Genomic DNA, 43,905 nt, shown 5'->3' on the forward strand with positions numbered 1-43,905 from the left:
GCGATACGTGTCGCGGTACCGCTCGATCGTCTCCGGGCGAGCGTGCAGGGGCCAGTGCGGTGCCGTGAAGGGCACGTACAGGAAGAACGGCCGGTCGCTGTCGCGATCGCGGAGGAAGGACACGGCCTCCTCAGCGATGGCATCGGTGTAGAAGTAGTCCGGGTCCTCTGTCTCGGCCTCGACGTTCTCCGTTCCGCGTGTGAGGGTCGTCGGTGCGAAGTAGCTCGCGCACCCCTCGAGCGTGCCGTAGAAGCTGTCGAAGCCCCGCTCGGTGGGCCAGGCCCCGTTCGGGTTCGTCGCATCGCTCGAAAGGTGCCATTTGCCCCGCGCCGCCGTCTCGTAGCCGGCCGCGGACAGGATCTCGGCCAGGGTGAGCGCGCGATCGCTCAGGTTGCCCGGATACCCGCCCCACTCGCTGGTGTCGTTGCACAGCACGCCGATTCCGGCCTGGTGCGGGTGCAGTCCCGTGAGCAGCGACGCGCGGCTCGGACTGCAGCGTGGCGTGTTGCGGAAGTCCCGCAGACGCACGCCGGCGGCCGCGAGTCCGTCGAGGTGCGGGGTGCGGATCTCCGACCCATAGCAGCCCAGATCCGAGAAGCCGAGGTCGTCCGCGAGCAGCACCACCACATTGGGGCGTCGTCGATTCATGTCACTCCTTCGTGTGTCCTTCCCTCATATTATTGCTATTGACAATTAGGTCAAGCATGAGTCAGAGTCGACTCACGACGCTGTGAGAGCACGCAGCGCGCACCCCTGGAACCCTCGCAAAGGAGCGACCCATGACCACATACCGGAAGGCGCGGGCTTGGACGACCGTCGCCGTGATCGGCCTGACAGCTTCCCTCGCCGCGTGCTCCTCGGGAGGCACCGGCGCGCTGGGAGGCGGCGGCGAAGAGGGAGGTGCGACCAAGCTCGTCATTCCCGTCAACGAGTCGCCCTGGCTCGACGCCTACAAGGCTCTCGTTGCGCAGTACGAGGAGGAGTCCGGCGTCGACGTCGAACTCCGCGTCTTCCCGTACGACGAGATGCGCACGCAGGTGCTCAACGACATCCAGAGCGGGACGCAGATCTACGACGTGTTCCAGATCGACGAGCCCAACCTGCATGAGTTCTTCATCAACGGATGGGTCGCTCCCTTCTCCGAGATCGACTCCTCCTTCGAAGAGGACCCCGGCCTCAACCAGTACGCCGACTTCACGCGCTGGGACGCCGATGCGCGCGTCTCCTCTCCCGACGGGGAGGTCATGGTGCAGCCGCTCAATGGCAACGTGCAGCTCCTCACCTATCGCACCGACCTCTACGAGCATCTCGGGCTCGACGTTCCCGAGACGTGGGACGACGTCGTGGCGAACGGTCAGGTCATCCAGGATGCCGGTGCCGCGAACTACGGGTACGTCCTGCGCACCCAGGGCTCCACGGGAGGATCCGCGCAGATCACCTACGACTTCCTGCCGCTGCTCTACGCGTTCGACGCCTCCTGGTTCACGGATGAGGGAACGGACTGGACGCCGGCGGTGACCTCTCCCGAGGCCATCCAGGCGGCGACGATGCTGCGTCAGCTCGCCGAGCTCGGGCCGGCGGAGACGACCACGATCGGGCAGGCGCAGGCCATCGGAGCGATGCAGGCGGGCGAGTCGGGCCAGGCGCAGCTCGTCGCCGCGGCCGCTCCGCAGCTTGAGAGCGAGGCGGACTCGAACATCGTCGGCAAGGTGGGCTTCGCAGAGCTCCCGGCGGGGCCGGGCGGCACTCACGGTGTGGCCAGCGGTGTCTGGGCTCTCGGCGTTCCCGCCGGCTTGCCCGACGAGAGGTCCCAGGCGGCCCTCGACTACATCGAGTGGATGATGTCGAAGGATGCGCAGGTCGCGTTCACCGAGCTCGGCGGCATCCCCACGCGCAGCGATGTGCTCGACGTGGCGGACATCGACGACTCCACCCGCGCGTATCTCGAGGCCGTCCAGTCGTCGCTCGGCGACGTGCGCCCGCATGTCCGATACGCCTTCTCAGCGGAGATGCTCACGGTGACGGAGCAGCGTCTGTCGCAGATCGCCGCGGGCAGCGTCACCCCTGAGGAGGGGATGGCGGGTCTGCAGGAGGATCTGACGGCGATCGTCGAAGAGGCCGGCTACCCCATGGGAGCGAGTTGATGACGATGACTGCCGACCGTCCGTCGACCCGGGAGCGCTCAGCCAGCGAGCGCTCCACCACCGGCCGACCGCAGGCGCCGCGGAGACGAGCGCGCCCGGAACGGACTCTGGGCGCCATCGCCCTCGTGCCTTTCGTCGCTTTCCTCCTCGTCTTCGCCCTCTACCCGCTGGCGGAGCTGCTGCGCCTCTCGGTCACCGATACGACCATCCAAGACGGCGCCTTCGTCTCTCGGTTCAACGGTCTGGAGAACTTCGCCACCGCCCTGACGAGCCCCGCCAACCTGGCGTCGATCGGCATCACGATCGTCTTCATCGTGCTCACCGTCGGAGGAACGCTGATCCTCGGGACGGCGCTGGCTCTCCTCGTCGACAGGGCCGTGTGGACCCTCGGGATCGCGCGGAACGTGCTCATCTGGCCGGCGGTCATCACGCCCGTCGTCGTCTCGGTGATGTGGGTCATGCTGCTGAGCCCCACCGTGGGCGGGATCAACAAGGTCCTGCTCAATGCGGGGCTGCCCGCCCAGGGCTGGCTCGACACCCCCGTCGGCGCCTTCCTCTGCGTGGTCGTCGTCGATGTGTGGCACTGGACGCCGATCGTCTTCCTCTTCGTCTACACCGCATTGCGCGGCATCGGCGGCGAGATCCTGGAGGCGGCGCGCATGGACGGAGCCTCGGAGTGGCAGGTCGTGGGGCGCATCGTCCTTCCGATGCTCGCACCGGCGCTCGTCGTCGTCTCGCTGGTCCGCCTCGTGTCGAGCATCAAGGCGTTCGACGAGATGTACCTGCTCACCCGCGGCGGGCCGGACGGGGCGACGAACCTCGTCAGCCTGCAGATCCGGACGCTGTTCTTCGACCGACTCGACTTCGGCCCCGCCGCGGCGCTCAGCGTCGCGATCGTCCTCGCCGTCGGCGCGGTCGTCGGCGGCGCGCTCCTCGGGCGCCGCACCCAGAAGGAGGCACGCGCATGACCGCCATCGATGCGACCCGCACCCTCACCGTGCCCGAGTCGGTGCGCAAGCGCCGGCGAGGAGACCGCAAGGTGAACCTCGGCGTCGAGCTCGTGCTGCTCGTCGCCGCGGTGATCACCATCGTCCCCATCGCCTGGACCCTGCTTCAGGCGTTTCTCCCGAACCGGGCGATCGTCAACCGCACGTGGGACTTCCCGGTCTGGCTCGGGAACTTCCGGGATCTCTTCGCCCCGGGCGAACCCTTCCTGGCGCAGATCGCGAACAGCATGCTCATCACGGGGGGCACGGTCGTGCTCTGCCTCGCGGTGGGCGCGGTCTCCGGCTACGCCCTCTCGAGGCTGCAGCCGCCGCGGTGGATCACCATCCCGGCTCTGATTCTGGCCGCGTTCCTTCCGATGGTGCCGCCGATGACCCTCGTGCCGGGCCTGTACGTGACCATGAACAACCTCGGCCTGCTGGGCAGCACGCTCGGGCTGGTCCTGCTGAACACGGTGTTCAACCTGCCCTTCGCCGTGCTGCTGCTGAAGTCGTTCTTCGACCAGGTGCCGGCCGAGCTGCGCGAGGCCGCCCTGGTCGACGGAGCTGGCGAGCTGCGTTCCTTCTGGTCGGTTGCACTTCCGCTCGCCCGCCCGGGGCTCGCCGCGGTCGGGATCTACACCGCGATCATGGCGTGGAACGAATTCCTCTTCGGCCTCACCATGACGAGCGGCGGAACCTCCGCGCCGTTCACGGTCGGGATCGCGTCGCTCGTGCAGCCGTTCGAGGTGACGTGGGGCGAGATGGCAGCGGCGGGCTTCATCGCGGCGGTGCCGATCGTCATCCTCGCCGTCGTCGCCAATCGTCAGATCGTCACGGGTCTCACCGCCGGGGCGGTGAAGGGATGAAGATGGGAGGATGCGCCAGCCGGACGAGGACCCCCCGGAGATGACGTCGAGCCTGGATGAGGCGGTGGACTTCGGCGTACGGAGGCCGCGGGAGGCGCGGTCGGCGAACGCGGCAGCGGTTCTCCGATACCTGCTCGCGCATGGTCCGACCTCGCGGGTCGACCTCGCGGCGGGCATCGGACTCACGCAGGGCCCGGTGACTCGGATCGTCGCGCTTCTCCTGGAGCTGGGCCTCGTCCGGGAGGAGTCGGCCCAGCCTCTTGCGACCGGGCGGGGGCGTCCACCAGTGCCCGTCGCCATCGTTCCTGACGCATGGCACTTCATATCGGCGCATGTCGGCTTGACGCAGGTCACCGTCGCTCGTGTCGATCTCGCCGGTACGGTGCTGCAGGAGAGGCGTGCCGAGCACGGAGGCCACCCCGCCGCCATCGCCGAGCAGGTATCCGATCTCGTCGCCGCGCTGCGCGAAATTCATCCGTCGCCGGTGCTCGGAGTGGGTGCGGTCGTCGGTGGGTGGGTGGATGCCGAGGCTGGCGTCGTCCGTCGGCACGACGGGCTCGGATGGCATGACGTGCCAGTCGGCGCTCTCCTGTCGGAGAAGCTGGGGGAGGAGGTCTGCGTCGAGTCTGCTGTTCGCTCTCACGCCCTCGCGGACATGATCTACGGGCTCATGCCCGGACGCAGCGACTTCGTGCACATCTTCATCGGCAACGTCATCGAAGTCGCCAGCGTGATCGACGGTCGGGTGCTGCGAGGGTTGGATGGCTTCGGTGGCGACCTGTCGTCCTGGCTCCTCACGGACGACGATGGTCACGCCGCCCGCGCGGCGGACCTCCTCTCCGACTATGTCGTGCGAGCTTCAGCTCAGCGCGAGGGCCTCATTCCCGAGGACTGCACCTTCGAGGAGCTGGTCGAGCTCGCGCAATCGGATGCCCGGGTGAGCGGACGTCTCAATGACCTTCTCGCCGATCGCGCGCGTCGGGCCGCTCCCCTCATCGCCGGGGTCGCATCGATGATGGCCCCGTCGGCGGTGGTGGTGTCCAGCGGGGTCGTTGCCACGCCGCCCGCGGTCGCAGCCCTGGAATCGGAGTATCGGCGCCTCATGGAGGGCCGCCCTCGTCCGGCGTTACGGGTGCTTCCTCATTACCGCACAGCTCTCGCGATCGCCGGGGCCGCCGTTGCGCTCGAACGCGTCCTGCTCGCGGATCCGTTGTTCACCGCCCGCGCGCCCGCGCGTTAGCTCTTCTCAGGCCGTGCTGGCCGCGGATGGCGTAAGCACCGCAGGCTCGGCAGTTCCGACCGCGCGCGGCCGCTCCCACCGCGCCTTGAAGCGCTTCTGGATCGGCAGCTCGTAGAACCGGAACGACGCCCAGGCGATGACGACGGAGAGCGCGGCGAGGCCGAGTCGCGGCAGGCCGGCGGCTTCGGGTCCCCACCACGCGATCCACAACAGCACGGCGTGCCAGAGGTAGAGGCCGTAAGAGATGGTGCCGAACCACACGAGCGGCTTGATGCTGAGCAGGCGCCCGCCCGACGCGGATCCCGCAACGACGACCACGGCCAGCAGAGCGGCACCGAGGACGGTCCAGTTGCGCACGATCGGCGAGTCTTCCGGCAGCAGCACCGATGCGATGGCGATCACTGCGAGAGCCGCGACAGCGAGCCACCGGGGGACGCGAGTGATCGTCTCCTTCCTCATCACGGCCAGCAGACATCCGAGCAGGATGATGAAGGCGTTCGTATCCGGGGCGTAGTACACCCGGTCGGCCTCGAGAAGGAGCGTCGCGACCACGCGCCAGGCGAGGCCGACTAAGGCGAGCGATGCGACGATCACGACGAGCCGTCTGCGGCTTCCGTTCACGCCCCATCCGACAGCGCCCAGCAGGCCCACGAGCAGCAGCGGCCAGATGAGGTAGAACTGCTCCTCGACCGCCAGCGACCACATGTGGGTGAAGAAGCCGAGGTTGACCCCGGCCGCCTGGAAGAAGTCCGCAAGGTACAGGCCAGAGACGACCGCCGGGTACCCGTAGGTCTCCAGGCGAGGGTCGTTCGCAATCCACAGGAGGATGGGCGTCACGGCGAGCACGAGGAGCAGCGCGGGCATCAGTCGCAGGACGCGCCGCATATAGAACCCGGAGAAGCTGATGCTCCCGTAGCGGTCGCGCTCTCGCAGCAGCAGGGACGTGATGAGGTACCCCGACAGCACGAAGAACAGGGTCACGCCGACGTTGCCGGCGTAGGGCGCCCACGTTCCGGAGATGTGGCCGAGGACCACAAGAAGAACGGCGACCCCTCGGACGCCGTCGAGTGCTACCAGTCGGGGGCCACTGCTCATGGCCAGAGCATAGGAGCGGGCAGACCGGCATCCTTTGCCGGAAGAGCGCTTCTTACCCGCCCGTCATCCCCCCTGCCCCCCTCCGTAAGCTGAGCGAGCGAAGCGAGACGAAACGCCTACTCCGCGCCCACATCTCCGCCGCAGCCCGCGACCCGAGCAACCCCGGCGCTTCGTTGAGGGAGGCCCAGACGGCGTGGTGTCGATGGTTCGCGGATGACGTGCGTAGGCGCAGAATCTCCGCGAAGATCTCCCAGTCCGCCTGAAGCCCCGCCGGGCCGAATGGAGGAACTGGATTCGCGTCATTTCGGCCGGCGTGCCTTCGGCCTGCGCCTTCGATCAGTGGCGAACGGAACGTGGTCGCAAGGTCGTTGACCGCTAGAACGTTCAGCCCGCGGTCCGTGGCCGCCACGGTCGCGCCCCGTGAGCGACTGCAAGAGCCACTGCAGGGACGGCCAAGGCAGCGTTTGCGCTGACGGTCATCTCCCCGAAACGAGGCGGCCTCGGAATTCTGTCCGCCGCACGAGCAAGGTCGAACAGGTGTGCGCGCTTTCTGTCATCGAGCTGCAGGGTGGTCGTGACCGCGTGCATGACAACGGAAGATGCCCCTCGAGAGGCCGGCGTTCTATGCACGCATCGCACTAGACGCTCACGCCCACTGCGGCCACAAACTCGCCCCAGCCCGAGCCGGTACGCGGCGTACGGGCCCCGCGATCAGACCCGCTTGTTCTGCGGTGATCCGCTGGCGTCGTTAGACGAAAAACGTCCCGCACGTCGTTCCGGTTCTACACAGTGACGAGGCTGCGCCGCTGTTTCCTGGCGAACCGCGTCTCAGCCGGGCACCGCTTCGTCCGCACCATTGGACGAACGCGATGACCTTCGCCGACTTCGTTAACTGCGCGGATAGGTGAGGGGCGGTAGCTAGATAGGCTCAGGCACATGTCGAGTGCCGCCGCTCCAGCATCCGCCGCCCGCAAGGGCTACCCATTCCTAGACGGCATCCGAGGGCTAGCGGCACTCGCGGTCGTGCTCTATCACGCCTTCCTCTTCACGGGGCTCACCGACCAGTCGACAGAGCAGCTGCCGATCGTCGGCGCGATCATCGGATGGGGCTACCTCGGCGTTCCCGTGTTCATTGTCCTGTCGGGGTTCCTGCTGCGGTACAAGTTCGAGCGTGGTGCCCGACGCTACTTCCGCGACCGCGCGCGGAGGATTCTTCCCCCGTACTACGCCGCGCTACTCGTTTCCCTCGCTCTGATCGCCCTTGTCCCTGTGCTGCAGGTTGAGAGCGGCACCGCCTGGGACACGAAGGTGCCAGTCACGGTCCCGTCGGTGCTCTCGCACCTGTTCCTCGTGCAGAACCTCTCCGGATCGTGGGCGGTGAGCATCAACGGCCCTATGTGGAGCATCGCGGTCGAGTGGCAGATCTACTTCATCCTGCCGCTTCTGCTCCTCCCCCTGCGGCGCCTCGTGCATCCGCTCGTGCTCGTCGGCATCATGACCACCATCACGGTGCTACCTCCGGTTGCGCTCGGCGTCGGCACGGTTGCACATCCCTGGCTCGTCACGCTGTTCGCCATGGGAATGGCCGCCGCCGAGTACGCCAAGGGGGCCAGCTTCCACGCCTGGCAGGTGGCAGCCACGTCGGCGTGGGTCGCGGTCGTCCTGCTCGTGACATCCTTCGTCCGAAGCGAAGAGGTCTCAGGCCTGTGGTTCTCCGAGACGGTCGCGGGTGCCGTAGCCGCCCTCGTCATCGGCCTCATGGCGCGCGGGCAGGCGGAGGGTCGCGTCAGCCGCACGCGGGAGTTCCTCGGAAGCAAGCCGCTCGAGTACGCGGGCCTCGTCTCGTACAGCGTGTATCTGCTGCACTCACCGCTCCTCGGGCTCGGAAACCTCCTCACCCTCCCGCTCGATCTGCCCCTTCTCGCGCGGTGGGCGCTGATGACATTCCTCGTCGCACCGATCGCGATCGCGATCAGCATCGGGTTCTTCTACCTCGCCGAGCGGCCGTTCATCAATTCCCGGCAGCGAGAAGTGCAGCGTGAGCTCAAAGGCGGCGAGCCCCACCTCTCTGTCGCGTCCGCGTCACGCCCCAGCGCCTCGGGCGAGTAGCGCCGGCAGACACGCGAAGCAGCGCGGGCTAAGCATTCGGTGAGCTCGAGAGGACCGCCCCTCCTGCGGAGACCGGTGAAAAGCTCCGCAGAGGGGGCGGCTTGGCGTCTAGCGTTCCCGCCAGTATCAGACCACCGAGTAGTGTGCCTGCAGGGACGCGACCACGGTGGTGCGCTCTGCTGACTGGAGGAGCCGGGGATAGGTGATGAGCTCGGCGTAGTCGACTATGCGGGTGCCGCCGCCCGCCGCTCCGGAGGTGACGCCGACGCGCAGCTCGCTCGAGCCCGATGCCGCCCAGGTGGCCGCTGTGGTGACCTCGTCGGTTCCGACCGCGAGCAGTGGCGACGCGATCCCGAACATCACGACGCGCCACGCGCCGATGCTCGCGCCAGGGCGGGAGATCAGGGACGTCCCAGCGCCGGGAGGCCGAAGGTGCGGTCGACTGCCGCCGCAACGTGAGACCGTTCGCGTCGATAAAGACGGGGTTCCCGGCCGAGGACGACTGCGCGAGTCGCATGACGGCGATGACCGTCCGCTCCGTTGCCCCCGCGACGAGCTTGTCGTTGAGGCGGGCGTTCGCGGCGACCTCGGCCGCGGAGAAGCGCACGTAGGCGTCCGTCTCCGTGATTTTCTGGATGGTGGTGGCGTCACCGGAGATGAGGCTGAGCGGCCGCGGGGATGCGCCCCGGTCGGCCGACTCTGTGACTGCGCCGTCCGCGAGGTCGTGAACGAGCCACCCGGTGACGGTGTAGCCCGCGGCGTTGTTGTGCACGGAGTCGGTCGGGGAAGCCCAGAACGACGGCGGCTTGGCGCCTGCGGCCATGACGGCTTCGTCTTCGGCGGTCGGGGTGAGGCCCGCGATGCGGAACGCCGCTCGCGTGCACATGAAGGCGAGCACGTTGACGAAGCGGCGACCGAAGGCGTCGAGCATCTTCCCGTTCACCTTGGCGCGGTTGGCGAGGCTGTCGGTGACGAATCCGAGCACGAGGTATCGCTTCTGGTCGGCGTCCTGCCACTCGATCTGCGAGCGCAGCCGCCGATCAGCGCATCCCCCTCGTCGGCCTCGGGCGCGTTCTGCCCCACTGCATGAGCAGGATGTCGCCGCGTCGCGCGATGCGGTCTGCGGTGAGGATGGCGAGCGGCTGATCGGTCAAGGCTTCGCTGCCAGGCGTCGACCGGGCGAAGCTGTACATCCCGTCGCTCACGCGCGAGAGCACGCCCTGCACGCCACCGATGGTGACCGGGGTTCACGCCGGCACCGCCCTGCACGAGCGGTGCAGCACCGCCGCCGTTGTCCGCGGTGATCGCGAGGGTGGCGGAGCCGCTGGCTGGGATGACGCCGCCGGTGAATGTCGCGAGCATGGCCCGCCCGCCCGCGCGTCCGGCGATCGTGCGGGAGGACTCTCCCCCGACGCCGCCGTTGTGGACGGTGCCTGCGTATCCGTCCGCGGCGAGGAGGGCTGCGAGCGCGGGGGGGGGTAGGTGACCCCGCCGCCGGCTCCCGCGGTGAGCGAATCACCTGGAGCGTAGATGTCGGTCCTGTCGCCCGAGGTACGGCGGCGTTTCCACCCATATCCGGGTATATCGAGCCGTCTGCGCGCTGGCCGAGGTAGATGTGCCACGTCCAGTTCACCGTGTGCGTGAGCGCCCAACGCCAACCGGTGCCCTCTTCCATCGGCGCGAAGCTCAGGAAGGGGTCGTCGGGATCTCCGGCGACCGGCACCAACTCGAGTCGGTCCCCCTCCACGTACTCGGACGGGACCAGCCCGGCGTCGGACTGCGCGAGGGCCACCGCTACCTCGGGATTCCCCGCCAGGGCCACCGCCACTTCCTCCGGCACGCCTGCCGCCACGACCTCCGCAGATCCCGGTGGATGGACGAGTTTCTTCGCAACCGGAACTGTTCACATGGAGTCACGGCGCCGGCGTGCTTTCCGGCTCGGCGGGCGTCGTCACTTCCGGCGCGGGCGTCTCCTCAGGCGCATCGTCCGGCGACGGCACCGGATCGGGCGTGACCTCGGGATCGGGGGTGGGTTCTGGCTCGGGTACTGGCTCGGGTACTGGCTGCGGCGCGGGCGGGGGAACCACCTGCTGCTGCCGCTCCCGCTCAAGAGCTTCCAAGCGCTCCGCTTCGAGTCGTTCGGCTTCGAGCCGCTCCGCCTCGATTGCTTCGGCTGCGCGCTGCTGGTCCGCGCGAAGCGCATCGACCGCCCCACGGAAACCCTCGAGGGAGTCAGGAAGCGTGGACAAGTCCTCTGCGGCCGCGACAGCGGCTGCAGCGTCGCGGACCGCTGTCCGGAACTCCTCGAGCGCGTCCGGGTTCTCCCCTGCGACAGCTTCGGCACGAGGCGGCAGGGATTCGCGAAAGACGCTGAACGCCACAGTGAGGTCCGCGTCGAGCGACTCCACCTGCCCACCAGCGGCGGAGACCTCTTCGCTCCCGCTAACCGCCTCAGTCTCCACGCGCTCGAGCGCCCCGAGCGCGGCAGCGAACCTCTCCGGGTCCTCGACGTGCGACTCCTCAGGGAGTGACTCAAGCGGCTCCGGCAGTTCGACCGCACCCAGCCCCTTAACGTAGCCATCGACGGCCGCGAGGGCGCCGGTGCGCGCCCGCTCCTCGAGGTACCCCTCGGAGGCGTCGAGAGCAGCAGACAGCTGCTTCCCATCCTCGATGCGCGACGTGATCAGCGCCTCAGTCTCGTCCCGCGCCTTCGAGAGCTCGTCGATTGCGGCAGCCGTCTCGGCCCGCGCGTTGTCGTACTGCGTCTGTCGGGTGATCTCGCTCGCGCCGCAACGCCCCGACCCGACGACGAGTGCGGCGACGACGAGCACCGCCACCACGAGCGCGAGCCCCGCCACGAGGGCGATGCGCAGCCACGGCAGAGGCATGTGGTCCCGAAACATCGCCGTTTCGGGCGATACGCCGATCCACGTCTTGCGGACGGGCGGCGGCGTGGGCGTATCGGAAGCAGGCATGGTGACTTCAGGATAGTGAAATGCCGCTGCCCTCCCCATATCGCGGAGGGCAGCGGCATGTTCAAGAAGTGAACCTAGAGGGCGAGGCGCTTCCTTACGACCTCGGCGATCGCGTCGGCGTGCCGCTGGGCGGTCTCGCCGTCGGCGGCTTCAACCATCACGCGCACGAGGGGCTCGGTGCCCGAGGCGCGCAGCAGCACGCGACCGCTGTCGCCCAACTCGGCTTCCACTCCCCCAACGATCTCCTGCACACCATCGTCGTGGACACGAGCCTTGTCGACGCCGCGCACGTTGATGAGCACCTGCGGGTAGACCTTCATGATCGAGGCGAGCTCGGCGAGGCTCTTGCCCTGCCGCGCCATCTCCGCCACGAGATGCAGCCCTGTGAGGACTCCGTCGCCGGTGGTCGCGTGCGCGCTCATGATGACGTGGCCGGACTGCTCGCCACCCAGCGAATAGCCGCCCGCGTTCATCTCCTCGAGCACGTAGCGGTCGCCGACCGCGGTGGTCTTCACAGTGATGCCCTGCTCGCGCATGGCGACGTGAAGACCGAGGTTGCTCATGACCGTCGCGACGAGCGTGTCGTTCGCGAGCAGTCCGCGCTCCTTCATCGAGACGGCGAGGATGGCCATGATCTGGTCGCCGTCCACGATGGTTCCGTCGGCCGTGACGGCCAGGCAGCGATCGGCGTCGCCGTCGTGGGCGATCCCGACGTCGGCGCCATGCTCCACGACCGCGCGGGCGAGCAGGTCGAGGTGGGTCGACCCGACCCCGTCGTTGATGTTGATGCCGTCCGGCTCGGCGCCGATGACCGTCACCTGCGCCCCGGCATCGCGGAAAACCTCCGGCGAGACGCCCGAGGCCGCACCGTGGGCGCAGTCGAGCACTACGTGGATGCCATCCAGGCGCGACGGCAGCGAGCCCAGCAGGTGCAGCACATAGCGGTCTTCGGCATCCGAGAACCGCTGGATGCGTCCGACATCGCCGCCGGTGGGCAGCAGCTTCTCGCCGGTCAGGTGCTCTTCGATCCGCTGCTCGACCTCGTCGGGCAGCTTCACGCCGCCCCTGGCGAAGATCTTGATGCCGTTGTCAGGCGCCGGGTTGTGCGACGCCGAGACCATGACACCGAAGTCGGCCTCGCGGTCCGCGATGAGGTACGCAAGGGCGGGCGTCGGAATGACCCCGGCGTCGAGCACGTCGACCCCGGATGCGGCAAGGCCCGCGGCCACGGCTGCTCCGAGGAAGTCGCCGGAGATGCGCGGGTCGCGGGCGATGACCGCCGTGGCGCGCTTGCCGGCGGCGCGACGCGCCTCGGCGGAACGCCCCTGGCCCAGGACGACCGCGGTCGCCTGGGCCAGGGAGAGAGCCAGATCGGCAGTGAGGGCGCCGTTGGCGAGCCCTCGTACGCCGTCCGTGCCGAAAAGCGGCATGGAGAGGGTCTGCCTCAGCGCTTCGAGAACTGCGAGGCCTTGCGGGCCTTCTTGAGACCGGCCTTCTTGCGCTCGATGACGCGGGCGTCGCGCGTGAGGAAGCCGGCCTTCTTGAGGGTCGGGCGGTTGTTCTCGCGGTCGACCTCGTTGAGTGCACGGGCGATCGCGAGGCGGAGCGCACCGGCCTGGCCCGAGGGGCCACCGCCGTTGATGCGAGCGATCACGTCGTACGCACCGTTGAGGTTGAGAACCGTGAAGGGGTCCGTGATCAGCTGCTGGTGCAGCTTGTTCGGGAAGTAGTCCTCCAGCGTGCGGCCGTTGACCGTGAAGGAGCCCGAGCCGGGGATGATGCGCACGCGGGCGATGGCCTGCTTGCGGCGACCCACAGCGGCACCGGGGACGCTGACGACGGGGCGCTCAGCGACCGCCACGTCGCCCGCGGGCGTCTCGGTGGAGTAGTTCTGGATGTCGTTTTCGATTTCGTTCGCCACGATAAGTCCTTAAACGCCGCTTACTGGGCGACCTGGTCGAGGGTGTACGTCTTGGGCTGCTGCGCGGCGTGCGGGTGCTCGGCACCGGCGTACACCTTCAGCTTGGCGAGCTGGTCGCGACCAAGCGTGTTCTTGGGGAGCATGCCGCGGACGGCCTTCTCGACGGCGCGAACCGGGTTCTTCTCGAGGAGCTCGGCGTAGGTGACCGACTTGAGGCCGCCCGGGAAGCCCGAGTGACGGTAGGCCTTCTTCTGCTGGAGCTTCTGACCGGTGAGCGCGACCTTGTCGGCGTTCACGATGACGACGAAGTCGCCCATGTCCATGTGAGGGGCGAAGGTCGCCTTGTGCTTGCCGCGAAGGAGGGCGGCGGCGTGCGAGGCCAGGCGGCCGAGAACGACGTCGGTGGCGTCGATCACGAGCCACTCGCGCTGGGCTTCACCGGCCTTCGGGCTGTAAGTGCGAGTCACAGTTGTGCTGCTTTCTGTTCGAACGGAGACGTTCGTGAATCCCGCTCCGGGCGGTTTGACCGATCGATGTCGGTCAGCACCTGCGGTGGAGGGCTCACGTTCGCGGCACCCGACACGGGCACCAACAGAACAGCTTAGGCCACCGTTGCTGAGAGCGCAAAGGGAGCCGCCCAAATGCCGGCGGGGTTCAATAGCCCGATATCTGAGGATGCTCAAAAGGCGTACGCTGGGAAAGCGCTGGATGGCCACGGCCACTCGGCAGAGGAATTCCGTCTACCAGCGAAGGCGGTCACATGCCCACGCAGCAACCTGTCGCGTCGCTCGACGCGGAGCTGGTCGAACCTGCAGACCTGTCGCACCTTTCGTCGCAGCCCCAGGCTCACTCGGTCAGACCTTCGGAGCCCTCTCACCGTTGGCAGCGCTCTTACGCACGGCGATTGACCGTAACGGACACGGCGGTTCTGCTCGTGACGACTCTCGCCGTGCAGCTCCGCTCCCCCACGGGCACGTCCTTCACGGAATTCGACTTGTTCGCTCCGGCTCTCGATGAGCTCTTCACCGCCTTCTCGTTAGCTCTCGCACTGGCGTGGAGCGTCGCGCTCGGCTTCGCGGACTCGCGAAGCCCGCGCGTTACCGGGCAAGGCCTGGAGGAGTACCGGAGCGTCGTCAGTGCGAGCCTTTCCTTCTTCGGCGTCGTCGCACTGCTCAGCATCCCGCTCGGAATCGACCTGCAGAAGGGCTATCTCCTCCTCTCCCTTCCGATCGGAGTGCTCCTTCTCATCGGGGAGCGCGTCGCATGGCGCGCCTGGCTCCGGATGCGGCGAAGAAGGGGTGAGCTCCTCACTCGCGTTCTTCTCGTCGGCTCCGCGACGTCCGTCGCTCGAGTGGCGCGTGAACTTCGGCGAGTTTCCGCTTCCGGATATCGGGTGGTCGGCGCGTGCGTCCCGACAGGGGAAGTGGGTGGCGTCGTGAGTGGCACCGACATCCCCGTCATGGGCAGCGCCGACGCCGTCGACCGCGCGCTGGAGGCTGTCAGCGCAGACACCGTCGTCGTGACAAGCACCGAAGATCTCCCTCCAGACAAGGTCAAGCGCATCTCCTGGGCACTAGAGACCGGAAGGCAGCACCTCGTGCTGGCGCCCGGTATCACAGACATCGCCGGCCCGCGGATCCATACCCGTCCGGTGGCCGGCCTCCCACTTATTCACGTCGAGACGCCGCGGTTTTCGGCGGGCCAGCGGGTGGCCAAGAGAGCACTCGACCTGTTCGGGAGCCTGTTCGCGTTGGTCTTGGCGGGCCCGCTGATGCTGGTCATCACCATTGCCGTCAAGCTAACCTCTCCCGGGCCCGTTCTCTTCAGACAGACGCGTGTAGGTCTCCGCGGTCGACCGTTCCAGATGTTCAAGTTCCGTTCTATGGTGGCGGACGCCGAACGTCAGCTCGACGCCCTGCTCGACCAGCAAGACCACGGCAACACCGTGATGTTCAAGATGAAGTCTGATCCGCGCGTGACCCGCGTAGGTCGCTTCTTGCGCCGCTTCAGCCTCGACGAGCTTCCCCAGTTGTTCAACGTGCTCGGCGGCAGCATGTCGCTTGTGGGGCCCAGGCCTCCACTTCCGCGCGAAGTCGAGCGATATGCGACGCATGTCCACCGACGTTTCCTGGTCAAGCCCGGCATCACCGGGCTCTGGCAGGTTTCGGGGCGCTCAAGCCTGTCTTGGGAGGACACGGTGCGACTCGACTTGTCCTATGTGGAGAACTGGAATCTCGTGGGCGACCTGATCATCGTCGCGAAAACGGCGCGCGCAGCGTTGACACCAGGCGAGACTGCAACCTGAGCTTCTTCAGCCCACGAACGTGCCGATGAGAGCAAGCACGACGTAGCTCCCGTTGAAGACGAGGTGCACGAGAACGGCTGCCCAGATACGTCCCGTCAGCAGCACGAGAGCGCTGCAGGTCATCGCGACGAGTGCGAGAGCGACCGGTTCGTCCCAGCGAGCAACTCCGTCGATGGCGTGCATCGCCACGAAGGAGGCTACGGACGCCACCGCAGCGAGCAGCGCTCCTTCGACCCCTCGGCGCGCGATCCGGAAGACTGACACGAGCACGACGCCACGGAAGAGCAATTCCTCAACGAGTGGCGCGACCACCACGGGTAGGAGGATCGCTGTCAGCGCCACCGTCGGTGATAGCTGACTGTTGAGGCTCGGGTAGGAGGGCAGTGCACCGCTACCGCCCGCCGCGACAGCGAACCAGCCCTGCACGGTCCTGAGGATGAGCCCGAGAACGACACCGTAGAGGATGTCCGTCGCGCGGAACGAGAGGAGTCCTCGCGGTCGCCCCCGCCCGAACGCGAGAACGATCGGCACGATGATCCCGGCCCAGAGCAGAATCGGGCTGAGGACCTCGGAGATTGACGCCGACAGAAGCGTCTGCACTACGAGGGAAGCAAGCACCCCGGCGCCGACCGACAATGCCGTCCATGCGAGCAGGTTTGCATCCCAGCGTCGCGCAGTTCGGCTCCCCTCCGCCCACGTGCGGGTTGAAGGCGACCGTGAACCGCTTTCGCTCGTCGTCAAGTCGTTGCTCGAGATTTCTGCATCCCGCCTCCGAAAGGAAGCGGGATCGTCGACAGTAGGGTGAGACTCACGAGGCACATCGCCACGTTATCGGGAGGCGGAACGCGATGCTCAAGATCATGACCGTGTGCACCGGCAACATCTGCCGCTCACCGTTGGCTGAGGTTCTGCTTCGGGCGCGACTCAAGGGTTCACCGATTGAGGTAGTGAGCCGAGGTACGCATGCGCTCGTGGACCGCCCGATGACAGCTGAAACCTTGGAGCGTGCAATCCTTCACGGCGCGGACCGGGATGTCTCCCTCGCCCACAGAGGAGCCCTGCTTCGAGAGGACGACTTGCGCGACGTTGACCTCGTGCTTGCGATGACGCGCGAGCACCGCGCCCACGTCGTTGATCTCGCACCACCGAAGGTGCGTTCCGCGTTCACACTGCTCGAGTTTGCTCGCCTCGCGCGAGTGGTCAGCGACGAGGAGCTGGAGTCCGCCGCAGCCGACGTGCGCGGCGGCAAGCATCGCTATGCACTGATGCGCGACCACCTTGCTGCCTTACGCGGAGAGCTAGGCCCGCTCTCACGGGCTGCCGAGTACGACGTTCCCGACCCGTATCGACGTGGCGACGACGCATACGATCGAGCTTCAGAACTCTTGGTACCTGCCGTTGATGCGGTCACGAGAGTCATGCGTCTAGCCGTCTCTCGCACCCGAGCCTGAGACCCGCCGCCAAGCACCGGGGCCGAGGACGACCCTGGTCGTGTGGAAGGATGGTCCGTAATATCGAAGGGGCCTTGTGGAACTCAGCGACTACATCCGCGTTCTGCGCAAGAACTGGATTGTCATACTCGTAATTACGCTCGTCGGGGTCGGCGCTGCGGCAGTCTACTCACTGACACGGACCCCTCTTTACGAGTCTACGAGCGAGGTGATGATCTCGTCTCAAGCTGGCTCAACGATCGCAGAACAGCAGCAGGGTAATAGCTATACCCTGGCTCGAGTCGCCTCCTACGTGGAGCTGGCCACAACCCCAAGAGTTCTCGACGACGTGATATCGGAACTGGGTTTGAAGACTTCCGCCCGGTCGCTGGCTCAAAGCGTATCCGCGACAAGCCCGCTGAATACGACGATCGTCGCGGTCACTGCCACAGACGCCGACGCTACGCGCGCCGCTGACATAGCAAACGCAGTCGCTGCGAGCCTCACGAGCGCGGTAGACGAGGTGGAGACGCTTCCGGGCACAGAAACGAGCCCAGTGAAGATAACGAGTGTCGCGCCCGCGCTCGCCTCAGCGGCGCCCGCGAGCCCCAACGTTGGGCTCAACCTCATCCTGGGGGGATTGCTGGGGCTCGTGCTTGGTATTGGATTCGCCGTCTTGCGAACCACACTGGACACACGTATTCGCTCGTCCCGGCAGGTTGAGGAGATCACGGATCGACCGATCATCGGTGCTATCCCGTTCGACCCGGCGGCGAAAGACCGCTCGATCATCCTTGAATCCGACCCGCAGAATCCCCGAGCGGAGGCTTTCCGCACGCTCCGCACGAACCTGCAGTTCCTTGACCTCGAGGGTGCGCACAGCTTCGTCGTTACGTCAAGCGTGCCGAGTGAAGGTAAATCGACGACCGCCACGAATCTGGCCATCGCGCTCGCGGACGCGGGCAGACGAGTCGTACTCATCGACGCCGACCTGCGCAAGCCGAAGGTAGCCACTTACCTAGGTATCGAGGGAGGCGCCGGCCTTACCGACGTGCTCATCGGCCGCGCCGACGTGACGGACGTCATCCAGCGGTGGGGGCGCAAGTCACTGTATGTGCTTCCCTCCGGGAAAATCCCACCCAACCCAAGTGAATTGCTGGGTTCGAAGAGAATGCGCGCACTACTCGATGACCTCGGACGCGAAGCGGACGTCATCCTCTTGGACGCTCCTCCACTACTCCCCGTCACGGACGCAGCCATTCTCTCGAAGGAGACGAGCGGAACGATCGTCGCTGTCGCCGCTGGAACTACTCACCGACGCCAGCTAGAGGGCGCTATCAACGCGCTTGAAACCGTAGGCGCGCGTATCGCCGGCCTTGTCTTGACCATGGTGCCGACCACGGGCGCCGATGCCTACGACTACGGGTACGGGTACGGGTACGGGTATGGTGAAGCAACGGAGTCCGAAGAAGCTGCCGATTTGAACGGCAGCGGCCGGACTAGACGGAGCAGCTTCTTAGGAGGCGCTTCTTAACGGGCACTGGTTCGAGATGGCGTCGAAGCACCCTACGCGAATGGGGATCCGGGCTGCTGCCGATCAGCGCGCACCCTGATCGACCGTTGCGTTCCGGCTGCGGTTGCGTAGCGTGACTACGCTTGCTGCCACTCTGGCAACGGCTGGTGCGTGAGCCGCATACAGGTAGCAAGTACAGTGATCGGCTTCGTCGACCCGGGCGGAATAGACCTCCGCTCCACTCTCGAATAGCCCCTCAGCCGTCGCTCACACTCGATGCTAGGTCGCTCTCGGCGGCGCTCGACGACTGGACAGTTTCGGTGCCCCAAGAGTGAACACTCAACTATTGGAGTGTGATCACTTTGGAGAACTAACGCCCTCGCCGAGAGCGCTGTCGAGCTCTACAAGACCGAGTGCGTGAGGATCGACGGGCCGCGCCGCACCGTTGAGGAGGTCAAACTCGCCACGCTGACGGCGCTCACTGAAATTCCCCACTTCTGCTCACTGGAATTCCCCACCCTGGGTCGCTCCGTCGCATGAGGCGGGCCTCCCTCGATGCTGGCGGTCTTCGACCACACACCAGCCTTCGAGGGAGGCCCGTTTCTCATGCTCTCAGAGAGGAGCAGCGTGGATGTCCACGCTTTGAGGCGGCAGGGGATGACGATCAGCGAGATCGCCCGCCGCACCCACCATGACCGCAAGACCGTCCGTGCGAATCTGAGCGGGGAACGCGCCCGGGCCAGCGTGAGCGGGCGGTCCCGGACCGCTTCGACCCGTTCGTCGACTGCGTCACCGCCCGGCTGAAGGAAGACCCCCACTTGAGGGTGGCGACGCTGCTGGACGAGCTCGTGCCGCTGGGCTACTCCGGGTCGTATCCAACGCTGACGCGGCAGATGCGGGACCGCGGCCTTCGGCCCGCCTGCACGGCCTGCGCGCATGTCACGAAACGGCCGAACGCGATCATCGAGCACCCGCCGGGCGAGGAGACGCAGTTCGACTGGCTCGAGCTGCCCGACCCGCCCATGCACTGGGGGTTCCCGACGAAGCGGGCGTATCTGCTCGTGGGGTCGCTCGCGCACTCCGGGGTCTGGCGAGCGGCGATCTCCCCGTCGATGGATGTCCCGCATCTGCTGGCCGCGATGACCACGCTGAGGGCCCTCCTCGGCGGCGTGACGAGGGTCTGGCGCTTCGATCGGATGGCGACGGTGTTGAACCCCGTGACCGGGGACCTCACTGCGATGTTCGCCGGGTTCGCCAAGCACTACGGCGTTCAGCCCGTGTCGGCGACGCTCGAAAAGTAGGCCAATGCGACGTCTTGTATTCCAGCAGTCATCGCAACGGAGGGTGATTCTCGGAGGTTAACAGGGCCGCGAAGAGGTCGGCTGGCGGCCGATCGCCGAGAATCATCCGCGGCCGGCGATTGAGCTCGGTCTCGACCCGGGCGAGGTCACGGGCGCTGTGAACGGAGAGGTCCGTCGACTTCGGGAAGTACTGCCGGAGAAGCCCATTCGTGTTCTCGTTGGACCCTCGCTGCCACGGGCTGCCCGAGTCGCAGAAGTAGATCCTCGTTCCGGTCGCCTGGGTGATCTCGAGGTGCCGGGCCATCTCCGTGCCCTGGTCCCAGGTCACCGTCTGCCGTAACGGCGACGGCAGCTCGCGGCTCGAGCGGTGGCACGTACTTGACCGTGCCATCCTTCTGACGCTCCAACGCGCCGTTCTTCCAACGGTTACCCGATGACCGCGATATCCCCAGCTTCTTGCACGCGCCACGAACCGACCAGCCCTGCGCGAGCAACTCCAGAAACCGCCGGCGCTTCTCCGTCATCGGACGGCGACCCGGCCCCTTCGGAACACGACGAGACGACATACAAGAACCCCTTTCGAGCGGTCCTCGTTGCGATGGTCACTGGAAACCACCACGTCGCTATGGCCTCGTTTTCAACCGTCGCCGACAGCCCGTGGTCTGCCGGCCCCGCTCCGGGAACCGAAAGGGCGTGGTGAGAAGAATAACCACACCGCCGCGCAACGCTGGTGGCGCACCCTGCCCGATGGGCTCACTCTCGAGCAGGCGCAAGCCTCCGTCGCAGCGTTCGCCCGGCGACAGGATGAGCGGCCACGACGGACAGCGACCGGCAAGACCACCGCCGCCGCGATGCTCACGGCCGAACGGCTCCGGCCGTTGCCGCCGGCGGTGTTCCCCGTGGTGGTCACCGAAGGGCGCACCGCGACGAGGCAGGCGCTGATCGACTGGCGCGGCAACCGCTACTCGGTCCCACCCGAGCTGGCCGCCGCGAAAGTGACGGTGCTGCAGCGGCTCGGCGCCGACACCATCGACATCGCCACCGTCTCCGGCGCGGTCGTCGCCCGGCACAAGGTCGCCGAGCCTGGGCTCGGCGTCGCGATCCGCGACACCGGCCACGTCACCGCGCTGGAAGCGATCGCGATGGCGTCGGCGCCTCCGGGACGGCCGCACCGCCGCAAGGAGCGCATCCCGCCCGGTCAGGCGGCGCTCCGCGCCGCGCAGGTGCTCATCGGCACCGGCGAGCCCGTCTCGACCGTTATCAGCTTGGCCGCCTATGAGCAGGCCGCGAAGAACAGGAACACTCTCCGATGACCACCACCATTTGCACGACGAACGCCGCGACGGCAGCGAGCACCTACCAGCAGCTGCGCAACCATCTCACCGACCTGAAACTCGCCGACGCCGCCGACGCCCTGCCAAAGGTCCTCGATCAGGCGCAAGCCGAGGGCTGGACCCTCACCACCGCGCTGGAGCGGCTGCTGCAGATCGAGGTGACCGCGACGGACGCGCGGCGACTCGCGGGCAGGTTCCGGCTCGCGAACCTTCCCACCGGCCAAACCCTCGACGACTTCGACCTCGACGCCGGGAGCGGCATCGACCAGAGCCTGCTCGCCGAGCTCGCCACCTGCCGCTACCTCGACACCGCAACAAACGTGCTCCTCATCGGACCGCCGGGCGTTGAGAAGAGCCACATCGCAACCGGTCTCGAGCACGCCGCAGTCACCGCCGGCTACCGGGTCTACTTCGGCTCCGCCGCGAACCTCGCCGCTCGCTGGCACCGCGCGGCGAGCGAAGGGAAATGGGCGACCATGATGCGGTTCTTCGCCGGCCCGACGCTGCTCATCATCGACGAACTCGGCTACCTGCCGCTGCCGGGCGAAGCCGCCTCCGCACTGTTCCAGGTCGTCAACCAGCGCTACCTGAAGACCTCGATCGTGCTCACCACCAACCGGCCCGTCGGCGCCTGGGGAGAGATCCTCGGCGACACCACCGTCGCCGCCGCGATGCTCGACCGGCTCCTGCACCGGTCCGTCGTCATTACCCTCGACGGCGCCTCCTACCGACTCCGTAACCACCGCACCGCAGCCGACGAACTCCGCCGTCTCACCACCGGCACAAACCCGCGCCAGCGTTACCCCGCGACCTGGGGAACTTCGGTGAGCAACTCTGGGGACAATCGCTGAGCGCCATCAACGCTGTCCTGAATGCACTGGTTCAACGAGAACCGGCTGCACTCCTCGATCGGATATCTCACGCCCGTCGAGAAGGAAAGCGAGTACTACCGTGAGACCAACTACCAAAGCCAGCCGTCCCTGGAAGAACTCGCCCTCCGCTAAACCCGGAGCGATTCAGAGACGGTCTCGCCTAGGCACCGACGGGTCGATTTGTGGTGGTCAGTGTAGGAGCCCTGGGTTGCGCTCGTTCGATCATTTGAAACAGGGCAGTCACGCGTCGTCCAAGAAGCGGCGCGCTTCATAGCTCAGAGGATTAGCACCATCTCGCCCTATGCATTAGACGTACGCGCTACCCAACGGCAGATCTCTTCCACCCACCGCTCAGTGCCGTGCCCCGCGCTAAATGCGCTTGCATCAAGCGAGTGAGCTTGTAGGAGGTCTCTATTTTGTGAGTATTCATTAATCGCCGCCATCCATGCCGCTTTATCTTCGGGCGGGACTACTCGACCGCGACTTTGCCCAATTCGCCATCGAATATCGCCAGCACGGTCTGAAGATATCACAGGCATTCCTGACGCCAATGCTTCGTCTACAACTAGACCATACGGGTCGCCGAGCGTCGGGAATAGTAGAACGTCGTTGCGAGCATATACATCCGCCACATCTGCGGACTGCACAAACGCCGTCACCCTCACCCTGTCATGACCGTGGCGCGCCGCCCAGGCCTCAACCTCGCCCCAGAGCTCACCATCTCCCACCAGCTCGACAGACACGCTCGGATCGCGTCTCAACACGTGATCGAGCATCGGCAGTAGGAACGGAACACCCTTCCCAGGAATAAGACGTCCGATATAGAGGAGGCGCAACGACGCACTGCGTTGCCGCTGACAGCCCGCCTGCTGAAGAGCGACCCAGTCGACCGCGTGGTGCAAGCGGTGTGTATTAGTCGCGCCGTAGCTCTCGACATAGGCATCGGAGTCGGGACCGGGAGTCAGGACGGACGATGCTCCACGGAAGAACACTCGTTTCAGTATCTCCTTATGCCATCTTCTCCTTACCCACGAGTCCCACGTCATGAGGGCGTAGAGCGCGAGATGTCGGCCCGTGGCGCGATGAATCCAAGCGGGCCAAAGGGCCGGAACGTGGTGAAACGTGAAAACGCGCTCGGGGCGCAGCCGCCACCATAGGCGCGCCAACTCGAGATACCGAGCTGGCGACGCCTTGCTAGTCGTGAGGAAGGTGTGTGGAAACTGCAGAGTCGATTCGTCCACCGTCCAACTCCGCATCGGGTCAATATAATCACTGAATACACAATGAAAGCTGACTCTGCCCGATGAGGCAAGAGCGTTGAACCGGTCCCGCCAATACGGATTAATTGCTGGCAGGAAAAAGACGATGTCGGTCATGCGTGAATACCCTCGTATGCGCTAGCGATCCTAACCCGAACACGCTCGGCGAGTCCGGAACAACGACGGCGAGTTTGCGCTACTTCGCGCACCTGCCTGATTAGGAGCGCGCTGTCGATCGCATCCACGCGATGCACGAGGTCCTGCATGCCAAGCCGCCCGAGAACGCCGCTCGACTTTTCCTGGTATTGCAATGAGATAGCAGGGGTGCCGACACTGACAGCCATGATGCAAGCGTGCAAACGGGTGCCTATCACGACACGAGTTGCGGCGTAAGCCTGGTACAGGTGCGCGACGTCCGTGTTCGTGTCGACGAGGTGAGGCACCCGCAACCGCGCAGAAATCAAACGGGCCACGAGCAAGTCGTCCTGCTTATGCTCGGGAATGGACGAATGCCCCCCGAGAACGACTTCGAGGCCTAAAGCGTGAACGCCAGTTGCCACGTCGACGAGCGCCTGCACATAGGCTTCAAACGCCGCGTCGTCCGACGAAGTGGACCACCGCCAGTCCATCACCACTATGCGACAAACCTCTCGTACCTGGGCGGAGGAGCCGGAACTCTGCCGGTAGAACGCGACATCATCTACCTCCCGCGCGTTGAGCCGTGGCATTCGCGCGCTCGCCGCGAGCGATAGTCGCTCGCGAACCACCGGCGTCGTGTACTTCAAGCTCCATTCGATCAGCCGCCGGTCGATTTCACGTGTTACGGGACCAATGCTCTGGGGCATCATCAACGTCGCTCCAACGGCGGCATGACCAAGTCGAATCGACACGAGGCTCTGATACAGACTAAAGTTCAGCCTCCTTTTCGACGAGTACATGTACCCTCCGCCAGCAATTACTACCGTGTCCACATCCTTGAGAATGCGAAAGACATGAGGCATCAGGACTCGAAGCGCTGCCCGGCCCACGCGGCGACCCAACTGGCTCGCCGCAATGACCGTGACACTGGCGAACATCCCCAACACCAACCGGACAGTACGAACGAACCGAGTCCCCACAGCCGGAAACGGGACGATCTCAGCGACTACGTTCACTCCGTGAGCGCGATACTCTAGCCTGTCGTCGTAGCGCGACGACAGGGTTACTGACGCGGCCCCCTGATCCTCCAAGAGCTGCTTGGTCGCCAGCATGATCGCTGCGTCTCCTGCATTCCGGTACGAGTATGAATTCACGATCAGGCAATGCCCGAGTTTCGTCGTCACGCTTTTACCACTTTCGGATAAGGGAAGTTGTCGGCTGTTTGCGCCTCTCGTAAGGCGAGCACCGCCTGGGCAACGAGACAAAAGGTAAAGATCGGAAAACCTCGGTTTTCAAGCGGAAACCCATTGAGTAAGAGCACGGCGGCCATGGATATCGCGACCCAAACGGAGGTGCTGATGATCTCGTCCGACCGCGCCATGACAGTCGTAGCTCTTACGAGTGCGATGATCGCAAGGACCAGGACAGCAGTCCCAAGCAGACCGAACTTCGCGAGAACCACGAAGGGCGAATCCAACGTGAAGATCGACCCCGTTACCGCCCCAGTTGTAACTGAAGGAAAAGGCTGCCCCCACCCTCTCCCCCACAAGAAGTTCTCTTCCCATATTTGCAACGTCCAGTCGTAAGCGCGTAGCCGTTCCACGGCGGAACCGTCCGTGGCGAAGACTGCCCAGCCGTACTCGTAAAGGCGGGAAAACCACTGAAACCTATCCGCCGCAATTCCATTGCCCGCGAGCGTTGGTGACGCGGCCAACGCCAGCGCGCCCGTTGCAAGTCCAGCTACGCACAGCGCCAGCACCCGAATGACGCGACCGAATCGAACAATCGCCAAGAAGCCCGCGAATAATACCCCGACGATCAGGAGAATCCAGATCGTGCGGCCGCCCGACAGAACTAGAATTCCTCCCACTGCGAACGCGCTGACAAGCGCGCCGATATTCGGACGACGGGGCGCACAGAAAAGCGCGAGTCCCAGCGCGATGGCGGGCATGGGAACGAAGCTCGATGCGAGGCCGACCGATTCGATATCGAGCCCTTCAGCGCCGCGCCGTTGAAGCCATGTGAAAGTAAAAGAGACCGCTCCAAAGACCCCTATCGTCCACACAGTTCCGAGCAGAGCACGCCGGCGAGCAGCCATACCAAAATCAGACCCAATCAGAACCGCGACGGGGAACATTATGTAGGTGAGGGCATCTCTAACCCAATCTTGAAGCGCAGTTTCCGGTGTCCATATCAGCGACGCGGCCCCGAGTGCCAGCAAACCGATCACGAGCACCACGCTGAGAACAAGCGGGCCCGGCAGCTTTATAGCCGCGCTCGAGATGCGGGCAGCGCGTCGCAGTCGAATAGCGCTAACGCCTGCGAACAGAGTAGCCACACTCAGAAACAGAAGCTTGGTAGACACAGGAACTAACACATTCTGAACCACCAGCACGTAACCAGCGGCGAATAGTAACCCGCGGACGATCGCGGCGTTGGAGCCCTTCTTCATTGCATTACCCGTCCCAACGCGCTACGACTGCAAGGCTCAAAAGGGAGGCCAATAGAACGGCACCCAGCACGACGAGGCCAGACTGGAGGAACTGCGATGCGGCAATGGACGCGCTCGAAGCGGTCGTGAAGAAGAGCACCCACAGGAGGCTGGCGTTACGACCAGTCCGCATTAGCCAGGCCGCTCGCCCCAGTCCGAAGATCACCTTCCATCCCGCTACTGCGCACACTAGGGTCGTGATGTCGCCGGTGAACGAAGCGAGGGCAGCGCACGCTGTACCCACCGTGTCGACAATGTTGAAGGCGGTTCCCTGCCACCACCGGCCCTGGGCTTGCTGGAGGCCGTCGAGGATGGGCGTCATCATACGAACTGGAAGACTGGCAAGCAAGATCACGACAGCCCCAGATGCGGCCACCCATTGCCCACCGAGGACTCCTGCGAATAGTGGCATGAAGAGTGAGAACGCAGCGCTCACCGCCGTCACCACGAGCACAAAGAACTGACAAAGTCTGAGGCTCAAAGCAACTCTCTCTTCGGGTCGCGTGTCTGCCAGCGTGCTGAGCGAGACCCGGGCAAGCGGTACTGACACGAGGCCGCTCAGCCCAAGGCTAATCTGGTACGCGAAGTAGTAGACGCCAAGAACCTCCGCTGATGCGCCGAACTGAGCAACTACGAAACTCGCTTGGAGCGGGAGAGTTATGAATAGTGAGTTCACCCCCCATTTCAGCCGAATATGCCGCGTCGGCGCTTCAGATGTTCCTTGCCCCGCTCCTTCTTGGCGCGGCAACCGGCGAAAAATAGCCAGGTCCATGATCGCGTAGAATACGACCGTGGATACCGCAAACGCCAACGCGGACTGGAGGGTCAGAGCCAGGATCAAGCCGACTGCTACCTTCGACACCGCAGCGAGCACCTGAGCGAGAACGACTCGTCGATAAAGTTTCAACTTCACGCCGGACGAGTACATCAACTCCGCGTCTCCAACGAGCGGAATCGTCAGCGCAGAAATTACCGCCAATATCGCAACCTCCGGTCGCCCTGATATGAGGTAAATTCCCGCTATTACCGTTCCGCCGCAAGCCAAGACAGTGTTTACGTTCAGGATCGCACGGCGTGTTCCGCTAAATGTGCCCCCTTGACCGCTCAAATAACCGTTGACTTCTCCAAAATTCGCGAGTCCGGTGAGGATGGCGATTACGGAGGTAGCCGCAGCCCAGTACCCGAATTCTGCGGGTGTCAGCCATAGGGCTAATAAAAGCTGTCCGACTGCCGCGAGCGCGCGCGCTGCTGCAGTTCCTAGGGAAAGCCGGAGAATGCCCCTAAGCACTACCTGCTACCTTTTCCCGTCGATGAATCTAACATTCGGCACGCCCTCTAGCGAGCGGCGATACACGCCACCCAGCTTGTAGTACCCCGCCTCCACCATCACAACGCTCTTCCCCATGATTGCTGCGGGAAGCGCCACGTGCAGCCGGTTGGTAATCACCGTCTCACTTCGCACGATGGTCGAGCAGTACTGGTCGAACGTCGCGAATTGACGGGCGCTGATGTCCACAGACAGCGCATTTCTCGCCGGCGAACCTGCTTGGGCCGCAAGCTTCAGTGCTGCTTCACGGTTGCGACGTCTCCGCACCATCCGGGAGGCTCGAGTATAGGCCGGACCATACGGGACTCGATCAGCGAGGCGATGCAGCAGCGAGGAAGCGCCATTCCCCCCGGCGGCTCCCTGATTCAGCGAAGACGCTTCCCGGTCGATGCGCGCCGCGATAAGGGTCGGGACTGAACGGCCCGTTGACGACCGCAAGATGTCCGGAACGAACTCGTGCCCTGACGCGACGACGTCATGATCGACCTCCAGGCGCACTCCCGCGCGCCGAAGAGAATCTCCCCAGAGCTTGCGCAGGTGCTCATATGACGGGTGCTCACGGAGAAGAAGAAGAGTGTCCGCGGTTCGATCGGTGAAAAGTAGGGAGGGGTCCTCGGTTGGGAAATAAGCGGACGAAGGAAAGATAACGACCGGCACGTCTTCGAAGCCTCTGAGGCGCTCGCTTAGTCGCTTCGGGAAAGAGTAAACCTCTAGAAGCGCCCCGGAAGGTGGCACAATAACGACGTCCGGATCGGAGTCAACTACGGCGATACTCATCTGTTCGAGGATGCGGTAGAACACCGCGTGCATGAGGTCGTCGCCGTTGTTCCCGAGTGCGCGCCCGGTTGTGCCGGCCGTGGAGACGACTAGAGCTCGGGCGCCACGGTACGGTCGGAGATGCTCAGTGAGCGATAGCAGGCTAGGAAAGCCGCCTTCGGCGTCCATGAAGGTGTCCTTAATCACGTGCGATTCCAACTTTCCGCGTGTATTCCCTGGCCACCGCTTCCGGGCTCAGCTGCGAAGAAGCGAATTCGCGAGCCGAACGGGTTGCGCGTTCATACTCCCCCGGCTCGACAAGCGACAAGACCGCTGAAGCTATGTCTGCCGCCTCGGGGGCGACCACACGTCCCGCGCGCGACGCGCGTACAAGCTCCCCCATCCCACCAGCCGCGGAGACCACAGCCGGGGTCCCGGTTGCGAGTGCTTCCGTGAGCGCCCCGGGAAGGCCCTCTCTCGCGGAAGGAAGGACCAGAACATCGAAGGTGCTAAAGGCTCGCGTCACGTCCCGCGTGAAGCCGTGAAAATATACGGCCAGTTGCGAACTGTGCGCGGCGGCTAGCGACTTGAGTGAGGCCGCTACTGCGTGCGACGCGAACGGCCCATAGTAGTGAACCTCGACCTCGCGACCGCGCTCGCGTATGAGCGAAGCCGCCTCCATCAGCAGGTGCGGGTTCTTAAGCGGACCAAGTTTCCCGACGAAGCCAAGACGTATTGGGTCGGCGCTGCCCCGCTTTCGTACTGGGACATCAAGCATGCGCGGGTCCGCGGGATTCGCAAGCCGCGTGATCCTCGATTGCGGCAAGCCGAGGTCTTTCAGCTCCTCCACGATTCCCTCGGAGAGCGCCAATCCTGCTCGAGCGCGCGAGACCACCCGTCGCGCGACCCAACGCTTGACGGGCGCGTGTTTGAGGCCTCCCAAGTCACCGGACTCTAACACGGGAACGATAACGACCTGACCACGCCTGGCGAATAGCGCTGGGACTAGGTTCGTCGTGTACGAGCCATGAAGATGCACTACATCCAAATTGAACCGATGGCATAGCAACCACGTTGATACTTTGACGACCCAACGCGCCTGCTCAAGACGCCCAAACCGGGCAGAGCGCACTCCAGCTACCACACGGTCTGCCCACGCTGGCCGGGCCTCTTCACCACGATCTCGGTAAAGAAGCGTGATATTCACCGCCGGGCAGTCAGTCTTCACTGAGCCCCAGAGTCGGTTCAGAAAGGTGAGCGGACCGCTGTAGCCGCCGCTCGCCCCCCAGGGGGACAATATGGCCACCCGTGCATTGAAATTCATCGAGTTCGCCTCTCGTGTACGCGCGACACGGCACTCACTCGCTAGTGCTTTCGGTGTAGCTCGATACTAGCGCATCACCAATTGCTTCCATCGAGAAGTGCCGCCGGACAGCTAGACGTGCGCGCTCACCCATCCGCTTGCGCAACGCGGGATCCTCAATCAGGTTTTTGATCGCAGGAACCAGCGAACGTTCATGCTCATCGATCACGATTCCTGCTTGGAATTCCTCGATGAGAGGCGCGAGCCCGCAGCTCGAAGTCACGATAACCGGTTTCCCCAATGACATAGCCTCCAAAACCGCCATGGGGAACGGCTCATCGATAGAAGGAAGAACAAAGACGTCGCATTGAAGTATCCGCGCGAGCGTATCGGCAGGCGGGATCGCACCCTCGAGCGTAAGGGAATCGGGAGCAGGATCGGCATACAAAATCGACTCGATCTTGCTCCTGCTCCCGCCGTCGGGGCCGACGATTGAAAAGCGCGCCTTACCTTTCAGGACGTCCACGAGTTCCTGCGCTGCTGCGGCAAACAGCTCCGGGCGCTTCCGTGGGTGCAGTCGCGAAAGATATAGAACTTCCACGGTATCGGATGGTTCGACTGCGCGTAAAGCCTCCGGTATCGCCAATGGCACGCCGTTCACTAAGGGCCGAAGCAAGGCGGAGGGTGTACGCATCGCAAGGAGATCGTTCTTCTCGCGAGGGGTGAGGTAGAAAATCGCCCGAGCGTCGTGCAGGCTTCTGTTCACGAACGCAACGTCGAAGAGCCTGAACGCCGGGCTAGTTTTCGGACTAATCATGCCGTGGCACTGGAGTACGTACGGAACACGTGCCTTCCGTACAGCGTGCGCGGCGAGCGGCACGACAAAATCCCTGGCGAAGTGGATGTGAGCGACGTCGAAGCCCGCCGCGTTCTTACGCAGCCAGCTCTGCATGCTAGGGGCGTAGAAGGATCCGAATCCGCCGCCGGGTAGGACCGGCCCTGCTCTGAACAGCCTCGCCGGGACTCCTTCGACCTCGCTCGGGAGAGCGCGGTCGAACCCGCTTGCGCCAGCCACAAGACGAACCTCGTGACCCCGCCCTATTAGCTCCTTTGACTGATTGACCGCCACCCGGAGAGGGCCCCCGTATGCTCCATCCGGAGACACGTTGGCGACGACTTGAAGTATTCTCACTCTTCAATCCCTTTACCGCCTGGGAACCGCTCGCTGGTTTCCCACTCCAGCGCTCTTTGAGCGACGACCCCCGCGGGCAAAGAGCGATCGACGACAGTGCCCGGCGCGACGACCGTAGAGGCGCCGATATGGACGCCACCGAGAACCATGCATCGGCTGGTCACCCATACTCCCTCAGCAATATGAATTGGCTTGGTAACCAATGCCATTTCTTTGCGGTGCCGGTGACTTCCAGTGGTCAACATGGTCTCTTGCGAGATGACCACGTCGTGCTCGATATGGATGTGGTCCTGGTTGTGGAACCACACTCCTTCGCCTATCCAAGAGCGATCACCGATGTGAAGTTTCCATGGGAATTTGACTCGCGTGCGCGGCCGAAAGATGACACCGTCGCCAATGTCGGCTCCGAAAGCACGCAATACTCGGACTCGAAGGCTGGAACTGATCTGCCACGCATTCGTGACGAACAAGAGTTCACAGACACCCCAGAGGTAGACGACCCAGCGCGGTCGGTCCCAGCTGGCCCTCTCCCCAGGAGCCTTTGATAGATCGATGACGGGAATCTCGGTCAACGCAGTTCCTTCTCGGCAAGGGCGGACTGGAGTCCACGATAGTCTGGGATATATGACGCGCGCCCACCCCCAGGTTGTGCTCCTCGGGATCAACTACCCGCCGGAGCCCACCGGTATCTCGCCATACACGGGCGCGCTCGCCTCGGGCTTGACTAGACGAGGCTACCCGGCGGCCGCGATCACGACACATCCGCACTACCCGGACTGGCGGGTCAGAGACGGCTACGGCCAGTGGACGCGGCACGACTTGGTGGATGGGGTTCCGGTGCGACGGCTCCGGCACTTCGTTCCGCGTCGCCCCAGGGGTGTGGCTCGAGCGATTTCCGAGCTCTCGTTCGGCCTCCGCCTGGCTCTGACCCCCTGGGGCAAGCCGGACGCCGTCGTCGCGGTTTCGCCGGCGCTCTTCTCCTCGGCGGTGGCTGCATTCAGGGCTGGGTTGACCCATCGCGACGTCCCATTCATCGTGTGGGTACAGGATCTCTACACGCAGGGCATGACTGAATTCCAGGGGAAGGCGAGCCTGTTCGTGCGCGGGGTCCGAGCTGTCGAGCGGTGGCTGCTGCAGCGCGCGGACCGCGTGGTCGTGATCCACGATCGCTTCGTCCCTCGCGTTCGGGACGATCTCGGGGTGAGCGCCGATCGGATTGCGGTCATCCGCAACTGGGCTCACCTCGCCCCGATGCTCCCGGCCGACATCGTGGCTGTGCGAGCGTCTCTGGGCTGGGCCGAGGATGAGACGGTCGTCTTGCACAGCGGCAACATGGGCATGAAGCAAGGCCTCGAGAACGTCATTGAGGCCGCGCGCATGGCGGACGAGCGACAGGAGCGGGTGCGCTTCGTGCTCATGGGCGATGGCTCCGCCCGCGCGACCTTGCAGAAGCTCGGCACGGGAGTGCACTCGCTCTCCCTGCTCCCGCCCCTTGATGATGCGGGCTTCGCGGCCGCTCTGCAGGCGGCCGATGTGCTCCTTGTGAACGAGCGGCCGGGTGTCGCTGAGATGGCGGTGCCCAGCAAGCTCACGTCGTACTTCTCGGCGGGACGACCGGTACTGGCAGCGACGGATCCCGACGGCATCACGGCCGAGGAGATTCGAAACGCGGGTGCCGGAGTCATCGTGCCCGCCGGTGATCCTTCCGCCCTTCTCGATGGCGCGATGACCCTTGCGGCGGATACGAACAGATGCGCGTTGTACGGTAGGAGTGCTCTGGAATATCGGCAGACTGTTTTGTCCGCGGACTTCGCGATCGACACCTTCGCCCGCCTGATCGACGCGGCGTGCGAAAGCGGCAGCGAAGACAACGACGACGCCTCCGTCCACTCCAGGGTCTGATAGCCCCGCGGATCCCCCCTCCGCCCGTTCCACCAGGAGTCGGAAGTGACCAAGCGCGCCCTGATCACCGGGATCACCGGACAAGACGGTTCTTACCTCGCCGAGCTTCTGCTCGCGAAGGGGTACGAAGTACACGGGTTGATCCGCCGTGCCTCGACGTTCAACACACACCGCATTGACCACCTCTACGTCGATCCTCACGACCCGCGGGCGAAGCTGTTTCTTCATTACGGCGATCTCAGTGACGGTGCTCGGCTGGTCACTCTCCTGAGCGCGATTCGCCCGGACGAGGTCTACAACCTCGCGGCGCAGTCACACGTTCGAGTTTCCTTCGACGAGCCCGAGCACACTGCCGACACCACGGGCACGGGGACGATCCGCCTGCTGGAGGCCGTGCGGCTCGCAGGAATCGAAACGCGGTTCTACCAGGCCTCGTCTTCCGAGCTTTACGGGGCGACGCCGCCGCCCCAGAACGAGACCACCCCGTTCTATCCGCGCTCTCCCTATGCCGCAGCAAAGCTCTACAGCTACTGGATCACCAAGAACTACCGCGAGGCGTACGACATGTTCGCCGTCAACGGGATCCTGTTCAATCACGAGTCGCCCCGCCGCGGCGAGACGTTCGTAACGCGCAAAATCACGCGAGCCGTGGCGAGAATCAAGGCCGGCCTGGAGAAGGAGGTTTACCTCGGCAACCTCGACTCCATTCGTGACTGGGGTTACGCGGCGGAGTACGTGGAGGGCATGTGGCGCATGCTTCAGGTCGATGAGCCCGAAGACTTCGTGCTCGCCACCGGCGTGGGGTACACCATCAAGGACTTCCTCGAGGCCTCGTTCGGACACGTCGGACTCGACTGGCAGGAGTTCGTGCGCTTCGACGAGCGTTACCTGCGGCCCACGGAGGTCGACGCGCTCATTGGCGACCCGTCCAAGGCCGAGCAGAAGCTCGACTGGAAGGCGAGCGTCGACGGACTCCAGCTCGCGCGTCTTATGGTCGACGCCGATATCGAGGCTCTGCAGCACGAGGGGCGTGCATGGATCGATACTGTTCCGCTCGCGTCGTGGGCAGCATGACCGCGATCGACGGCGTGAGCTACTCCCCCGCGGAGCTCGACCGCGATTCGACTTTCTATGTCGCGGGCCATCGCGGACTCGTCGGCTCGGCGATCTGGCGACGACTGCAGGCGGGCGGCTTCACCAAGCTCATCGGCAAGACGTCGTCGGAGCTCGACCTCAAGGATCGGGAGGGGGTCTTCGCCTTCTTCCGCGAGAGTCGGCCGCGCTACGTCGCGCTCGCAGCGGCGAAAGTAGGCGGAATCCTCGCCAACAGCATGTACCCGGTCGACTTCCTCAGCGACAACATCCGCATTCAGACGAACGTCATGGACGCGGCGCTCGAGGTCGGCGTCGAGCGTCTGCTCTTCCTCGGGTCCTCCTGCATTTACCCGAAGTTCGCAGAACAGCCAATCCGGGAGGACTCGCTCCTGACCGGCCATCTCGAGCCGACAAACGACGCCTACGCCATCGCGAAGATCGCGGGCATCCTGCACGTGCAGGCAGTTCGCCGCCAGTACGGCCTGCCCTGGATCTCCGCGATGCCCACGAACCTCTACGGTCCGAACGATAACTTCTCCCCCCAGGGCTCGCACGTGCTCCCGGCGCTGATCCGCCGGTATGACGAAGCGGCGAAGGAGGGCGCTGCGACAGTCACGAACTGGGGTACCGGGTCGCCACGCCGCGAGTTCCTGCACAGCGATGACATGGCCGACGCCAGTCTTCACCTGCTCGAGCACTACGACGGCCCCTCGCAGGTGAACGTGGGAACCGGAAGCGACGTCACGATCCGCGAGATCGCCGAGACGATCGCGGACGTCGTCGGGTATTCGGGCCCCACCCAGTGGGATACGTCGAAGCCCGACGGCACCCCGCAGAAACTGCTCGACGTGTCGCTTCTCGCTGACGCCGGCTGGACCTCCCGCATCTCCCTGCAAGACGGTCTGGAACGCACGGTCGCCTGGTATCGCGACAACGCGTCACGACTTCGAGAATGAACGGAAGCCCGATGCCACGAGGGAAGTCTTCTCGCCGACGTCGGTCCGCACCGACTCGCAGCCAGCAGGCCGGGCGCTTGACTCGCATCGCTCTGTGGTGCGTCCTCGGCGTCACGGTCTGCGCCTTCGCGTGGGTCGGGACACGCGGCGCTCTCGCCGCCTATCACCTGCAGAAAGCGCAGACAGCGGCCGGTGCGCTCCAGAGGACCGTCCTCAGTTCGCCGGAGGAATCGCAGCCGGCTCTGAACGCGATCGAAGAAGATACCGCCGCCGCCTACGCACTGACGCACGATCCGGTCTGGCGGGTGACCGAGGGACTTCCGTGGGTCGGCCCGCATCTCGCTGCTGTATCGACGGCTGCGGCCTCACTGAACGACGTGGTACTCAACGTCGCGGGCCCCCTCGCCGAGGTCGCACCCAACGCACTGCAGGCAATGACGCCCAGTGGCGGGGCATTCGATGTCGACACTCTCGCGGCCCTGGGCGCCGATGCGCGGGCAGCAGCGAACGCTGCGCGTTCGTCCTCGGATGCGCTCGCCGCTGTGAACGAGGACATCCTCGTCGCGCCGCTCGCGTCCGTGATGTCAAAGGCCGACGACACGATGGCTACTCTTGCAGGCGCCACGGAAGCGCTGGCGAATGCGGTCGAACTTCTGCCGCCGATGCTCGGGGCGGAAGGGCCGCGCGACTACCTCGTAGTCTTCCAGAACGACGCTGAGTGGCGCTCGCTTGGCGGCCTCACTGGGTCGCTGCTTCAGATGCACACCGACAACGGCGCGGTAACCATTTGGGACCAGAGTTCGGCCACGTCGATGACCCAGTACCCGAAGCCGATCCTCGATCTCGGAACTGATCTCGCCAGCATCTACGACGGCAAGCCCGCACGATTCGCGCACAATCTCACGCAGATTCCGGACTTCGCCCTCGACGCCGAGATCGCGCGCGAGTTCTGGTCGCGAGACAAGAATGTCGATGTGAACGGAGTGCTCAGTCTGGACACAACGGCGCTCTCGTACCTGCTGGACGCCACCGGCCCGGTTCAGCTCGAGACCGGCGACACACTGACGTCCGACAACGCCGTCTCGCTTCTGTTGAACGAGGTTTACGCTCGCTACCCTGAGCCCGCAGACCAGGATCGCTTCTTCGAGTCGGCCACGAGCGCCGTCTTCGAAAAGCTCCTGTCCGGCGCCGCCAAGCCGAGCGCGCTGCTCAGCGCACTGCAGAAGGCGGGATCCGAGCACCGGCTTCACATTTGGAACGCCGAACCGGAAGAGCAGAGCGTGCTCGACGACACGACGTTGCAGGGCCAGCTTCCTACCAGCAACGCGACGAAGTCGTCGTTCGGCGTTTACTTCAACGACGGCACGGGATCGAAGCTGGACTACTTCATGAACGCCGGCGCGAATGCGCAGTGGTGTCAGCGCGTCTCCGGCGGGAACTCTAGTGCCGCTCTCCATGTCGAGGTCAGCAGCGAAGTCCCGGCGGACGTCGCGTCCCTCCCGGCGTACGTCACTGGAGTGGGCGCACCAGGATCGGGAATCGGTCGCAACGGCCTCTCCGTCGGGGGCACCCAACCCGGAGTCGCCCGGACTGTCACGTATGTCTACCTTCCCGAGGGCGCGTTGCTCAGCGACGTAGAGGCATCGTCAGGCACGGCGACGGAGGTGGGCTTCCACGACGGTCGCCGCGTCGTCCTCTGGGATGTCAACATCGCCCCCGGCGAGACGGCGACGCTCGACCTTACGACCAACACGCCGACCGGCCCCGAACTTGGGGTCCAGATGACTCCGGTTCTTAACGAAATCGACCCCTCTCAGCTTGCTGTGAGCTGTCCCGACGTGCCATAGTTCAAGCAGAGCAATATCCTGCTTACCTCGATCCCGGCTAGCCCGGCGCCGAGGACGACCGTTTGTCACCCTCAAAGCACCTGGGAGTCCAGACTATGAAGAAGCCCGCGAAGCTCCTCGCCACCGCGGCCATCGCCGGCGCACTCGCGCTGGGGTCGCCCATTGCGGCTAGCGCCGACGTCAACAACTACACCCCCTCGAGCGAGACGGAATCCGTTCAGATCGCTCCTGGTCAGACGCAGACCATCGCGTTCGACGGCTTCCAGCCGAACGAGGACGTCACCTTCACCCTCACCGGTGAGGACGCTTCCGACGCCACCCTCGCGATCATCGTGAAGGCCGCTGTCGAGTCCATCTCGACCACGAAGACCGCCGACGCCGATGGCTCCGCTTCCGTCGAGGTCACGCTGCCCGCCAACGCGGTCGGCACCTACACGCTCACCGCGACCGGCGCCGAGAGCGACGCCACCGCGACCACGACGATCCAGACCGGTGTCGCGGTCCCGGGCGAAGAGGACGGCGACGACGAGAACGACAGCGACGACCAGTCGCTCTCCCCGACCGGTGGCGACATGAGCTCGATCGGCCTCTGGGTCGGCGGCGGCGCGCTGCTCCTCGGTGGCGGCGCGGTTGTCGCGGCGACGGCTGTCCGTCGTCAGCGTCAGAACTGACACACCGACGTACCGAAGAAGGGCCGATGCGAGAGCATCGGCCCTTCTTCTGCGTCTACCGGTAGCTCGCGCGCACGAGGATCGGCAGATGATCGCTGCTCCCCTGCGGCAGGGTCGTCACGTCGTCGATCGTCAGGCCCTGCGAGGTCGCGAAGTCGTAGTGTCCCTTGAAGAACCGGTACCGTGTGTACGTGCGGGCATCGCTCAGCGTGAGGTCGTAGCCCGCACCGCGCACCCGCTCATGCAGCCGCTCCTTGAACACGGGGTAGTTGTAATCCCCGACCATGAGCATGGGCAGCCCGGGCCCGAGCCGATCCAGCGCGCCGAGCGCCGCGCGGATCTGATGCCGGCGCAGCGAGTTCAGCGCCGTGAGCGGCGCCGCATGGAACGACGCGACGATCACCTCGGTGCCGGCGTCGATGTCGGTCAGCCGCACCCCTAGCAGCCGCTCGTGCGCGGGTCGCAGCACGATGTCGTGCAGCGAGCGCTTGAGCGACAGCACGACGGCGTCGCCGAGCCGGAACATGTTCTCGCGGTAGTACAGCGCGAGCCCCAGCCGGTTGCGCTCGGTGGCCCTCGCGAGCTTCAGGCCGGCGATCTGATCCGGAAGCGCGGTCGTGTCGGCCTCCTGCAGACACAGCACGTTCGCCTCCCACCGCTCGACGAGCTGCTCGAGCTCGTGAGCTGCCGCGTGCTTGCGCAGATTGTAGGAGATGACTCTCATCTTCCCCACGCTAGGCCCGGGCCATCCGACCGGCCAGCGCTTGCGCCGGTGCGTCGCAGTCTGCCAAGCGGTTCATCCAGCAGCGCCCGCGTAGTATTCCGGGTATGGCGGATGGCGGGGGGCGCACGGTCGTAGCGCGTGCGGAGACGCCCCGCCGCGAGGCCGACCGGCGCACGCGTTCCGTGTGGCGTCACCAGCTCATCATCGCCTTCAGCACGGTGACGGTCGCCACGGTCGTCGCGCTCCTTGAGCCGACACTCTTCGTCACTCCGACCTTCGGGGTCGGCCTCACCGCGATCATCCTCTGGACGGTCCTCGCGATCGCCCTCCCTTGGCATCTTCTGCCCAACGGGGCCGTCCTCGCCCTGCCGATCCTCGACATCCTCGCGATCGGCCTTCTCTCGGAGGCGCGGGGCGACACCCTCGGCCTGCTGTGGGCCTTCCCGGTCGTCTGGCTCGCGAGCTACTACTCGGTCGGATGGCTGGTGACCGGCATCTGCCTCGTCGCCGGCTCCATCCTGGCCGCGGGGCTCGCGAGCGGCAGCTTCTCGACCGACGACGCCCTGAGCCTGTTCACACTGGTGCTCACGGGGGCCTTCATCGGCATCACCCTTCGTTCGGGCATGGGCCGCACCCGGGCAGCCGCACGCCTGATGCGCCGCCAGTCCCGACAGCTCGATGCGGCCCTCGCCCTTGCACGGCGCGAGGAGCAGCGACGCACCGCGCTTCTCGACACCCTGCAGACCGGCATCGCGCAGGTCGACCAGGACGGCACCCTCCCCGCGACGAACGCCGCCTACCGCCGCATGTACGGCATCGAGAACCTCCCCATACTCCACCCCACGCGCGCGGTCGAGTACCGCGAACGACGGGGCGAGGCCATCCCCGCTGAGCAGACGACCGTCGCCCGCGCCGCCCGCGGTGAGAACTTCGCGGGCGAGCAGGTCTGGCTGTTCGATCGGGATGGCCGGTGGCGGCTTCTCGAGGTGTCTGCCCGCTACCGCCTCGACGGCATGATCCTCGTCGCCGAGGACGTCACCGCGCAGACCGAGGCGAAGACCGAGCGCCAGTCGATGGCGCGCGCGGTCTCGCATGAGCTGCGCAGCCCGCTGACCGCCGTGCTCGGCCACGCCGACCTGCTGCTGGAGCGCAACGACCTGCCCGCCTCCGCACGTGAGCAGCTCTCGACGATCGAGAACGCCGCCGAGCGCATGGAGCGCCTCATCGCGCGCATCCTGCAGGACCCGGGGCGCGACCCCGCAGACGAGCACACCGTCGTCGATCTCGCCGCCATCGCCTCCGCCTCGGTGTCGGCCTTCGGCCCCGCCGCGCTCTCCAGCGGCGTGCGGGTCGTCCGCCCCACGGACGACGACAGCGCCGTCATCGTGGGCGACGCGTTCCGCCTGCGCCAGGTCGTCGACAACGTCGTCGGCAACGCGGTGAAGTACACCCCCCGGGGCGGCACCGTCACCGTCGAGGTCTCCAGCACCGCCGAGGAGGTCGCGGTCAGCGTCGCGGACACCGGCATCGGCATCCCGGAGGACGAGCTGTCGCACATCTTCGACCAGTACTTCCGCGCCTCGAGCGCCCGCGACGCCGGCATCCCCGGCACGGGCCTCGGCATGGGCATCTCGCGCGAGATCGTCACCGAGCACGGCGGCGTCCTCGAGCTCGACAGCGCGCTCGGGTACGGCACCACCGTCACCATCCGGCTCCCCCGCACCACCGACAAGGAGACGGCGTGAACACCACCGTTCCATTCATCGCCGTCGCCACGGTGGCCTGCATCGTCATGCTCGGCCTGGGCTTCCTCCCCCGCCCCTCGTACGCCGCGGCCCACTGGTCGCTCGCATTCGTGCTCGCGATGAGCGCCTCGTACGCGTACCTCTACGCAGAGACCACCACCTACTGGTTCCTCCCCGCATACGCGTCGGGCATCTTCCTGCCTGCGAACGCGTTCCTCTGGACCGGGCTGCGGATGTTCAACGAGCGGAGGAGGTCCGGATGGACCTTGGCGACGACATATCTCGTCGCGTCGCCGACCATCCTGATCTTGCTGTACCCCACGAACTACTACTCCATCGCCTTCCGCCTCGACTTCCTCGTTTCGTGCATCTTCGCCGTCCTCTGCATCGTCGAGCTGCTGAACCTCTATCCACGCGTGCACGAGGCCATCCTGCCGATGGTGGTCGCGGCGGCGATCTTCCCCGTGTTCGCGCTCTACGGCCTGGTCGACGGACTGCTGCGCTGGATGCACGGCAACCCCTCCGCCGACGACCTCGCCTCGGTGCGCGCGGTCAACGGCGTGGGCACCGGCGTCTACATCGTGTGCGTGCTCGTCACCCTTCTGCTCATCGTGCGCCAGCCGCGCCCCGCCTCTGCCCGCAACGACGGCACCTTCGAGGCCGTTGCCCGCAACCGTCTCGAGCGCGCGCAGAAGGCCGGCGACGACTGGTGGTCGCTCGTCGACATCCGCCTCGACGACCCGGAGGACATCCGCACCGCCCTCGGCGGCGGCGCGTTCGAGGAGATCGCCGAGCGCTTCTGCACGGCCGTGCTTGCGGGCCTTCCGGCCGACGCCGATATCGAGCAGCGCGGCGAGACGCGGTTCGTCGCCCTCGTTCCGCGCTCGAGCGAGGCGGCCCGCCGACTGATCGTCTCGCTGCTGGAGCGGATCGGAGAGCCCGACCCCGACCATCCGCTGCCCGTGCGCACGTCGGCGAGCATCGGATGGGCTACGGTCGCCTCCACCGGATACGACCTCGACGAGCTGCTGCGCGCCGCGAGCGACGCCAACGCGGCCGCCCGCCAGATGGGCGGCGACCGGTGGGAGCGCGCGGGCAAGCCGGACGCCGCCGTGACCTCGAGCATCGCCACCGCCTCCTCCAGAAAGCGCGCGTGAGGGCGCGGCGTCGGCGGGTGCCGGGTGCGCTCCGCGTGCCGCGTGCGCTCCGCTCTCCGTGGCTGTGGATCGCGGTGCTCAGCGTCATCGTCGTCGGCATGCTCGCCGTGGGAGGCATCTTCGTGAGCCACTGGATCAACGCCCTCACGGCGCGCCCACCCGGCGTCGGCACCGAGTTCGTCGCGCCGGAGCTGTCGAAGGCGCAGCGTGCGCTCGACGACGACCTCACGCCCGAGCAGCAGGAGGCGGCGGAGTACCTCGCCGCACAGCCCTCGACGTACTGGATCACCCCCGAGCAGGACCCGATCGGCCAGGCCGGTGCGACGATCGGCGCGCTCGCCAAGCAGGCGCGCGACGAGGGCAAGGCGCTGTCGGTCGCGGTGTACGGGCTGCCGGGGCGCGACTGCGGCAACCACTCCGCGGGCGGCCTCGAACCCGACGACTACGAGACGTGGGTCGAGGAGATCGGCGCGGCGCTCGACAACGCCCGCGACGTGCAGAAGATCGTCGTTCTCGAGCCCGACAGCCTCGCGCTCGCGCCCGAGTGCGGCAACCTCGACGAGCGCGTGACCCAGCTGCGCGGCGCCGTGGCCGCGCTGCAGGCCGTGGACACGTGGATCTACCTCGACGGCGGGCACAGCTCGTGGCTCGCTCCCGAGCGGATGGCCGAGCTCATCTCGGCCGTCGACGTCGCGGGAGAGGTGCGCGGCTTCGCGACGAACGTGTCGAACTTCCAGCCGCTCACCGACGAGTTCGCCTACGCGCACGAGGTCGCGTCGCACCTCGACGGCATGCACGCCGTCATTGACAGCTCGCGCAACGGCACGGCGACTGCGGGATCTGAGTGGTGCAACCCCGCGGGGCAGACCGTCGGCGAGCGCGCCGGCGAGTACGGCGACGAGGTCGTCGACACGAATCTCTGGATCAAGCCCCCGGGCGAGAGCGACGGCCCCTGCAACGGCGGCCCAGCCGCGGGTGTGTGGTGGCCGGAGGGCGCCGTCGCGCTGACGGCGAGCGCGCGCTGACGACCGCTAGGATGGCTAGCAATCGCAGTATTCCGGATGTGAGTGGAGCAAGATGACCGACCCGAGCGTCCCGCTGAAGACCGCCGTGATCGTCGAGGACGATCCCGACATCCGCCACCTCCTCGTGGAGGTGCTGGAGTCTGCGGGTTTCTCCACCGTCTCGGCCGGGAACGGCATCGACGGGGTGAACGCGGTGCTGCGGTATCAGCCGCTCATCACGACGCTCGACGTGAACATGCCCGGCATCGACGGCTTCGAGGCCGCCCGCCGCATCCGCGCCGGCAGCGACACGTACATCATCATGCTCACGGCCCTCGACGACGAGGCCGATGTCGTGCTCGGGCTCAGCTCGGGAGCGGACGAGTACCTGAACAAGCCTTTCCGCCCCCGCGAGCTGCGCGCGCGCATCGACGCCATGCTGCGACGCCCGCGCGCGGGTGCGGCGGCACCGGCCGCACCCCGACAGGATGCGACGGGTCCGTCGTTCCCGACCGCGCGCGCGACGCCGGGTGTGTCGGGGTTCCCGGCCGCGGCCGGGCAGGCGGTGCCCGGGGTGCAGGGGGCGCCCGGGGTGCCGGGGGCGCCGGGGGCGCCGGGGGCGCCCGGGGTGCAGGGGGCGCCGGTGGGTGCCCAGGGCGAGCCCGAGGTCTGGCGGGTCTCCCCCGCCGACGAGGCAGCGCCATCCGCCGCCGTCGTCGTCGGGAGCGATGTCGGCCCGCAGGAGGGCGGGCAGGAGCTCGCCACGACCGGTCCGACCGGGCTCGGCCCGCACACGCTCGCGCACCGCGACCTCTACGTCGACCCGGAGAGCCGGATCGCGAAGATCGGCGACCGCGACCTCGAGCTCACCCGCACCGAGTTCGACCTGCTCGCTGCGCTCATGGAGTCGAAGCGCCGCGTGCGCAGCAAGGCCGACCTCACGCTCGTGCTGCGCGGCGAGTCGTACGTGACGAGCTACTTCGTGGGCGACGCCGACAAGCGCGCGATCGAGGCGCACATGACGAACCTGCGTCGCAAGCTCGGCGACAATCCCGTCACGCCTCGGTACATCGAGACCGTGCGCGGTGTGGGCTATCGGCTGACGTCACAGGTGGCGCCCGCGTACTGAGGCGTCCTGCGAGACGCGAGAGCCGGCCATCCGATGGGGTGGCCGGCTCTTTCGCGCGGTGCGGGGCGTGGCGTGGCGTCCTGGTGTCTCACTCCGCGCGGGTATCGGCGCCGGATGACCGCCGCAAGTGAGACACGGCCTGGCATGCGTGACATCCGTGTCTCACTCCGCGCGGGTATCGGCGCCGGATGACCACCGCGAGTGAGACACGGCCTGGCATGCGTGACGCCCGTGTCTCACTCCGCGCGGGTATCGGCGCCGCATAACCGCCGCGAGTGAGACACCCATCGCCGGCAGGGGTGACTGGCTTCCGCTTAGGGGAACGACAGAGCCGGCCATCCGTCGGGATGGCCGGCTCTCTCGTTTGCGGATCAACCGAATCGGCGCTTGCCCTCCTCGGCGAGCTCTCTGATCCAGTCGGGGGTCTTGTCGCCGAGCTTCCGGTCGGCCTCGACGCGGATCTCCGCGGCGATGTAACGCGCGCGATCGCTGGGGCGGCGCCGACCCGCGGAACTCGCGGTGGGTGTGCTCATTTGAACCTCCTCTTGATGGCGCTCAGAACCTTGCTCCTCCTTACCAGTATGCTTCCGCTCAGCACGCTTCGGGTAGGCGCCGCCTCTCGGGTCTGGGCAGTGACCGTCACGTCCTCGTCGCTTGCCTCGGTTCCGTCCCCAGCCGGGTCGAGTACCACCACATCGACGATCGAGCGGACGAACTTCTGCTCCTCCTTCTTTGCGAGTCTGCTCTGTCTGAGGACCCGGAGCGCGGCGAGGGCCACCTCGAGGTCGACGTCGTCGCGCTCCTCACGAGTGAGCAAGCTGAGGGCCCACTCCGCCCGCTGCCACCACGCGTTGAGTCGAGTCTGACGCCGGACCCCTGCGAACGCGACGAGGGCGGCGACGATGGCAGCAACTCCCGCGAACCCGGGCGTCGCGATCCAGTCGGAGAGCCACGGCCAGATGTCGGCGTGCCAGGGCCGCGCCACCCATGGTGTCGGCGGCGCTCGAAAACTGGACAGTAGCGGCGCGTGAAAAGTGAACACTCAACGATTGGAGAGTGATCACTTTGGAGGACTGGGCTCTGATCCGCAGGCTCGCTGCGGAAGGCGTCTCGAAGGC

Annotated in this window: 39 protein-coding genes and 3 pseudogenes (1 of these 42 only partly in view); 20 read left to right on the forward strand and 22 right to left on the reverse strand. The window is 65.9% G+C overall.

The annotated features are described in order from the left end of the window. A protein-coding gene (locus tag QWJ90_RS11760) for an arylsulfatase (RefSeq protein ID WP_290108034.1) crosses the window boundary here: on the reverse strand, window positions 1-648 show its 5' portion. Its footprint begins 960 nt before the window's first position; 648 of the gene's 1,608 nt are visible here — the first part of the coding sequence; the start codon lies at window positions 646-648; its stop codon lies beyond the left edge, outside the window. Between the two features lie 131 nt (window positions 649-779). Here QWJ90_RS11760 and QWJ90_RS11765 point away from each other — a divergent pair, with 131 nt between their 5' ends. From QWJ90_RS11765 to QWJ90_RS11780, 4 genes are read left to right on the forward strand one after another with little or no spacing between them, the layout of a single operon-like run. Then, complete coding sequence (locus tag QWJ90_RS11765) at window positions 780-2,144, forward strand: ABC transporter substrate-binding protein (RefSeq protein ID WP_290108035.1); 1,365 nt, start codon at window positions 780-782, stop codon at window positions 2,142-2,144. Further along, window positions 2,144-3,112, forward strand: a complete 969-nt coding sequence (locus tag QWJ90_RS11770; protein ID WP_290108036.1) for a carbohydrate ABC transporter permease — start codon at window positions 2,144-2,146, stop codon at window positions 3,110-3,112. Before QWJ90_RS11765 ends, QWJ90_RS11770 begins: the two co-directional genes overlap by 1 nt. Beyond that, complete coding sequence (locus QWJ90_RS11775) at window positions 3,109-3,996, forward strand: carbohydrate ABC transporter permease (RefSeq protein WP_290108037.1); 888 nt, start codon at window positions 3,109-3,111, stop codon at window positions 3,994-3,996. Before QWJ90_RS11770 ends, QWJ90_RS11775 begins: the two co-directional genes overlap by 4 nt. A gap of 10 nt (window positions 3,997-4,006) precedes the next feature. Next, window positions 4,007-5,236, forward strand: coding sequence for an ROK family protein (locus QWJ90_RS11780; RefSeq protein ID WP_290108038.1), 1,230 nt, complete (start codon window positions 4,007-4,009; stop codon window positions 5,234-5,236). Between the two features lie 6 nt (window positions 5,237-5,242). Here QWJ90_RS11780 and QWJ90_RS11785 read toward each other — a convergent pair whose 3' ends face one another. Continuing rightward, the gene (locus QWJ90_RS11785) at window positions 5,243-6,331 is read right to left on the reverse strand and encodes an acyltransferase family protein (RefSeq protein WP_290108039.1); all 1,089 of its coding nucleotides are present in this window, start codon (window positions 6,329-6,331) and stop codon (window positions 5,243-5,245) included. A gap of 936 nt (window positions 6,332-7,267) precedes the next feature. Between QWJ90_RS11785 and QWJ90_RS11790 the strand changes: the two genes are divergently transcribed. Then, the gene (locus QWJ90_RS11790) at window positions 7,268-8,440 is read left to right on the forward strand and encodes an acyltransferase family protein (RefSeq protein ID WP_290108040.1); all 1,173 of its coding nucleotides are present in this window, start codon (window positions 7,268-7,270) and stop codon (window positions 8,438-8,440) included. A 126-nt stretch (window positions 8,441-8,566) separates the two neighbouring features. Here the strand turns inward: QWJ90_RS11790 and QWJ90_RS11795 are convergent, their stop codons facing one another. The 6 genes from QWJ90_RS11795 to rplM all read right to left on the reverse strand — a co-directional run bounded on the left by QWJ90_RS11795 (window position 8,567) and on the right by rplM (window position 13,803). Beyond that, window positions 8,567-8,803: a hypothetical protein gene (locus QWJ90_RS11795; protein WP_290108041.1), complete on the reverse strand. Its 237-nt coding sequence runs from the start codon at window positions 8,801-8,803 to the stop codon at window positions 8,567-8,569. Between the two features lie 677 nt (window positions 8,804-9,480). After that, window positions 9,481-9,666, reverse strand: coding sequence for a hypothetical protein (locus tag QWJ90_RS11800; RefSeq protein ID WP_290108042.1), 186 nt, complete (start codon window positions 9,664-9,666; stop codon window positions 9,481-9,483). 687 nt (window positions 9,667-10,353) lie between these two features. Then, on the reverse strand, window positions 10,354-11,298 hold the full coding sequence (locus QWJ90_RS11805; RefSeq protein ID WP_290108043.1) for a hypothetical protein: 945 nt from the start codon (window positions 11,296-11,298) through the stop codon (window positions 10,354-10,356). 191 nt (window positions 11,299-11,489) lie between these two features. Further along, window positions 11,490-12,845: a phosphoglucosamine mutase gene (gene glmM / locus QWJ90_RS11810; RefSeq protein ID WP_290108044.1), complete on the reverse strand. Its 1,356-nt coding sequence runs from the start codon at window positions 12,843-12,845 to the stop codon at window positions 11,490-11,492. 14 nt (window positions 12,846-12,859) lie between these two features. Then, complete coding sequence (gene rpsI / locus QWJ90_RS11815) at window positions 12,860-13,324, reverse strand: 30S ribosomal protein S9 (protein ID WP_425486991.1); 465 nt, start codon at window positions 13,322-13,324, stop codon at window positions 12,860-12,862. A gap of 32 nt (window positions 13,325-13,356) precedes the next feature. Next, the gene (gene rplM, locus QWJ90_RS11820; protein WP_290108045.1) at window positions 13,357-13,803 is read right to left on the reverse strand and encodes a 50S ribosomal protein L13; all 447 of its coding nucleotides are present in this window, start codon (window positions 13,801-13,803) and stop codon (window positions 13,357-13,359) included. A gap of 437 nt (window positions 13,804-14,240) precedes the next feature. On the opposite strand from rplM, the gene QWJ90_RS11825 reads away from it, so the two are divergent. Beyond that, entirely contained in the window at window positions 14,241-15,641 is a 1,401-nt protein-coding gene (locus QWJ90_RS11825; RefSeq protein WP_290108046.1) for a sugar transferase, read from the forward strand. A 6-nt stretch (window positions 15,642-15,647) separates the two neighbouring features. Here the strand turns inward: QWJ90_RS11825 and QWJ90_RS11830 are convergent, their stop codons facing one another. Further along, window positions 15,648-16,277 carry a CPBP family intramembrane glutamic endopeptidase gene (locus QWJ90_RS11830; RefSeq protein ID WP_290108047.1) on the reverse strand — a complete coding sequence of 210 codons (630 nt, stop codon included), beginning with the start codon at window positions 16,275-16,277 and terminating at the stop codon, window positions 15,648-15,650. Between the two features lie 212 nt (window positions 16,278-16,489). Here QWJ90_RS11830 and QWJ90_RS11835 point away from each other — a divergent pair, with 212 nt between their 5' ends. The 3 genes from QWJ90_RS11835 to QWJ90_RS11845 all read left to right on the forward strand — a co-directional run bounded on the left by QWJ90_RS11835 (window position 16,490) and on the right by QWJ90_RS11845 (window position 19,885). Beyond that, window positions 16,490-17,092, forward strand: coding sequence for a low molecular weight phosphatase family protein (locus QWJ90_RS11835; RefSeq protein WP_290108048.1), 603 nt, complete (start codon window positions 16,490-16,492; stop codon window positions 17,090-17,092). A 76-nt stretch (window positions 17,093-17,168) separates the two neighbouring features. Further along, a complete protein-coding gene (locus QWJ90_RS11840) occupies window positions 17,169-18,605 on the forward strand; it encodes a polysaccharide biosynthesis tyrosine autokinase (RefSeq protein ID WP_290108049.1) in 1,437 nt (478 codons plus the stop codon). A gap of 797 nt (window positions 18,606-19,402) precedes the next feature. Continuing rightward, window positions 19,403-19,885: a hypothetical protein gene (locus tag QWJ90_RS11845; RefSeq protein WP_290108050.1), complete on the forward strand. Its 483-nt coding sequence runs from the start codon at window positions 19,403-19,405 to the stop codon at window positions 19,883-19,885. Window positions 19,886-19,913: 28 nt separating this feature from the next. Here QWJ90_RS11845 and QWJ90_RS11850 read toward each other — a convergent pair. Both QWJ90_RS11850 and QWJ90_RS14875 read right to left on the reverse strand, forming a co-directional pair. Then, a pseudogene (locus QWJ90_RS11850) lies at window positions 19,914-20,243 on the reverse strand (IS30 family transposase); the annotation flags it as partial. Between the two features lie 103 nt (window positions 20,244-20,346). Further along, a pseudogene (locus QWJ90_RS14875) lies at window positions 20,347-20,451 on the reverse strand (hypothetical protein); the annotation flags it as partial. A 27-nt stretch (window positions 20,452-20,478) separates the two neighbouring features. Here QWJ90_RS14875 and QWJ90_RS11855 point away from each other — a divergent pair. Beyond that, a complete protein-coding gene (locus tag QWJ90_RS11855; RefSeq protein ID WP_290108051.1) occupies window positions 20,479-21,198 on the forward strand; it encodes a Mu transposase domain-containing protein in 720 nt (239 codons plus the stop codon). Then, window positions 21,195-22,070 carry an IS21-like element helper ATPase IstB gene (gene istB / locus QWJ90_RS11860; protein WP_290108052.1) on the forward strand — a complete coding sequence of 292 codons (876 nt, stop codon included), beginning with the start codon at window positions 21,195-21,197 and terminating at the stop codon, window positions 22,068-22,070. The genes QWJ90_RS11855 and istB overlap by 4 nt, the downstream gene beginning before the upstream one ends. Before the next feature lie 320 nt (window positions 22,071-22,390). Here the strand turns inward: istB and QWJ90_RS11865 are convergent, their stop codons facing one another. From QWJ90_RS11865 to QWJ90_RS11895, 8 genes and pseudogenes are all read right to left on the reverse strand, one after another. Continuing rightward, entirely contained in the window at window positions 22,391-23,467 is a 1,077-nt protein-coding gene (locus QWJ90_RS11865; RefSeq protein ID WP_290108053.1) for a glycosyltransferase family 4 protein, read from the reverse strand. After that, the gene (locus QWJ90_RS11870; RefSeq protein ID WP_290108054.1) at window positions 23,464-24,672 is read right to left on the reverse strand and encodes a polysaccharide pyruvyl transferase family protein; all 1,209 of its coding nucleotides are present in this window, start codon (window positions 24,670-24,672) and stop codon (window positions 23,464-23,466) included. The genes QWJ90_RS11865 and QWJ90_RS11870 overlap by 4 nt, the downstream gene beginning before the upstream one ends. Beyond that, on the reverse strand, window positions 24,669-25,940 hold the full coding sequence (locus QWJ90_RS11875) for an O-antigen ligase family protein (RefSeq protein ID WP_290108055.1): 1,272 nt from the start codon (window positions 25,938-25,940) through the stop codon (window positions 24,669-24,671). Before QWJ90_RS11875 ends, QWJ90_RS11870 begins: the two co-directional genes overlap by 4 nt. Before the next feature lie 421 nt (window positions 25,941-26,361). Continuing rightward, window positions 26,362-27,267, reverse strand: a pseudogene (locus QWJ90_RS11880) (oligosaccharide flippase family protein); the annotation flags it as partial. 6 nt (window positions 27,268-27,273) lie between these two features. Then, the gene (locus QWJ90_RS11885; RefSeq protein WP_290108057.1) at window positions 27,274-28,269 is read right to left on the reverse strand and encodes a polysaccharide pyruvyl transferase family protein; all 996 of its coding nucleotides are present in this window, start codon (window positions 28,267-28,269) and stop codon (window positions 27,274-27,276) included. After that, window positions 28,262-29,386 (reverse strand): glycosyltransferase family 4 protein, encoded by a 1,125-nt coding sequence (locus tag QWJ90_RS14880; protein ID WP_354670430.1) that lies wholly within the window; start codon window positions 29,384-29,386, stop codon window positions 28,262-28,264. The genes QWJ90_RS11885 and QWJ90_RS14880 overlap by 8 nt, the downstream gene beginning before the upstream one ends. Window positions 29,387-29,420: 34 nt before the next feature. Continuing rightward, a complete protein-coding gene (locus tag QWJ90_RS11890; RefSeq protein ID WP_354670431.1) occupies window positions 29,421-30,557 on the reverse strand; it encodes a glycosyltransferase in 1,137 nt (378 codons plus the stop codon). Continuing rightward, window positions 30,554-31,129 carry an acetyltransferase gene (locus QWJ90_RS11895; RefSeq protein WP_290108058.1) on the reverse strand — a complete coding sequence of 192 codons (576 nt, stop codon included), beginning with the start codon at window positions 31,127-31,129 and terminating at the stop codon, window positions 30,554-30,556. Before QWJ90_RS11895 ends, QWJ90_RS11890 begins: the two co-directional genes overlap by 4 nt. 52 nt (window positions 31,130-31,181) lie before the next feature. Here QWJ90_RS11895 and QWJ90_RS11900 point away from each other — a divergent pair, with 52 nt between their 5' ends. The 5 genes from QWJ90_RS11900 (at window position 31,182) to QWJ90_RS11920 (ending at window position 37,028) form a co-directional block, all read left to right on the forward strand. After that, window positions 31,182-32,459, forward strand: a complete 1,278-nt coding sequence (locus tag QWJ90_RS11900) for a glycosyltransferase (protein WP_290108059.1) — start codon at window positions 31,182-31,184, stop codon at window positions 32,457-32,459. Between the two features lie 45 nt (window positions 32,460-32,504). Next, the gene (gene gmd / locus QWJ90_RS11905; protein WP_290108060.1) at window positions 32,505-33,533 is read left to right on the forward strand and encodes a GDP-mannose 4,6-dehydratase; all 1,029 of its coding nucleotides are present in this window, start codon (window positions 32,505-32,507) and stop codon (window positions 33,531-33,533) included. Then, on the forward strand, window positions 33,530-34,510 hold the full coding sequence (locus QWJ90_RS11910; RefSeq protein ID WP_290108076.1) for a GDP-L-fucose synthase family protein: 981 nt from the start codon (window positions 33,530-33,532) through the stop codon (window positions 34,508-34,510). The genes gmd and QWJ90_RS11910 overlap by 4 nt, the downstream gene beginning before the upstream one ends. Window positions 34,511-34,587: 77 nt before the next feature. Then, window positions 34,588-36,357, forward strand: a complete 1,770-nt coding sequence (locus QWJ90_RS11915) for a DUF4012 domain-containing protein (protein ID WP_290108061.1) — start codon at window positions 34,588-34,590, stop codon at window positions 36,355-36,357. A gap of 95 nt (window positions 36,358-36,452) precedes the next feature. Then, on the forward strand, window positions 36,453-37,028 hold the full coding sequence (locus tag QWJ90_RS11920; RefSeq protein ID WP_290108062.1) for a hypothetical protein: 576 nt from the start codon (window positions 36,453-36,455) through the stop codon (window positions 37,026-37,028). Between the two features lie 55 nt (window positions 37,029-37,083). Here the strand turns inward: QWJ90_RS11920 and QWJ90_RS11925 are convergent, their stop codons facing one another. Further along, the gene (locus QWJ90_RS11925) at window positions 37,084-37,752 is read right to left on the reverse strand and encodes an endonuclease/exonuclease/phosphatase family protein (protein WP_290108063.1); all 669 of its coding nucleotides are present in this window, start codon (window positions 37,750-37,752) and stop codon (window positions 37,084-37,086) included. 104 nt (window positions 37,753-37,856) lie between these two features. On the opposite strand from QWJ90_RS11925, the gene QWJ90_RS11930 reads away from it, so the two are divergent. From QWJ90_RS11930 to QWJ90_RS11945, 4 genes are read left to right on the forward strand one after another with little or no spacing between them, the layout of a single operon-like run. Continuing rightward, on the forward strand, window positions 37,857-39,497 hold the full coding sequence (locus QWJ90_RS11930) for a sensor histidine kinase (protein WP_290108064.1): 1,641 nt from the start codon (window positions 37,857-37,859) through the stop codon (window positions 39,495-39,497). Further along, window positions 39,494-40,654: a hypothetical protein gene (locus tag QWJ90_RS11935; protein WP_290108065.1), complete on the forward strand. Its 1,161-nt coding sequence runs from the start codon at window positions 39,494-39,496 to the stop codon at window positions 40,652-40,654. Before QWJ90_RS11930 ends, QWJ90_RS11935 begins: the two co-directional genes overlap by 4 nt. Next, the gene (locus QWJ90_RS11940; RefSeq protein WP_290108066.1) at window positions 40,651-41,679 is read left to right on the forward strand and encodes a glycoside hydrolase family 6 protein; all 1,029 of its coding nucleotides are present in this window, start codon (window positions 40,651-40,653) and stop codon (window positions 41,677-41,679) included. Before QWJ90_RS11935 ends, QWJ90_RS11940 begins: the two co-directional genes overlap by 4 nt. A 52-nt stretch (window positions 41,680-41,731) precedes the next feature. After that, window positions 41,732-42,787 (forward strand): response regulator transcription factor, encoded by a 1,056-nt coding sequence (locus tag QWJ90_RS11945; RefSeq protein WP_290108067.1) that lies wholly within the window; start codon window positions 41,732-41,734, stop codon window positions 42,785-42,787. 371 nt (window positions 42,788-43,158) lie between these two features. Here the strand turns inward: QWJ90_RS11945 and QWJ90_RS11950 are convergent, their stop codons facing one another. Then, the gene (locus QWJ90_RS11950) at window positions 43,159-43,320 is read right to left on the reverse strand and encodes a hypothetical protein (RefSeq protein ID WP_290108068.1); all 162 of its coding nucleotides are present in this window, start codon (window positions 43,318-43,320) and stop codon (window positions 43,159-43,161) included. Further along, complete coding sequence (locus QWJ90_RS11955; protein ID WP_290108069.1) at window positions 43,317-43,829, reverse strand: hypothetical protein; 513 nt, start codon at window positions 43,827-43,829, stop codon at window positions 43,317-43,319. Before QWJ90_RS11955 ends, QWJ90_RS11950 begins: the two co-directional genes overlap by 4 nt. Between the last annotated feature and the right edge of the window lie 76 nt (window positions 43,830-43,905).

The organism is Microbacterium oryzae (assembly GCF_030406385.1).
In the GTDB taxonomy this organism is placed as follows: Bacteria; Actinomycetota; Actinomycetes; order Actinomycetales; family Microbacteriaceae; genus Microbacterium; species Microbacterium oryzae_A.

Excerpts from the sequence above, each read along its gene's own strand:
- QWJ90_RS11910 (WP_290108076.1), top strand. The coding sequence starts at position 33,530 with ATGACCGCGATCGACGGCGTGAGCTACTCCCCCGCGGAGCTCGACCGC.
- QWJ90_RS11900 (WP_290108059.1), top strand. The coding sequence starts at position 31,182 with ATGACGCGCGCCCACCCCCAGGTTGTGCTCCTCGGGATCAACTACCCG.
- QWJ90_RS11835 (WP_290108048.1), top strand. The coding sequence starts at position 16,490 with ATGCTCAAGATCATGACCGTGTGCACCGGCAACATCTGCCGCTCACCG.
- QWJ90_RS11770 (WP_290108036.1), top strand. The coding sequence starts at position 2,144 with ATGACGATGACTGCCGACCGTCCGTCGACCCGGGAGCGCTCAGCCAGC.
- QWJ90_RS11950 (WP_290108068.1), bottom strand. The coding sequence starts at position 43,320 with ATGAGCACACCCACCGCGAGTTCCGCGGGTCGGCGCCGCCCCAGCGAT.
- istB (WP_290108052.1), top strand. The coding sequence starts at position 21,195 with ATGACCACCACCATTTGCACGACGAACGCCGCGACGGCAGCGAGCACC.
- QWJ90_RS14880 (WP_354670430.1), bottom strand. The coding sequence starts at position 29,386 with ATGAATTTCAATGCACGGGTGGCCATATTGTCCCCCTGGGGGGCGAGC.
- QWJ90_RS11925 (WP_290108063.1), bottom strand. The coding sequence starts at position 37,752 with ATGAGAGTCATCTCCTACAATCTGCGCAAGCACGCGGCAGCTCACGAG.
- QWJ90_RS11780 (WP_290108038.1), top strand. The coding sequence starts at position 4,007 with ATGCGCCAGCCGGACGAGGACCCCCCGGAGATGACGTCGAGCCTGGAT.
- QWJ90_RS11785 (WP_290108039.1), bottom strand. The coding sequence starts at position 6,331 with ATGAGCAGTGGCCCCCGACTGGTAGCACTCGACGGCGTCCGAGGGGTC.
- QWJ90_RS11865 (WP_290108053.1), bottom strand. The coding sequence starts at position 23,467 with ATGACCGACATCGTCTTTTTCCTGCCAGCAATTAATCCGTATTGGCGG.
- QWJ90_RS11765 (WP_290108035.1), top strand. The coding sequence starts at position 780 with ATGACCACATACCGGAAGGCGCGGGCTTGGACGACCGTCGCCGTGATC.
- QWJ90_RS11945 (WP_290108067.1), top strand. The coding sequence starts at position 41,732 with ATGACCGACCCGAGCGTCCCGCTGAAGACCGCCGTGATCGTCGAGGAC.
- QWJ90_RS11920 (WP_290108062.1), top strand. The coding sequence starts at position 36,453 with ATGAAGAAGCCCGCGAAGCTCCTCGCCACCGCGGCCATCGCCGGCGCA.
- QWJ90_RS11775 (WP_290108037.1), top strand. The coding sequence starts at position 3,109 with ATGACCGCCATCGATGCGACCCGCACCCTCACCGTGCCCGAGTCGGTG.
- glmM (WP_290108044.1), bottom strand. The coding sequence starts at position 12,845 with ATGCCGCTTTTCGGCACGGACGGCGTACGAGGGCTCGCCAACGGCGCC.
- QWJ90_RS11930 (WP_290108064.1), top strand. The coding sequence starts at position 37,857 with ATGGCGGATGGCGGGGGGCGCACGGTCGTAGCGCGTGCGGAGACGCCC.
- QWJ90_RS11790 (WP_290108040.1), top strand. The coding sequence starts at position 7,268 with ATGTCGAGTGCCGCCGCTCCAGCATCCGCCGCCCGCAAGGGCTACCCA.
- QWJ90_RS11875 (WP_290108055.1), bottom strand. The coding sequence starts at position 25,940 with ATGAAGAAGGGCTCCAACGCCGCGATCGTCCGCGGGTTACTATTCGCC.